The sequence below is a fragment of the Maritimibacter alkaliphilus HTCC2654 genome (genome assembly GCF_000152805.1).
GTDB lineage: Bacteria > Pseudomonadota > Alphaproteobacteria > Rhodobacterales > Rhodobacteraceae > Maritimibacter > Maritimibacter alkaliphilus.
The window spans coordinates 935,822-980,932 of sequence record NZ_CH902578.1; the positions used below are offsets into that span (position 1 = coordinate 935,822).

At 65.8% G+C, this 45,111-nt stretch carries 45 protein-coding genes and 1 pseudogene; 5 read left to right on the forward strand and 41 right to left on the reverse strand.

Annotation, left to right across the window (positions count from 1 at the left end):
• Positions 1–24: 24 nt before the first annotated feature.
• From RB2654_RS05730 to RB2654_RS05740, 3 genes are read right to left on the reverse strand one after another with little or no spacing between them, the layout of a single operon-like run.
• Positions 25–990, reverse strand: a complete 966-nt coding sequence (locus RB2654_RS05730; RefSeq protein WP_040884454.1) for an MBL fold metallo-hydrolase — start codon at positions 988–990, stop codon at positions 25–27.
• A 49-nt stretch (positions 991–1,039) separates the two neighbouring features.
• Positions 1,040–1,603: a hypothetical protein gene (locus RB2654_RS05735; RefSeq protein WP_008329491.1), complete on the reverse strand. Its 564-nt coding sequence runs from the start codon at positions 1,601–1,603 to the stop codon at positions 1,040–1,042.
• Positions 1,600–2,190: a riboflavin synthase gene (locus RB2654_RS05740; protein ID WP_008329493.1), complete on the reverse strand. Its 591-nt coding sequence runs from the start codon at positions 2,188–2,190 to the stop codon at positions 1,600–1,602. Before RB2654_RS05740 ends, RB2654_RS05735 begins: the two co-directional genes overlap by 4 nt.
• 199 nt (positions 2,191–2,389) lie before the next feature.
• On the opposite strand from RB2654_RS05740, the gene RB2654_RS05745 reads away from it, so the two are divergent.
• The 3 genes from RB2654_RS05745 (at position 2,390) to RB2654_RS05755 (ending at position 6,986) form a co-directional block, all read left to right on the forward strand.
• Positions 2,390–3,682, forward strand: a complete 1,293-nt coding sequence (locus RB2654_RS05745; protein WP_040885481.1) for a capsule polysaccharide biogenesis protein — start codon at positions 2,390–2,392, stop codon at positions 3,680–3,682.
• A 145-nt stretch (positions 3,683–3,827) separates the two neighbouring features.
• Complete coding sequence (locus tag RB2654_RS05750) at positions 3,828–4,931, forward strand: polysaccharide biosynthesis/export family protein (protein ID WP_050772025.1); 1,104 nt, start codon at positions 3,828–3,830, stop codon at positions 4,929–4,931.
• Between the two features lie 12 nt (positions 4,932–4,943).
• Positions 4,944–6,986 carry a capsule polysaccharide biogenesis protein gene (locus RB2654_RS05755; protein ID WP_008329499.1) on the forward strand — a complete coding sequence of 681 codons (2,043 nt, stop codon included), beginning with the start codon at positions 4,944–4,946 and terminating at the stop codon, positions 6,984–6,986.
• Positions 6,987–7,113: 127 nt separating this feature from the next.
• Here RB2654_RS05755 and ribD read toward each other — a convergent pair whose 3' ends face one another.
• From ribD to RB2654_RS05900, 29 genes are all read right to left on the reverse strand, one after another.
• Complete coding sequence (gene ribD / locus RB2654_RS05760) at positions 7,114–8,217, reverse strand: bifunctional diaminohydroxyphosphoribosylaminopyrimidine deaminase/5-amino-6-(5-phosphoribosylamino)uracil reductase RibD (RefSeq protein ID WP_008329508.1); 1,104 nt, start codon at positions 8,215–8,217, stop codon at positions 7,114–7,116.
• Positions 8,214–8,687 (reverse strand): transcriptional regulator NrdR, encoded by a 474-nt coding sequence (gene nrdR / locus RB2654_RS05765; protein ID WP_040884456.1) that lies wholly within the window; start codon positions 8,685–8,687, stop codon positions 8,214–8,216. The genes ribD and nrdR overlap by 4 nt, the downstream gene beginning before the upstream one ends.
• 148 nt (positions 8,688–8,835) lie before the next feature.
• Positions 8,836–9,252 carry a secondary thiamine-phosphate synthase enzyme YjbQ gene (locus tag RB2654_RS05770; protein WP_008329518.1) on the reverse strand — a complete coding sequence of 139 codons (417 nt, stop codon included), beginning with the start codon at positions 9,250–9,252 and terminating at the stop codon, positions 8,836–8,838.
• A 92-nt stretch (positions 9,253–9,344) separates the two neighbouring features.
• Complete coding sequence (locus RB2654_RS05775; protein ID WP_008329520.1) at positions 9,345–9,611, reverse strand: hypothetical protein; 267 nt, start codon at positions 9,609–9,611, stop codon at positions 9,345–9,347.
• A 155-nt stretch (positions 9,612–9,766) separates the two neighbouring features.
• Positions 9,767–10,021: a Txe/YoeB family addiction module toxin gene (locus RB2654_RS05780; protein WP_008329522.1), complete on the reverse strand. Its 255-nt coding sequence runs from the start codon at positions 10,019–10,021 to the stop codon at positions 9,767–9,769.
• Positions 10,018–10,272 carry a type II toxin-antitoxin system Phd/YefM family antitoxin gene (locus tag RB2654_RS05785; protein ID WP_008329524.1) on the reverse strand — a complete coding sequence of 85 codons (255 nt, stop codon included), beginning with the start codon at positions 10,270–10,272 and terminating at the stop codon, positions 10,018–10,020. The genes RB2654_RS05780 and RB2654_RS05785 overlap by 4 nt, the downstream gene beginning before the upstream one ends.
• Before the next feature lie 93 nt (positions 10,273–10,365).
• Positions 10,366–12,378: an RNA polymerase sigma factor RpoD gene (rpoD, locus tag RB2654_RS05790; protein ID WP_008329526.1), complete on the reverse strand. Its 2,013-nt coding sequence runs from the start codon at positions 12,376–12,378 to the stop codon at positions 10,366–10,368.
• A gap of 151 nt (positions 12,379–12,529) precedes the next feature.
• Positions 12,530–14,509 carry a DNA primase gene (gene dnaG / locus RB2654_RS05795; RefSeq protein WP_040884459.1) on the reverse strand — a complete coding sequence of 660 codons (1,980 nt, stop codon included), beginning with the start codon at positions 14,507–14,509 and terminating at the stop codon, positions 12,530–12,532.
• A 31-nt stretch (positions 14,510–14,540) separates the two neighbouring features.
• Positions 14,541–15,011, reverse strand: coding sequence for a hypothetical protein (locus tag RB2654_RS05800; RefSeq protein ID WP_008329529.1), 471 nt, complete (start codon positions 15,009–15,011; stop codon positions 14,541–14,543).
• Between the two features lie 46 nt (positions 15,012–15,057).
• Positions 15,058–15,645 (reverse strand): TetR/AcrR family transcriptional regulator, encoded by a 588-nt coding sequence (locus tag RB2654_RS05805; RefSeq protein WP_008329531.1) that lies wholly within the window; start codon positions 15,643–15,645, stop codon positions 15,058–15,060.
• Between the two features lie 77 nt (positions 15,646–15,722).
• Positions 15,723–16,619, reverse strand: coding sequence for a bifunctional methylenetetrahydrofolate dehydrogenase/methenyltetrahydrofolate cyclohydrolase FolD (gene folD / locus RB2654_RS05810; protein WP_008329532.1), 897 nt, complete (start codon positions 16,617–16,619; stop codon positions 15,723–15,725).
• Between the two features lie 115 nt (positions 16,620–16,734).
• Positions 16,735–18,411 (reverse strand): formate--tetrahydrofolate ligase, encoded by a 1,677-nt coding sequence (locus RB2654_RS05815; protein ID WP_008329534.1) that lies wholly within the window; start codon positions 18,409–18,411, stop codon positions 16,735–16,737.
• A gap of 159 nt (positions 18,412–18,570) precedes the next feature.
• A complete protein-coding gene (locus RB2654_RS05820) occupies positions 18,571–19,164 on the reverse strand; it encodes an MOSC domain-containing protein (RefSeq protein WP_008329536.1) in 594 nt (197 codons plus the stop codon).
• Between the two features lie 36 nt (positions 19,165–19,200).
• Positions 19,201–19,905, reverse strand: a complete 705-nt coding sequence (locus RB2654_RS22290) for a Crp/Fnr family transcriptional regulator (RefSeq protein ID WP_008329548.1) — start codon at positions 19,903–19,905, stop codon at positions 19,201–19,203.
• A 91-nt stretch (positions 19,906–19,996) separates the two neighbouring features.
• A complete protein-coding gene (locus RB2654_RS05830; protein WP_008329549.1) occupies positions 19,997–20,779 on the reverse strand; it encodes a methyltransferase domain-containing protein in 783 nt (260 codons plus the stop codon).
• Positions 20,780–20,897: 118 nt separating this feature from the next.
• Positions 20,898–22,823, reverse strand: coding sequence for an ATP-dependent zinc metalloprotease FtsH (ftsH, locus tag RB2654_RS05835; protein WP_040884462.1), 1,926 nt, complete (start codon positions 22,821–22,823; stop codon positions 20,898–20,900).
• Positions 22,824–22,925: 102 nt separating this feature from the next.
• On the reverse strand, positions 22,926–24,179 hold the full coding sequence (gene tilS / locus RB2654_RS05840; RefSeq protein ID WP_008329551.1) for a tRNA lysidine(34) synthetase TilS: 1,254 nt from the start codon (positions 24,177–24,179) through the stop codon (positions 22,926–22,928).
• Complete coding sequence (gene ybgF / locus RB2654_RS05845; RefSeq protein WP_148912594.1) at positions 24,176–25,024, reverse strand: tol-pal system protein YbgF; 849 nt, start codon at positions 25,022–25,024, stop codon at positions 24,176–24,178. Before ybgF ends, tilS begins: the two co-directional genes overlap by 4 nt.
• A 30-nt stretch (positions 25,025–25,054) precedes the next feature.
• On the reverse strand, positions 25,055–25,552 hold the full coding sequence (gene pal / locus RB2654_RS05850; RefSeq protein WP_008329565.1) for a peptidoglycan-associated lipoprotein Pal: 498 nt from the start codon (positions 25,550–25,552) through the stop codon (positions 25,055–25,057).
• 74 nt (positions 25,553–25,626) lie between these two features.
• The gene (gene tolB / locus RB2654_RS05855; RefSeq protein WP_235889186.1) at positions 25,627–26,925 is read right to left on the reverse strand and encodes a Tol-Pal system beta propeller repeat protein TolB; all 1,299 of its coding nucleotides are present in this window, start codon (positions 26,923–26,925) and stop codon (positions 25,627–25,629) included.
• A 32-nt stretch (positions 26,926–26,957) separates the two neighbouring features.
• On the reverse strand, positions 26,958–28,040 hold the full coding sequence (gene tolA / locus RB2654_RS05860) for a cell envelope integrity protein TolA (protein WP_008329567.1): 1,083 nt from the start codon (positions 28,038–28,040) through the stop codon (positions 26,958–26,960).
• A 9-nt stretch (positions 28,041–28,049) separates the two neighbouring features.
• Positions 28,050–28,526, reverse strand: a complete 477-nt coding sequence (gene tolR / locus RB2654_RS05865) for a protein TolR (protein WP_040884464.1) — start codon at positions 28,524–28,526, stop codon at positions 28,050–28,052.
• 1 nt (position 28,527) lies between these two features.
• Positions 28,528–29,223, reverse strand: a complete 696-nt coding sequence (gene tolQ, locus RB2654_RS05870; RefSeq protein WP_008329569.1) for a protein TolQ — start codon at positions 29,221–29,223, stop codon at positions 28,528–28,530.
• Between the two features lie 130 nt (positions 29,224–29,353).
• Positions 29,354–29,743 carry a tol-pal system-associated acyl-CoA thioesterase gene (gene ybgC / locus RB2654_RS05875; RefSeq protein WP_008329570.1) on the reverse strand — a complete coding sequence of 130 codons (390 nt, stop codon included), beginning with the start codon at positions 29,741–29,743 and terminating at the stop codon, positions 29,354–29,356.
• Between the two features lie 22 nt (positions 29,744–29,765).
• Positions 29,766–30,311 carry an RNA 2',3'-cyclic phosphodiesterase gene (gene thpR, locus RB2654_RS05880; RefSeq protein ID WP_008329572.1) on the reverse strand — a complete coding sequence of 182 codons (546 nt, stop codon included), beginning with the start codon at positions 30,309–30,311 and terminating at the stop codon, positions 29,766–29,768.
• A complete protein-coding gene (locus RB2654_RS05885) occupies positions 30,311–30,931 on the reverse strand; it encodes a hypothetical protein (protein ID WP_008329578.1) in 621 nt (206 codons plus the stop codon). The genes thpR and RB2654_RS05885 overlap by 1 nt, the downstream gene beginning before the upstream one ends.
• Before the next feature lie 49 nt (positions 30,932–30,980).
• Complete coding sequence (locus RB2654_RS05890) at positions 30,981–31,760, reverse strand: Ivy family c-type lysozyme inhibitor (RefSeq protein ID WP_040884466.1); 780 nt, start codon at positions 31,758–31,760, stop codon at positions 30,981–30,983.
• Between the two features lie 212 nt (positions 31,761–31,972).
• Positions 31,973–33,580 (reverse strand): AMP-binding protein, encoded by a 1,608-nt coding sequence (locus tag RB2654_RS05895; protein WP_008329581.1) that lies wholly within the window; start codon positions 33,578–33,580, stop codon positions 31,973–31,975.
• The gene (locus RB2654_RS05900; protein ID WP_008329584.1) at positions 33,577–34,032 is read right to left on the reverse strand and encodes a hypothetical protein; all 456 of its coding nucleotides are present in this window, start codon (positions 34,030–34,032) and stop codon (positions 33,577–33,579) included. Before RB2654_RS05900 ends, RB2654_RS05895 begins: the two co-directional genes overlap by 4 nt.
• Before the next feature lie 83 nt (positions 34,033–34,115).
• Here RB2654_RS05900 and moaA point away from each other — a divergent pair.
• Positions 34,116–35,127, forward strand: a pseudogene (moaA, locus tag RB2654_RS05905) (GTP 3',8-cyclase MoaA).
• A gap of 271 nt (positions 35,128–35,398) precedes the next feature.
• On the opposite strand, the gene RB2654_RS05910 reads toward moaA, so the two are convergent.
• The 4 genes from RB2654_RS05910 to ruvC form a co-directional block, all read right to left on the reverse strand.
• On the reverse strand, positions 35,399–36,565 hold the full coding sequence (locus tag RB2654_RS05910; protein ID WP_008329593.1) for a M20 aminoacylase family protein: 1,167 nt from the start codon (positions 36,563–36,565) through the stop codon (positions 35,399–35,401).
• Positions 36,566–36,619: 54 nt separating this feature from the next.
• Entirely contained in the window at positions 36,620–37,648 is a 1,029-nt protein-coding gene (ruvB, locus tag RB2654_RS05915; protein ID WP_008329594.1) for a Holliday junction branch migration DNA helicase RuvB, read from the reverse strand.
• Positions 37,649–37,718: 70 nt separating this feature from the next.
• The gene (gene ruvA, locus RB2654_RS05920; protein WP_008329596.1) at positions 37,719–38,387 is read right to left on the reverse strand and encodes a Holliday junction branch migration protein RuvA; all 669 of its coding nucleotides are present in this window, start codon (positions 38,385–38,387) and stop codon (positions 37,719–37,721) included.
• The gene (gene ruvC, locus RB2654_RS05925) at positions 38,384–38,890 is read right to left on the reverse strand and encodes a crossover junction endodeoxyribonuclease RuvC (RefSeq protein ID WP_040884469.1); all 507 of its coding nucleotides are present in this window, start codon (positions 38,888–38,890) and stop codon (positions 38,384–38,386) included. The genes ruvA and ruvC overlap by 4 nt, the downstream gene beginning before the upstream one ends.
• 318 nt (positions 38,891–39,208) lie before the next feature.
• On the opposite strand from ruvC, the gene RB2654_RS05930 reads away from it, so the two are divergent.
• Positions 39,209–39,400 carry a YjiS-like domain-containing protein gene (locus RB2654_RS05930; RefSeq protein ID WP_008329598.1) on the forward strand — a complete coding sequence of 64 codons (192 nt, stop codon included), beginning with the start codon at positions 39,209–39,211 and terminating at the stop codon, positions 39,398–39,400.
• A gap of 89 nt (positions 39,401–39,489) precedes the next feature.
• On the opposite strand, the gene RB2654_RS05935 is transcribed toward RB2654_RS05930, so the two are convergent.
• The 5 genes from RB2654_RS05935 to gor form a co-directional block, all read right to left on the reverse strand.
• On the reverse strand, positions 39,490–41,007 hold the full coding sequence (locus RB2654_RS05935) for a DegQ family serine endoprotease (RefSeq protein WP_008329599.1): 1,518 nt from the start codon (positions 41,005–41,007) through the stop codon (positions 39,490–39,492).
• 82 nt (positions 41,008–41,089) lie between these two features.
• Positions 41,090–41,275, reverse strand: a complete 186-nt coding sequence (locus RB2654_RS05940; protein WP_008329600.1) for a DUF2065 domain-containing protein — start codon at positions 41,273–41,275, stop codon at positions 41,090–41,092.
• Positions 41,272–42,318, reverse strand: coding sequence for a protease modulator HflC (gene hflC, locus RB2654_RS05945; RefSeq protein WP_008329601.1), 1,047 nt, complete (start codon positions 42,316–42,318; stop codon positions 41,272–41,274). Before hflC ends, RB2654_RS05940 begins: the two co-directional genes overlap by 4 nt.
• Positions 42,318–43,490, reverse strand: a complete 1,173-nt coding sequence (gene hflK, locus RB2654_RS05950; RefSeq protein WP_008329602.1) for an FtsH protease activity modulator HflK — start codon at positions 43,488–43,490, stop codon at positions 42,318–42,320. Before hflK ends, hflC begins: the two co-directional genes overlap by 1 nt.
• An 87-nt stretch (positions 43,491–43,577) precedes the next feature.
• The gene (gene gor, locus RB2654_RS05955) at positions 43,578–44,939 is read right to left on the reverse strand and encodes a glutathione-disulfide reductase (RefSeq protein ID WP_040884476.1); all 1,362 of its coding nucleotides are present in this window, start codon (positions 44,937–44,939) and stop codon (positions 43,578–43,580) included.
• Between the last annotated feature and the right edge of the window lie 172 nt (positions 44,940–45,111).

Here is a 45,111-nt window from a genome sequence, read left to right on the forward strand (position 1 = left end):
GGGCTTCAGCCCGGGCGAAACCCCTCAGAACCGCCAGAGCGCCGGGACGAAGGCATAGGCCTCGCCCTCGGCCTTCACATGGCCCACGCCGGGGAACGGGAAATGGTAGCCCACGACCGGGATGCGATCCGCCGCGGCCATGTCGAGGATGCGGCGGCGTGTGGCCACCGTCGCCTCGGGGTCGCTGTCCATCGACCCGTACCAGTCGGGATGCGCGAAATGCCCGAAGGCGTGGGTGATCGCGTCGCCCAGCACCAGAAGCTGATCGTCGCCGCTTTCCAGCAGGATCGACATGTGCCCGGGCGTATGCCCATTGGTCGACATCAGCCGCACGCCCGGCGCCACTTCGTGCCCGTCGCCCGCAAGCGTCCATTCCGCCCCATCGACATTGATCGAGTTGACCGCGCCCAGCACGAATTGCTGCGCCTCCGGGGCCACCCGGTCGACGAGGCCGTCCTGCAACCAGTAATCGTGTTCGGCCTCGCCGATCACGTATTCGGCGTCGGGGATGATCGCCTCGTCGAAATCGTCGCGCACGCCCCAGATGTGATCCGGGTGGGCATGGGTGACGACGACATGCGTCGTGGCGAAAGGGTCGATCCCGGCGGCTTCCATGTTCGAGATGAGCCGCCCGGCGGTGTCGAAGAACCGGTTGCCGGAGCCGACATCGATCAGCACCTTCGCCTCGCCGGTCTCGATATAGACGTGGTTCGTATGCCCGACGAGTTCATCGGTCGGCAGGAAATGCGCTTCGAGAAACGCCAGCTTCTCGGCCTCGTCGGCGTTCATGCCCATGGCCGTCAGAGGCTGCGGGAACCAGCCGTCCGAGACGATGGTGATCTTCATATCCCCCAGCGCGAAGCGAAAGTGCGCGGGGTTCTCGCCATCAGGCGGGCCAAGCTCGGCGCGAAGGGCCGCGGGCATGGCGAAGGCGGGCATAGCTGCGGCGAGCGCAAGCATCTCACGGCGTGTGGGGCGCAAAAGCGGCATCGATTCCTCCCTGTTCGATCCGGGAATCATATGCACGATTGCGAATGATTTAAAGCGTCGTGAAATATCGCTCGGCCGGCAGGTATCCGGCCATCCGGCCCGCCACCGACCATTCGGCCTCCAGCATGGTCGCGCCGACGACCAAGACCGCATCCGTGGGCACCCCCCGGCGCGCGGTCAGGTCGGCGAGCTTTTCGCGCGTGGCGGACCAGCCGTCGGCCAATGTCGGCGCCTGCATGGCCGAGTCGATGAGCGCGGCGTTGGCGCCGTGAAAGCTACGCGCGTCGAGCGGGCGGTGAACGGCGGCAAGGCGTTCTGCGCGGGCCACGCCCCGCAGTTTTGTGGCCTCGGCCTCAGGCACCGCGGCCAGTTTCGGCCCGCATTTCAACGCGTTGGAGGAAAACAGAAGCGCGATCACGTCGCGCCCCGTCGCGGCCCGGATCGAAGCATAGCTCTTGTAATCGATCCCAAGCTCCTTGGCCCGGCGCACCCGCATCCGCACCACTTCCAGCGGCAGCGTCGGCACCAGATCGGCCCGCGCCCGGCGCCACGCATAGCCGTGCCAACCGGTATTGCCGATCCCCGGCCCGCCGTTGTGACCGATCAGGGTCATGCCGCGTATTCGCCGAGCCGCGCCACATAGCGCGCCAGCGTGTCGATCTCGAGGTTCACCTTGTCGCCCACGCGCACGTCGCCCCAGGTCGTCACCTCTTTCGTGTGGGTGATGAGGTTCACACCGAACGTGTCGCCCTCCACCTCGTTCACCGTCAGGGACGTGCCGTTCAGCGCGACCGAGCCCTTGGGCGCGATGAAGCGCGCCAGATCGCCCGGCACCTTGAAGGAAATCCGCGTCGAGTCGCCCTCGTCATGCACATCCGTCACCTCGGCCACGCCGTCGACATGGCCCGAGACGATATGCCCGCCCAGTTCGTCGCCCACCTTCAGGGCGCGTTCGAGGTTCACGCGTCTGCCGACCTCCCATCCGCCGAGGTTGGTCTTGGTCAGCGTCTCGCCCGAGACGAAGACCTCGTACCAGTCCGGGCCGAGCCGGGTCACCGTCAGACACACGCCGTCGGAGGCGATGGACGCACCCAGCTCGATGCGCGACGTGTCGTATGCGGTCGCGATCCGCGCGCGCAGATCCTCGGTCCGGGTGACCTCGGCGATCCGGCCGATATCGGTGATGATCCCAGTGAACATGGCTGACTCCTTTCCCCAATGGCTACGCCCAATCCCACCCCTTGCCAAGCAGGGCGCGGGACAAGCCAAACCCCAAGCGTCACAAAAAAGCCCGGTTCGGGTGTTTTGTGTCTTGCGCAAGGACAATGGCAAGGTTTTCCTTGAAGAAACGCGGCATCAGTTCGCGACAGAGGCCAGAAAAACGGGTAAAATCAGGCGCATGAAAGCCATCGACGGAACCGACCGGACATTCCTGTTCCTGCAAGGGCCACACGGCCCCTATGTCCGTCGTCTGGCCCGGATGCTCTCGGCCTCGGGCGCTCAGGTCTGGCGCGTCGGGTTCAACATGGGCGATCAGGTGTTCTGGCACGATGCGCGGACCTACATTCCCTTCACCGACAGTCAGGACGTCTGGACGGAGCGCATCCGCGCCATTCTGACCGAAAAGGGCGTGACCGATCTGGTGCTCTACGGCGACACCCGGTTCATACATGCCGAGGCCGTGCGCGCCGCGCAGGAAGCGGGCGTCATGGTCCACGTCTTCGAAGAAGGCTACCTGCGCCCCTACTGGATCAGCTACGAGCGCGGCGGATCGAACGGCCACTCCCGCCTGATGGACATGGACGTGACGCAGATGCAGCAGGTACTGGCCGACGCGCAACTCGACATTCCGGAGCCGCCCGCCCACTGGGGCGACATGCGCCACCACATCTTCTATGGCGCGCTCTACCACTGGTTCGTCATGTTCGCGAACCGGCGTTACCGGGGCTTCCGCCCGCACCGCGCGCTCACGGTCGGCAAGGAATTCCAGCTTTACCTCAAGCGCCTGATCCTGATGCCGTTTCAGGCGCTTGGACGGATCATCGCCACGCGCCGTATCCGAAACGGTGGCTTTCCTTATCACCTCGCGCTTCTGCAACTGGCCCATGACGCGAGTTTCCTCGACCATTCCCCGTTCAAAAGCGTGACCGAGTTCCTCGACCTCGTGATCGAAGGCTTCGCGAATGGCGCGGCCCGTCACCATCACCTCGTGTTCAAGGCGCATCCGCTGGAGGATGGCCGTGTGCCCCTGCGCCGTGAAATCCGTCGTCTGGCCGCCCAGCATGGGGTCGAGGGACGGGTGCATTACGTGCGCGGCGGCAAGCTTGCCCGGCTGCTCGATCATGCCCGCAGCGCCGTGACCGTGAACTCGACGGCCGCACAGCAGGTGCTGTGGCGCGGACTTCCGCTCAAAGTTTTCGGCGCGGCGGTCTATGACAAGCCGGAGTTCGTTTCGACCCAGCCCCTGCCCGAATTCTTCGCCCAGCCGACCCGCCCCGACAGCCGCGCCTACCGCGATTATCGTCATTACCTCTTGGAAACCTCGCAAATCCCGGGCGGGTTCTATTCGGCCCGGGGCCGGCGGCAGCTTCTGCGCCAGATCGTCGACATGATGCTGGCTCCGGACGACCCCTACGACGCCCTCGCCAAGGGCACCGCGGCCCCCCGGCAACAGTTGAGACTCGTGAAGTAACCCTTGGAATCGCGTCTGGATTTTTATCCACAGCCCGAGTAGTCTGCCAAAAAAAGAAACTGAGGCAGAACTCCAAAAAGGAGCCCGGGCAGTGAGAAATCAGGGCATTACGTGGGCGCGCATCGCGCTCCTTTTCGCGCTTGTGATGGGTGTAGCCGCGTGTGACGTGCTCCCCAGAAGCGGCCCGAATAAGCAGGAAATCTACTCCGGTTCGGTGCAGAGACAGGGCGACGCCTTCGTCGTCTCGGTCAACGATCACGTGACGCGGGCCACCGCCGTCACCCCGGCGCTCGGGTTCGGCGAGAACTTCCTCTCGGCCGCACAGGTCGGGTCCGACACGATCCGCCCCGGCGACGTGCTGGGCGTGGCGATCTGGGAGAACGTCGAACAAGGCATCCTCGCCTCGGCGGGCGCCCCCGCCGCGCTCGAAGAGGTGCAGGTCGACGGATCGGGCTTCATCTTCATCCCCTATGCGGGACGGATCAAGGCCGCGGGCAACTCGCCCGAAGCCGTGCGCCGCATCATCACCGAACAACTCGCCACCCAGACCCCGGACCCGCAGGTCTTGGTCACCCGGATCGCGGGCGACGGCGCCACCGTGTCGATCACGGGCGCGGTCAACGGTCAGGGCGTCTACCCGATCGAACGCCCCACCCGCACGCTGGGTGCCATGCTCGCCGCCGCAGGCGGTGTGGCCGTGAACCCCGAGGTGGCCGTGGTCAAGATCATCCGTGGCGGTCAGACCGGGCAGATCTGGTATCAGGATCTGTTCGAAGACCCGCGCCTCGACATCGCCCTGCGCAACGGCGACCGTATTCTGGTCGAGGCCGATACCCGCGCCTTCACCGCGCTCGGCGCCACCGGCACCCAGACCCGCGTGAACTTCCAGACCCAGAACCTCTCGGCCCTCGAAGCCATCGCGCAGGTCGGCGGTCTGAACCCGACACTGGCCGACCCCACGGGCATCTTCGTGTTCCGCAACGAACCCGCCGAGATCGCGAATGTCGTGCTGGCACGGGGCGATCTGGTCGGGGCGCAGCGCCTGATCTACGTGCTGAACCTGACCGAACCCAACGGCATGTTCATGGCCCGCGACTTCGTGATCCGCGACGGCGATACCGTCTATGTGACCGAAGCGCCCTACGTCCAGTGGGCCAAGGTCATCACGGCGCTCACCGGTGCCCTCGGCGCGGCCGAGTCGCTGGCCAACGCAGGCAGCACCTTCGGCCTCGTCGGCGCGACGCCGTAAGGTTTGGGGCGCATGACCCCCTACGACAGGATCACAGCCGCCGCGACGGAGCCCCCCTCCTCGCGGCGGCTTTACGTTTACTCGGGCGGTTTCCTGCGGGAGCGCCGGGTGCGGCGTATCCTGAAGCTGGCCGGGTGGGACATTCGCTTCGGCCTGCCCAGGGCCGAAGATACCGTGGCGGTCTGGGGCGTCTCGCCCACCGCGCACCGGGGCGATGGCATCGCGAAACGACGGGGTGCCACCCTGATGCGCGTCGAAGACCCCTTCCTGCGCTCGGTCGGTCTGGGACGTGACGGCGAGCCGCCTCTGGGCCTCCTCCTCGACCGCTCCGGCGTGCATTTCGACCCCGCCGTGCCCTCGGACCTCGAACGAATGCTCGCGGATGCGCCGCTGGACGACTACGCGCTTCTCAGCCGTGCGCGCGACGCGGTGGACCGTATCCGCCACGCCCATCTGTCGAAATACAACGGCTTCGACCCCAAGGCCCCTGTGCCCCGCGCGCCCTACGTGCTGGTGATCGACCAGACCCGCGACGACGCGGCCGTGCTGGCGTCGAAGGCCACACCGCAGACCTTCCGCGAAATGCTGGTCATCGCGCAGGAAGAAAATCCGGGCCTGCGCATCGTCATCAAGTCCCACCCGGACAGCACCGCAGGCCATCGGCCGGGCTACTACGGCCCGGAACACGCGGGCGGCAAGGTCACGCTTCTGACCGATCCCGTCAGCCCCTGGGCGCTGATGGAGGGCGCGGTTGCGGTCTACACCGTCTCGTCCGGCATGGGGTTCGAAGCGATCTTCGCCGGCCACAAGCCCCGCGTCTTCGGCCAGCCGTTCTACGCCGGCTGGGGCCTGACCAAGGACGAAAACCCCGTGCCGCGCCGCGAACGTCAACTGACGCGCGCGCAATTGTTCGCCGCGGCCATGCTCGAATATCCGACGTGGTACGACCCCTACCGCGACAGACTGTGCGAGATCGAAGACGTGATCGGCACGTTGGAGGCGCGCGCCCGCGCGATGCGCGAAGACGGGCCGGGCTACGTCGCCGCCGGAATGCGGCTGTGGAAGCGCAAGCCGTTGTCGCAGTTCTACGGAAGCGGCGCGGGCGTGATCTTCGAAGACGGCCCCAAGGCCGAAGCGAAAGCGGCGAAGACGGGTCGCCCGATGATGGTCTGGGCGGGAAAAGCCGACACGCTCACCGCCCCCGCCATCCGCATCGAAGACGGCTTCATCCGCTCGCGGGGCCTTGGCGCCAAACTGACCCCGCCCCTGTCGCTCGTGCGCGACGACCTCGGCATCTACTACGATCCGAACGCCGAAAGCCGCCTCGAACGGCTCGTCTCCGCCGCCGAAACCCTCGCCCCCGGCCCGCTTCACCGTGCCGAGGCCCTGATGCATCGGCTCACCGCTTCCGGTATCTCGAAATACAACCTCGATCGCGCCGCGCCGGTCGATCTGCCGCCGGGCCACCGCATCCTCGTCCCCGGTCAGGTCGAAGACGATGCCTCGGTCCGCCTCGGCACGCGCGAGGTCACCCACAACCGGGGCCTGCTCCGCGGCGTGCGCGCGGCCAACCCGGAGGCCGTCATCATCTACAAACCCCACCCGGACGTGGAAGCGGGCCTGCGCGACGGCGACATGCCGCTGGACGAGGCCGCGCGCCATGCCGACGTGGTCGCCACCGAAACCGACGCCGTGGCGCTGATCGAAGCGGTGGACGAGGTCTGGACCATGACCTCGACCCTCGGGTTCGAGGCGCTCATCCGAGGCAAGACCGTCTCCTGCCTCGGCGCCCCGTTCTACGCGGGCTGGGGTCTCACCCGCGATCTGGGCACCATACCGGACCGACGCAGGGCGCGCCCCAGCCTCGCAGGCCTCGTCCACGCGATCCTCATCGACTACCCGCGCTACCACGATCCGGTCACGAACACGCCCTGCCCGGTCGAGGTCATCCTCGACCGGATCGAAGCGCAGGAAACCGGCCCCGGCTCACCGTCCCTGCGCCTCGTCTCAAAGCTGCAAGGCCTGCTCGCGCCCTACACCACATTCTGGCGCTGACGCGGTCCCCTTCTCTGTTTCGAAAATACTTCGGGAGGTTTGGAGGGCTGGCCCTCCAAACGCGCCGCAAGGCGCGTCCACCGCGACGACCTGCCAACGGCAGGGCGGCGCAAATCAAGCGCGGGCGTCAGCCCGCACCGCTAGGACCGGCCCGCCACCTGTGCAGGACGTCGCCCCCGATGGCGCGCAGCTCGACCAGCTCCAGCCGTGGCGCATCCGCCAGCGCACCCACGCCCATCGCGGCGATCGAAGGCCAGCCTTCGGCACCAAGAGCGATCCCGGCTGTGAAACCTACGTATTCGTCCACCAGCCCTTCGGCCAGAAGCGAGGCGGCCAACCCGCCGCCGCCCTCGCAGAACACGCGCGTCAGCCCCGCCGCGCCCAAGGCGGCCAGCGCCGCCGCCACGTCGATGCGACCCAGCACGACGGGCACCGCGATACATCGCGCGCCAAGCCCTTCCCAGGCCGCGACCACGCCGTCCGGCGCCCGGTCGCCATGGATCAGCCAGACCGGAACCTCTTTCGCCGTGCGCGCGAGCACGCTGTCCAAGGGAATATCCAGATGCCGCGACAGCACCACGCGCACCGGCTGGCGCCGCGCACCCAGACCGCGCACGGTCAGCGACGGATCATCCGCCCGCGCCGTTCCGGCGCCCACCATCACCGCGTCATGGATCATGCGTTCGGCATGGACTTGTCGCCGCGCCTCCGGCCCCGTGATCCACTGGCTTTCCCCCGTCGCCGTGGCGATACGCCCGTCCAGCGACGCGGCGAGTTTCAGCGTCACCATAGGGCGCCCGCGCTCCACCCGGCTCAGAAATCCGACCTGATCGGCGCGTGCCTCGGCCTCGCCCAGCCCCGTCACGACCTCGATCCCGGCCGCGCGCAACATCGCGATCCCGCGTCCGTTCACCCGGTTGTCGGGGTCGCCCAAAGCGACGACCACCCGTGCGATCCCCGCCGAAATCAGCGCCACGGCACAGGGCGGGGTCTGTCCATGGTGGGAACAGGGCTCGAGCGTGACGTAGGCCGTCGCCCCCCGCGCCGCCTCACCCGCCTGCGCCAGCGCCACGACTTCGGCATGGGGCCGCCCGCCGGGCTGGGTCCAGCCGCGCCCGACGATCCGCGCGCCGTTCACGATCACGCAGCCCACCGCCGGGTTCGGCCAGACAGACCCAAGGCCCCGCCGCCCGAGCGACAGGGCCAGATCCATGAACCTTTCGTCGGTCACGCCTGTTCTTCGGGCGGAATGTCGGGGCGCAACTCGCTCATGAACTTCTCGAAATCGTCCGCCGCCTGGAAGTTCTTGTAGACGCTCGCGAAGCGCACATAGGCAACCGTGTCGATCCGGGCCAGACTTTCCATCACGATCTCACCGATGGTCTTGGATGGAATGTCCGTCTCGCCCATCGATTCCAGCCGCCGCACGATGCCCGAGATCATCTGATCGATGCGCTCCGGCTCCACGGGCCGTTTCTGCATCGAAATCCGGATCGAACGCTCCAGCTTCTCGCGGTCGAAATCCTCGCGCCGACCGTTCGACTTGATGACCACGAGGTCGCGCAACTGCACGCGTTCATAGGTGGTGAAGCGCCCGCCGCAGGCCGGACAGAACCGCCGCCGCCGGATCGCGACATGATCCTCGGCCGGGCGTGAATCCTTCACTTGAGTGTCAATATTTCCGCAGAACGGGCACCGCATCCCACTTCCTTTTCTTAGCCTGTCACCTCTGATCGTGGGTCTTTGCCCACTTATCCACAGGCACTATAGGAAGAGTGCCGCATTTTGGGTAGGTTCAAAGCGTCGCGCCCAGATATAGCAGGGCCGTTTTGTGGCCCCTATGCCGCAATCACCGGATGAGCGCCGCCACTTTTCGGCGGTGCTGTCGGTCGCGATGTTCGAAAAGGTAAATTCCCTGCCATGTTCCGAGCGTCATTGTCCCGTTTATGATTGGAATCTGTAAAGAAATGGGGAGCAGCGCGGCCTTGATATGGGCCGGCATGTCGTCCGGCCCCTCATAGGTGTGGGTCAGGTAGGCCATGCTGGGGTCCGTCGTCGGCGGCACGAGGCGGGCGAAGAAGTTGCGCAGGTCGACCTGCACTTCGGGATCCGCATTTTCCTGAATGAGGAGCGAGGCCGACGTGTGCCGCACGAAGAGCGTGAGCAGCCCCTCGCCCGTCCCGCTGTCCGCCACCCAGCGCGTCACGTCGCGGGTGAACTCATAGGTGCCCTGCCCGCGCGTTTCGATCTCGAATTCGGTGTGCATGGCGCCACGCTGCCAAATGCGGGTGAGACGCGCAAGCGACGCCGCCCGGTTCGCGATGATCCGGGCGGGTCGTGTCTGTCATCTGCCGGGGATCACTCGGCGGCGATGGCCTCCGGCGTCGGGGCCGCGACGAGTTGCAACCCGCCCTTTTCCAGCCGCTTCACCACGCGACGCGCATCGCGCATCCGCTGGCCCTTGGCCTCGCCCCAGGCCGCACGACGGGCTTCCACGTCGGCCTCGGGGTTGTCGCGTTTCCAGTCGGTCAGCCAGCCGTGATAGCCGATCAGCTTGACGGCTTTCTTGCGGGCCATCTCTTCCGGCGTCAGCACCGGTTTCTCTTTCTTTGCCTTGGTCGCCATAATTGCTTCCTCAATGGTTTCGCGCCTTCTTGCCGGGCGCTGGGGCACCATGCCCCGTGGCGGCAGATTACACCGCTTCGTTCATTTCGCGTAGCGGGAAATGATGTGAGCAGGTGGAAACAAAGGGGAGTGAGTCCGGTTTGCACAGGGCCAGATCAGTAGTGATAGCGGCAGGCCACGATTTCCAACGTCTCACCCCGCACGCGGTAGACCAGTCGGTGTTCACGGTCGATCCGCCGGGACCAGAAGCCAGCCAGATCGCCGCGCAAAGGCTCCGGCTTGCCCGTGCCTTGGAACGGGTGGCGCTGGCATTCCTTTATGAGAGCGTTCAATTTGCCGAGCATCTTCTTGTCGGTTTTTTGCCAGTAGAGGTAGTGGTCCCAAGCTTCCTCGTCCCAGCTCAACCTCATTCTTCGATCAAGTCATGCTCTTGGCCGAGACCACGGTTCAACCGATCAATCGAGGCCCGCAGCCGTCTCGCATTTTCAGGGCTCGACAACAGATAGGTCGTCTCGTCCATCGCTTCGTAGTCCTCAAGCGAAATCATCACGACCGGCTTGCCGCCCGTGCGCGTGACCATGAGCGGCTCATGGTCGTCAATCACCTTGTCCATCATGGCGGACAGGTTCTTGCGAAGATCGGTCGAGGATGCGTATTTCATGCGGGTAACGTACGCGCTTGCGTACATGTTTTCAAGTGACGCACGTGAACAGGGACCGGAAAACGAAAAGGGCGCCCGAAGGCGCCCTTTCGTTCACTGATCCAAGAAACTCCGCAGCTTCCGGCTCCGGCTCGGGTGCTTCAGCTTTCTGAGCGCCTTCGCCTCGATCTGGCGGATGCGTTCGCGGGTGACGCTGAACTGCTGACCCACCTCTTCCAGCGTGTGGTCGGTGTTCATGCCGATGCCGAAGCGCATGCGCAGAACCCGTTCCTCACGCGGCGTCAAAGACGCCAGCACGCGGGTCGTGGTTTCCTTCAGGTTCTCCTGAATGGCCGAGTCGAGCGGCAGGACGGCGTTCTTGTCTTCGATGAAATCGCCAAGCTGCGAATCCTCCTCGTCGCCAATCGGCGTTTCGAGCGAGATCGGCTCCTTGGCGATCTTCATCACCTTGCGGACCTTTTCGAGCGGCATCTGCAGCTTTTCGGCCAGTTCTTCCGGGGTCGGCTCGCGGCCGATTTCGTGAAGCATCTGGCGGCCGGTGCGCACGAGCTTGTTGATCGTCTCGATCATATGGACCGGGATACGGATCGTGCGGGCCTGATCGGCGATGGACCGGGTGATCGCCTGGCGGATCCACCAGGTCGCGTAGGTCGAGAACTTGTAGCCCCGGCGATACTCGAACTTGTCCACGGCCTTCATCAGGCCGATGTTGCCTTCCTGAATGAGATCAAGGAATTGCAGACCGCGGTTCGTGTATTTCTTGGCGATCGAGATCACCAGACGCAGGTTCGCCTCGACCATTTCCTTTTTGGCCTGACGCGCCTCTTTCTCGCCCTTCTGGACCTGAGACACGATGCGGCGGAATTCCGAGATGTCGACGCCGACATACTGACCGACCTGGGCCATGTCGCCGCGCAGTTCGGCCACCTTGTCGGACGAGCGTTCGATGAACGCCTGCCAGCCGCGACCGGGCTTTTCGGCCATCCGTTCCAGCCAATTCGGGTCAAGCTCTTCGCCCCGGTAGGCATCGACGAATTCGCGGCGGTTGATGCGCGCCTGATCGGCGAGCTTCACCATGGCCGAGTCGATCGACATGATGCGGCGGTTGATGCCGTATAGCTGGTCGACGAGCGCCTCGATCCGGTTGTTGTGCAGGTGCAGTTCGTTCACCAGCAGCACGATTTCCGAGCGCAGCTTCTGGTACTCGGCTTCCGCCTTGTCCGAGAACGATCCATCCTCGTTCAGCGTGGCGGACATCCGAAGATCCTGCATTTCGCTGAGTTTGGTGTAATCGCGCGCGATCAGTTCCAGCGTTTCGAGCACGCGGGGCTTGAGGGCGGCCTCCATCGCGGCGAGCGACATGTTGGCCTGATCGTCCTCATCCTCGTCGTCGTCGTCCTTGGCGATCGGGTTGCCGTCGGCGTCAAGCTCGGGGCCGTCGTCCTTTTTCTGGCTTTCGGTGTTCGTGGCCGCGGCTTCGCCCAGCCCCTGCACCACATCCTCGTCCTCGCCGTCCTCGCCCATCTGGCGCCCGAAGGTGGCGTCGAGGTCGATGACGTCGCGCAGCAGAATGTCTTCGTTCAGGAGTTCGTCGCGCCAGATCGTGATCGCCTGGAAGGTAAGCGGGCTTTCGCACAGCCCCGCGATCATCGTGTTCCGGCCCGCTTCGATCCGCTTGGCGATGGCGATCTCGCCCTCGCGGGAGAGGAGTTCCACCGACCCCATTTCGCGCAGATACATGCGCACCGGGTCGTCGGTGCGGTCGAGCTTCTCGGTATCGCCGGACGACACGGCGACCGCGCCGCCCTGATTCTTGGCGACGACTTCGGTCGAGCCCTTGGCGTCGTCGTTGTCGTCCTCGGCTTCTTCGTCCTCGATGATGTTGATGCCCATTTCCGAGAGCATCGACATCACGTCTTCGATCTGTTCCGACGAGACCTGATCGGGCGGGAGCACGTTGTTGAGCTGATCGTAGGTGATGTAGCCCTTCTCACGGGCCTCGGCGATCATCTTCTTGACGGCGGCCTGGTCCATATCCCCCATCGGGTTGGAGCCGTCGTCCTGCTCGTCCTTGTTCTGGTCGTCGTTTGCGTCTTTCGCGGCCATGCGTGTTCCCTTCGCTCGGGTCGGTCTCGGATCGAATCTGGCGGATCGAGACTGATTCGGCTGATTCGCTTTTGCGAATCTTCGACTCGAATCACTGATTCGCCAACCCGTGTAGCCCTGAAACCTTTGTGTTTTCTCAAAATGTGATGGATCAGGGTCTCTTGCGTCCGCCCTGTTGATCCTCGATCTGCTTCAAGAGCGCATCCAGCGCGTCTTTCTCCTCGCGCGCGACCATGACGCCGTTGTCGGCGCGGTCGAACAGTCCCTTGTCGTCGCCCTGCCCCCGCCGCGCCTCGTCAAGCAAGCGCACGGCCTCGGACAGGCGGAATGTAAGCCCCTCGTCGCTCAAGGCGCCGATCTCGGCCACCGCGTCGTCCAGTTCGTGTCTGGCGCCACGCGCGGCATCGAGTTTGGCAAGCTCCTCGGCCAGACACAGCGCCGCGAGCTCCGGATCGTCCTTGCGGCGTATCGGGGGTGCGATCTGCACATGGTTCAGGGCGAAGAGTTTTTCAAGGGCGCGCGTGCCGACTTCGGCGTCGATTTTCGCGCACAGGTCTTCCGTCGCCTCGCCGTCGAACGACAGGATCGCCCGTTGCATCGCCGCATGTTCATCGGTGGCCATTTCGACCCGCTCAAAGGCGCTCTCGAAGCTTTCGATCAGGTGCGGATGAGTGACGAGGGTGGCAAGGATCACGGCCTCGCGCAGCACCTCTTCGACCTGCCCCGACGCAGCCGCCAGAAGCGAACCCTTGGTGGCGGGCTGGAACGCCGGCCCGGCGGGTTTCCACGGGCCACGCCGCCCGCCGCCGCCCTGCCAGCCGCCTTGGCGCGGGGCGCTGTCTCGGCGCGGATTGAAGAGTTCGTAGCGCAGGCGCTTGATCTCTTCGCCGTAGTGCTGGCGGATCGACTGGTCTTGGATCTTGGCGATGGCTTGCCGCAAGTCGCGGTCCAGCGCCGCGCGCCGCTCCGGGCTGTCGAAGACCTTGCCCTCGGTTTCGCGCTGCCACAGCAGGCTCACCATGGGCCGCGCCCCATCCAGCACCTTCTGCATCGCGCCCGCGCCCTGTGCCTTGATCAGATCGTCGGGATCCAGCCCCTCGGGCATGATCGCAAAGCGCAAGGACTGCCCGGCTTCGAGCATCGGCAGCGCGGTGTCGATGACACGCATGGCCGCGCGCAGCCCTGCGGTATCGCCGTCGAGCGCGATGATCGGTTCCGGGGCGATGCGCCACAGAAGGCGCAGCTGATCCTCGGTGATCGCGGTGCCGAGCGGGGCCACGGTCGCGCCGAACCCAGCCTCGGACAGCGCGATCACGTCCATATAGCCCTCGGCCACCACCAGTGGCGTTCCCTTCCCCGCCGCCTCGCGCGCAGGCCCGTGGTTGTAGAGCGACCGGCCCTTGTCGAACAGCTCCGTCTCGGGGCTGTTAAGGTATTTCGCATTGTCGTTCGGGTCCATCGCCCGGCCCCCGAAGGCGATGCAGCGCCCGCGCGCGTCACGGATCGGGAACATGATCCGGTTGCGGAACGTGTCATAGGGCTGCTTGCCCTTGGACGAGGCTTTGGCGAGCCCTGCCCCGAGGATCAGGTCGTCGGCCACGCCCTTGCCGCGCAGATGGTCCCACAGCCCCTGCCATCCGTCCGGGGCAAAGCCGATGTCCCAGCGGTCCTGTGCGGCCTCCTTCAGCCCCCGACGGTCGAGATACTCCCGCGCGCCGACGCCCGAGTTGGTCTTGAGTTGCAGACGGAAGAACTGCACCGCCTGCTCCATCACCTCGGCCAGTTGCGTGCGCCGGTCGGCCTTTTCCTGCGCCTTCGGGTCACGCTCCGGCATCTGCATCCCGGCTTCGCGGGCGAGGATTTCGACCGCCTCCATGAAGCCGACGTTCTCGGTTTCCTTCACGAAGGACAGCGCGTCGCCCTTCGCGTGGCAGCCGAAGCAGTAGTAGAATCCCTTGCGGTCATCGACATGGAAACTGGCTGTCTTTTCCTGATGGAACGGGCACGGGGCCCAGAGATCGCCCTTGCCCTGATTGGATTTTCGCTGATCCCACATGACCTTGCGCCCGACCACCTGCGCAAGCGAGGTGCGGGTGCGAAGTTCATCCAAGAATCCGGGGGGCAACGACATGGCGCCAATATAGGCCGCCCGCGCGCCCGCCTCAATTGACCACGCAGGCCTCGGGCGGAGATTTGTACAGACGGTAGACGACAGGCTCGCCGGACACCTCGGCGATGTCCACCGCGCCCCCGCATTCCTCGGTCTCGCCGACCCACAGGTATGTCAGCGTCAGGTCGATGCTGTCGCCGGTGTCGCGCGTGACCTCGAAGAACCCGCCGTCGCAGTCGACCGAACAGGTCACTTCGCCCCCGTCGTTCCAGCACAGAAGCCCCTGCTCGAACGTCCTGAGCGCAAGCTCCGTGTCCTTCACATGGCCGCCATTCGACGTGCTGACCGCAACGGAGGCGGAATACTGGTCGTACTCGTCGATCCCGAAGGCGACCGAGATCGCCGAGACGACCTGTTCGGGATGGGCCGCGATGTGGGCGTCGGAATAGGTGCGGTGGTAGCAGCCCATCGGTTCGGCAAAGGCCGGCGCGGTGGTAAGGGCTGCGACAAGGGCAAGGCGCATGGCAGAACTCCTGAAACGGAATGGCGTCAGGTTAACGCGCGCGGCCTCACGCGGCCACGGATTTGCGCAGCATGTCCCAATAGATCGTTTCGACCGTTTCGCGGCTGAGGCGGCCGCCATCGCGAAACCACGTGGTCACCCCGTTCAGCATGGAAATCGCGGCCATCGCGGCGAGTTTCGGGTCCGGCACGGCGAAATCGCCGCTGGCGTTTCCTGCCTCCAGAATGTCGATCAGACCCTGTTCGTAGCGGCGGCGCAGCACCTCGATCTCGGCGAAATTCGCGTCGTCCAGATTGCGCAACTCCATGTAGGCGATGAAGATATTGTCGGGCCGGTCGAGGTGATAATGGATGTGGAAGCGCGCGAAGGCCTCCAGCCGTTCAGGCGGCGTGCCGCCCGTGTCGGCCTGTCCCCAAGCGTCGAGCAACTCCTCCATATGGACCTTCATCAGGTCGTAGAGCAGCGATTGCTTGTCGGGGGTGTAGAGATAGAGCGCCCCGGCCTGAACGCCGACCTCCGCCGCGATCTTGCGCATCGAGACCGCCGCATAGCCGTCGCGTGCGAAGAGCTTCAATGCCGCCTCGCGCACCTTGGGGCCAGTGATGTCGGCGTGGGAGCCGGATTTTCGCGCCATGGGTGAAGATTAACTGAACATTCGTTCAGATCAAGCGATTGCGCGCCCGGCACGCGGGTCCGGGCGCGCGAATTGGTTCAGGCGGTCAGCCCCTCAGGCTCCGGCAGGCCGTTGGCCCGGCAGGTCGCGGTCAGGGTGTTCGCCAGAAGGCAGGCGATGGTCATGGGGCCGACACCGCCCGGCACCGGGGTGATCGCGCCCGCGACCTCGGAAGCGGAGGCGAAATCGACGTCGCCTACCAGCTTGCCCTTCCCGCCCTCTTCGGCGGGCGGCAGACGGTTGATGCCCACGTCGATGACCACGGCGCCGGGCTTGAGCCAGTCGCCCGTCACCATCTCGGGCCGGCCCACGGCGGCAACCACGATATCGGCCCCGCGCACCACGTCTTCGATGTCCTTCGTGCGGCTGTGGGCAATAGTCACCGTGCAGCTGTCACGCAACAAAAGCTGCGCCATCGGCTTGCCCACGATGTTCGACCGGCCCACGACCACCGCCGACTTGCCCGAGAGCGATCCGAAATGGTCGCGCAGCAGCATCAGACAGCCAAGCGGGGTGCAGGGCACCATCGCCTTCTGCCCCGTCGCCAACAGCCCGACGTTCGAGATGTGGAACCCGTCCACATCCTTGGCCGGGTCGATCGCGCCGATGACCTTGTCCTCGTCGATGTGGTCGGGCAGCGGCAGTTGCACGAGAATGCCGTTCACCGTGGGGTCGTTGTTCAGCTTGTCGACCAGCGCGAGCAGGTCGGCCTCGGAAGTCGAAGCATCCAGCTTGTGCTCGAAGCTTTCCATCCCGGCCTCGACCGTCTGCTTGCCCTTCGAGCGGACATAGACCTGACTGGCGGGGTCTTCGCCCACCAGCACCACGGCCAGTCCCGGCTTGATGCCCTTCTTGGCAAGCTCCGCCACATGCTCGGCCACCTTGCCGCGCACCTCGGCGGCGAAAGCCTTGCCGTCGATGATCGTCGCGCTCATCCGCTCTCTCCTCGTCTGTGGGAAGGGGCGCGCTCGCCCGCTTCTCTGGTCCAAAAATACCTTCGCCGAAGGCACCGTGCGACCGGGCTCGATGCCCGGTCGCGCGGCCTCCGCCTCAGAACAGCCCCTGCACGTCGCCGTTGTCGTCCAGCCCGATGGTCAGGGCGGCCGGTTTGGACGGCAGGCCCGGCATGGTCATGATTTCTCCGCAGATCACCACGACGAAGCCCGCGCCCGCCGACAGCCGGACTTCGCGCACCGGCACCGAATGGCCCGTGGGGGCGCCGCGCCGGGTGGGGTCGGTGGTAAAGGAATACTGCGTCTTGGCCATGCAGACCGGCAGGTTGCCATAGCCCGCCGCCTCCCACGCGCGCAGCTGGTCGCGGATCTTCTTGTCCGCGAGCACCTCATCCGCGCGGTAGATGCGCTTGGCCACCGTTTCGATCTTCTCGAACAGGCTCAGATCGTCGTTGTAGAGCGGGGCGAAGCTGCCCATGCCGGCATCCGCGATCTCGGCGACGCGGGTGGCCAGCGCCTCGGTCCCTTCCGATCCCTTGGCCCAATGCTGGCACAGGATCGCCTCGGTCCCGTGTTCGGCGACGTAATCCTTAACCGCCTGCACCTCGGCGTCGGTGTCGGTAACGAAATGGTTGATCGCGACGACCACCGGAACGCCGAACCCTTTGAGGTTCTCGATATGGCGGCCAAGGTTCGGGCAGCCCGCCTTGACCGCATCGACGTTCTCGGCCCCCAGATCGGCCTTGGCCACACCGCCGTTCATCTTCATCGCGCGCACGGTGGCGACGAGCACGACGGCGGCGGGGGCCAGCCCACCCTTGCGACACTTGATGTTCATGAACTTCTCGGCACCCAGATCGGCGCCGAAGCCCGCCTCGGTCACCACGTAGTCAGCCAGTTTCAACGCCGTGCGCGTCGCGATCAGGCTGTTGCAGCCGTGGGCGATGTTGGCGAAGGGGCCGCCGTGAACGAAGGCCGGGTTGTTTTCAAGCGTCTGGACGAGGTTGGGCTGCATCGCGTCCTTGAGCAGAACCGTCATCGCGCCCTCGGCCCCGACATCGCGGCAGGTGATCGGGTCGCGGTCGCGCGTGTAGGCCACGATGATGTCGCCCAGCCGCGCCTCAAGATCGCTCAGATCCTTGGCCAAACAAAGGATCGCCATGACTTCCGACGCCACGGTGATGTCGAACCCGGTCTGGCGCGGGAACCCGTTGGCGACACCGCCGAGCGAGGTCACCACATCGCGCAGCGCCCGGTCGTTGAGGTCCACGACCCGGCGCCACGTCACCCGCCGCTCGTCGATGCCCAGTTCGTTGCCCCAGTAGATGTGGTTGTCGATCATCGCCGACAGCAGATTGTGCGCGCTGGTGATCGCGTGGAAATCGCCGGTGAAGTGGAGGTTCATGTCCTCCATCGGCACGACCTGCGCATAGCCGCCCCCCGCAGCCCCGCCCTTCATCCCGAAGTTCGGCCCGAGCGAGGCTTCGCGAATACAGATCATCGCCTTCTTACCGATCCGGTTCAGCCCGTCGCCAAGGCCCACCGTGGTCGTCGTCTTGCCCTCGCCCGCAGGGGTCGGGTTGATCGCGGTCACGAGGATGAGCTTTCCGTCCGGGCGATCCTCGACCGAATTGATGAAGTCCTGACTGATCTTGGCCTTGTCGTGGCCGTAGGGCAGCAGATGGTCGGACGGGATGCCAAGCTTGTCGCCAATCTCCCCGATCGGGCGTTTCTTCGCGGCGCGCGCGATTTCGATATCGGATTTATGGCTCATGGTGTCCTCCCCGGACCAATTGGCTGAATTCGCCCGGAATGTGCGCAGGGATAGCCGATCGGACAACGCGATACGCGACGAAAATGCGCGGGTTTGCGGCACCGGGCCGGAAACTCGGTGACCTTTCGGAAACCTGCGCCCCCGTTCGGAGACGTCCGGTCAGACGCCCGGCCGCCAGCCTCGCTGTTTCGGGACGAAAAGGCGGATCTCGTCGCCCACCGTCAGCGTGCCTTCGCGCTCGACCCACGCCGTGACGCCGCGCAGATCGACGGCCGCCGGTTTGAACTTGGGCCCGTAGCCCGGCGCGAAGCGTTCGACCGAACGGCCCGAGAGCGTGCAGGGATGGTTGACCATGTCGATGGTCAGCGTCGCGCCATCGGGGGTCTGGAGGCGCGAGGACGGGGGAACGTAGCTGAAGTCCGGGATGCCCTCGACGACCATGGACACGCCGATCCACGCCGGGTCGAATTGGTCGAGCCCCATATTCCGCGCGATCTCGTCGATCTGTTCGGCGGCGAGGATCGTCAGTTGGCGGGTGTTGCGGATCTGCGTGTCGCGCGGATGCAGGATCGACACGCGGCTGCACGCGGGCCGCGTCACGCCGCCATGGTCCTCGCCCTCGATGCCGCCATAGGTCAGGACCGCCTGCGCCTGCCCTTCAGAGGCCAGCGCCGCCGCCCGATCCGCGACATGGCCGAGCCATGTGATCCGGGCCGCATAGGGCGCTTCGTCGAAATATTCGCTCATGGTCATTGGGTCCTGTGCTGCGGTCGCGGCACTCGACCCCAATCACCGGGCGGCGTCAAGCGACGAGCCCCGCAGGCGCGCGTTCGACGTGGCAAGCTTGGCTTGTCCCGACAAGGCGAAGACGAAGCTGAGTTGACGGAGCAGTTCACCGTTGCGATCTCCGAGCGTTTCCAGGGCATCCGCCGTGATGCGAAAGGCCCGCGCGGGCCGGGTGATTTCGACCGTCGCGCTGGCCGGTGCGCGCGTGAGCACGCCGAATTCGCCGATGAGAGCGCCCTCGCCCAGTCGCGCAACCTCCTGCGATCCCGCCATCACGCGGGCCTCGCCGCCTACCAGAAAGAACAGCGCCTCGACCGGCGCGCCCTCGGTCGTCAGACCCTCGCCCACCGCGAGGTCCACCCATTCGCCCGCGTCCATGAAACGGCGCGCGTCGATGTGGCGGAGCGCCCCAAGATGGGTTTCGTAGAACACCTGCTCGGCATCGTCGAACCGGAGCCGCCGCTGAAGCAGCCAGAGCCGCGTCAACCCGACGAGCGAGATCACGACCCAGCTTGTCTGGATGACCGCGGAACTCAGGTTCCACTGTGAGAAGAGCGAGGTGAGGACCGCAAGCGACGCGGCTAGATTGAGGATGGTGTAAAGCGCCGAGTTGCCCCGGATCACCCCGAACTGCAACCCGGCGTAGGAGCCTAGGTAAAGCGCGGCACCCAGCAGGCCGAGACCGTCGAGGAACAGGCTCCCCTGCATCAACGCGCGGTCCTTGTCGCCCCGTTCAAGACCCGATGACGGGCATTCGGGTGCGGGCGGTCACGCCGGGCTGGGTCGCGGCGGGTCACGGTCACGTCCCACGTGTCAGCACGAAAAACACCCGTCTGAACGGGAAATGCACGTGGCCATCGGCGCGCGCGGGATAGTGCTTGGCGAGCAGCGTTTCGTAAGCCGCGACATAGCGCGCGGCCTCTTCTTCCGACAGCTCGGCCACGAAGGGCCGCATCACCGTGGACTGGGTGAAGTGGCGCACCGGGTGCCCCTCGGCCACCGGGGCGAGGTCTTGGACATAGGTCGTTTCCCACGCCCGGATGTCACCCAAGGGGGCGAGCATGTCGGCATAGACCTGCGGCGGGGCGACGGGGGGTGTCCACTCCGCGAAATCGAAGCGGTCGGGAAACATATCCTCCGCCAGATCGCGCAGCAGCCGGTGCGAGGGTTCGTCATACTGGCGCGGCATCTGCACGGCGAGCGCACCGCGGTCCGGCAGAACCGAGGCCCAGCGGGCAAAGAGCGTGGCATGGTCGGGAAGCCAGTTGGCCAGCGCGTTGGAAAAGATCAGCGCAGGGGTGTAGCCGGGGGTCCAGTCGTTCGCGTCGTCGCGGGTCAGCCGGGCATAAAGGCCCATCGCCTCGGCCTCGGCCAACATGGTGGCGGAACTGTCGATGCCATAGAGATCGCGGTTCGGGTAGCGCGTCGACAGCGCCTCGGCCACCGCGCCTGCGCCGCAGCCCATGTCGACCACCGGCCCGTCGGGCAGGTCGCGGACCTGTGCCAGAAGCTCCAGCGCCGGGCGCAGGCGCAACCCGCGAAAGCGTTGGTAGGCTTCGGGATTCCAGTCGGCGGTGGTCATCGGCGCGTCCCTTTCCTTGTCGCTTCGATCCTATGCGCAATTGCGCGGTCTGGATACCACGCGCAAAAGAAAAAGGCCGGGGCTTGGACCCCGGCCTCGTGTTCTTGTGGTGCTGACGTTACGCCGACGGTTCCGGCTCCAGCCCGCCGTCGCCCTTTGGCTTCTTGCGCGGCTTGGTCTTGGGGATCGCGGCGACCGACGGCTTGTCGTCGGCTTTCTCGCCCGCGCCGCCATCTTCGTCTTCGTCGATATGCGGCGGGTCACCGGCCATCACGCGCTTGATCTCTTCGCCCGTCAGGGTCTCGTATTCCAGCAGACCTTCGGCCAGACGCTCCCACTCCACCTTGCGCTCTTCGAGGATGCGGCGGGCGGTTTCATACCCGTCCTGCACGAAGCGGCGCACCTCTTCCTCGATGAGTTCCTTGGTGTGGGCCGAGACCGAGAAGCCCCCGGTGTTGCCCTGATAGCCTTCGGCGGCTTCGGCGTAGTCGATGTTGCCGACCTTTTCCGACATGCCCCAGCGCATCACCATGGCACGGGCCAACTGGCTCGCCTGCATGATGTCGCCGGCGGGGCCGTTCGACACCTCGTCCTCGCCCCAGCGCATGATTTCGGCAGCCTTGCCGGCCATGGTCATGGCAAGCTGTTGGACGCACTGATCCTTGTGCCAGTTCAGGCGGTCGATCTCGGGCAGGCTGACCACCATCCCCAACGCACCGCCGCGCGGGATGATCGTGGCCTTGTAGACCGGATCGCATTTCGGCAGCGACAGGCCCACGACCGCGTGACCGGCTTCGTGATACGCGGTGTGTTCCTTCTGCTCGTCGGTCAGGACCATCGACCGGCGCTCGGCGCCCATCATGACCTTGTCCTTGGCGTTCTCGAAGTCTTCCATCACCACGAAACGACGGCCCACACGCGCGGCCATCAGCGCCGCCTCGTTCACGAGGTTGGCAAGGTCGGCACCCGAGAACCCGGGCGTGCCGCGCGCGATGATGCGCAGGTCCACGTCGGGGCCGAGCGGCACCTTGCGCGAGTGCACGCCAAGGATCTTTTCGCGGCCCTTGATGTCGGGGTTCGGCACGGTGACCTGGCGGTCGAAACGGCCGGGGCGCAGAAGCGCGGGGTCCAGCACGTCCTTGCGGTTGGTCGCGGCGATGATGATGACACCCTCGTTCGACTCGAACCCGTCCATTTCGACGAGAAGCTGGTTCAACGTCTGCTCACGCTCGTCGTTGCCGCCGCCATAGCCTGCGCCACGATGGCGGCCCACGGCGTCGATTTCGTCGATGAAGACGATACAGGGCGCGTTCTTTTTGGCCTGCTCGAACATGTCACGGACACGGGATGCACCCACGCCGACGAACATCTCGACGAAGTCGGAGCCGGAGATGGTGAAGAACGGCACGCCCGCCTCACCCGCGACCGAGCGGGCCAGAAGCGTCTTACCCGTGCCCGGAGGGCCGACCAGAAGCGCACCCTTGGGGATCTGCCCGCCAAGGCGCGAGAATTTCTGCGGGTTGCGCAGGAATTCCACGATCTCTTGCAGTTCTTCCTTAGCCTCGTCGATGCCCGCCACGTCGTCGAAGGTCACGCGCCCCTCACGCTCGGTCAAAAGCTTGGCACGGCTCTTGCCGAAGCCCATGGCCCCGCCACGTCCGCCGCCTTGCATCCGGTTCATCATGAAGAACCAGAAACCGATCAGGATGATGACGGGCAAGAGCAGCGACAGCAGCGACAGGAAGCCCGACTGCTCCTGCTTCTTGGCCTCGACGTTGACGCCCTCGGCCAGAAGCCGTTCGGACACGTCCGCGTCACGCGGCACGACGGTCGAATAGACGGTACCACCGGACCCGACGTAGGTGACGTTCTCGCCATCCAGCGTGGCCTTGGTCACTTCGCCGTTCTCGACGTCTTCGATGAAATCTGAATAGCTCACCGCGGTCGAGGCGATGGAGCCCTGACCATTGGAGAACAGGTTGAAGAGGGCCAGGATCAGCAGGAAGAGCACGATCCAGAAGGCGAAATTTCGCGCGTTACCCAAGGTTATCTCCTCACGATGCCGGATGGGGGTCCGGGTCTGCCCGGGCGTGACGGCGCACCGTCACACTGGTTTCCTTCTAAAATAGGGAACGTGACCATATGTTCAATGCGATAAAAGCGATGTGAAGAAATCGCCGCGCGGCGGACAAAGCTCGGCGCGCCAGCCTGCGGGGTGTCCGGCGAGCGGCGCGGCGACCAGCCTGTCGCCCGCGAACACCGCCGGGCTTGCCAAAAGCGTATCGCGCGGAAGGCCGGTTTCGCGCCAGTCCGGGCAGTCCGACAGCCCCCCGGCCCCAAGCGCGCGGACGGCAAGAACCTGCCCAGAGGGCGCGTCCGGGCCGCTCAGACGCCAGCGATTGTCCCAGATCGACGGGGGCGAGACCCGCAGATCGGTCACCGCCTTTGGTTCGCGCCCGACCCGCAGCGTCCCGCCTTTCGCGGTGAGCAGGCAACCGCCCAGCGTGGCCCGGCCGGTCTCGGTCACATCGCGCACCGCTTGAATCAGCGCGGCACGGCGCGGACGATATGCCGCGCTGGCGACCCAGCCGATCGCGTGGGCGATCAGGCGATCATGCGTCTCGCGCGGCAATGCCTGCACCTTGGCCTGGTCGAAGACCACATCGCCCGCCTCCGTCCATGCCGTGCCGCGTGCCGCCTGTTCGGCCCAGTGCTCGAGCGCCTGCCGCGCCTCGGTCATTGCCTGAGCGGTCATGGTCAGCCGCTCGGCGTCGATGCCGAGGGGGGCGAGCAGGTCCAGCGCCTGCCGCATCCGCACCCGATCGTATTGCGTGTCGTCATTGGTCGGGTCGTCGATCCAGCCGATTTCGCGGTCGTGAAGCCAGTCGCGCAGCGCGGCCCGGCGCACGGTCAGAAACGGACGCAGCCAGAGGTGGCCGCGGTCCGTCCACGTTGACCGCATCCGCGACAGCCCATCGACACCGGAGCCACGCGCCAGACGCATGAGAAAGGTTTCGGCGGCGTCGTCCATCGTATGCCCGATCAGGATCGCCGCCCCGGCGGGCGCGGCATCGGCGATGAGGTCGTAACGCGCGGCGCGCGCCATCGCCTGTAGATTGCCCTGCCCGTCCCAGTCGGGCCAATCGAGCGTTCGGTGCGCGACACCGAGGTCCGCGCAGATCTCGGCCACGCGCGCGGCCTCGGTCGCGGCCTCGTCACGCAGCCCGTGGTCCACGGTCAGCGCCGAGACGGCTTTGCCCTGCGTCCGCCCCCAAGCCTGCGCGACATGAAGCAGCGCCATGCTGTCGCCGCCGCCGGAAACGGCGACGACCAGATTGTCGATGGTGTGATCGGTCTGCGCGGCGGCCAGCGCCGCCCCGAACGCCTCTTCCGGTGTCACAGACAGCCGAGCTGTTGCCGCTCTGCCTGTGCCTCGGCCGCCGCGTTCGAACCGGGGAAGCGGTTCGGCACCTCGCCCAAGGTCGCGCAGGCCTCGTTCGTCTGGCCAAGCTGGCCCAAGGCCGTGCCAAGCTGCACCAGCGCGTTCGGCGCGGATTGCCCGGTCGGATCGGCCGAGAAGGACGCGAGATAGGCACGGGCCGCATCGGCCACCATGTTCTGCGCGTTCAGGGCCTCGCCCTTCAGAAACAGCGCCTGCCCGGTCATCGGCGTGCCGGGGTAATTGTCGACGAAGGTCTGGAACATACTAGCGGCACCGGCGAAGTCACCAGCTTCCATCGCAGCCATCGCGGCATCGAAATCCGCCTGCTCGCCCACGGCAAGCTGGGTGTTGTTGGTTTCCGAGAACGTGTCGGATTGCGGCGTGGTCGGGGTCATCGACTGCGACACAGCCGCCGCTTCGACGCCACCCAGAGGCTTGGAAATCCCCTCGTTCATGATGTCGCAATCGCTTTCCAGTTCGCACAGCCGGAACGACAGGTCGCCGATCCGGTTCGCGCCGTCGGTCGCGATGGAATTCAGTTTGAATTCAAGCTCTTCGGTCTTGTTCGTCAGGCGCGTCAAAGCCGCCTCGATGGCGTTCACCCGGTCCAGCGTGGACCCCGACGCCACCGGATTCGGCGCGCCGGTCGTGTTGAGTTCGGACCGGACCTTGGCCAGTTCCACGTTCAGCACGGTCAGTTCCTGCCGCACATCCGCAAGCGTCTGCTCGCGGTCCTGTGCAAGACCCGGCGTGGCCAGCGTCATCACGCAGGCCACGGCCATCACACTCGTTCTCAGCCTCATGGCGTCATGTCACCCCGTCAGGCCGGTCGGTCAGGTTCCGGCGCCGGTCGTCAGCACCGTTACCGCCCGGCGGTTTTGCTGGTAGCAGCTTTCGTCCGAACAGATCGCGAGCGGACGCTCCTTGCCGTAGCTTACGGTCTTGAGGCGGCCGGGTGCAACGCCGCGCTCGATCAGGTAGCTCTGGACCGAGCTGGCCCGGCGCGCGCCGAGCGCCACGTTGTATTCGCGGGTGCCCTGCTCGTCCGCGTGACCTTCGATGATCGCGGAATAGGCGGTGTTGGAATTCAGCCATTGGGCCTGCTGGTCGAGGATGCCCTGCGCCTGCGGGCTGAGGGTCGACTGATCCACCATGAACAGCACGCGGTCACCGATGGTCTGGTTGAAATAGGCGGTCGAGGTCGGGTCGTTCACGCTGCCTGCAACGCCGCTGTTGTTGGCCCCGTCGGTCGCACTGTTGTAGCGGTCCCGCGAACAGGCCGAGAGCGCGACAGCGCCGATCATCAGGAGGGCGATGGTGGTCTTTTTCATGAAATCCTGTCCTTCGTGTTTATCGTTGCTCGAATGCGGCCAGTCTATCAGATCGGGCCGCACAGGTCTTTTCCTTAGTTCTGGAGCGGTCCCCAGCTCGGGTCCGAGGCGGCATCGGGCGTCGGCACGCGGCGCAGATTGCGGCCCGAGATGTCGACCGAGTAAAGACCCGGCGCACCCTCGGCACCCTGGCTTTCGCGGGTGAACATGATGACACGCCCGTTCGGGGCCCAGGTCGGGCCCTCGTCGAGGAAGGACGCGGTCAGCAGACGTTCCTCGGACCCGTCCGTGCGCATGACGCCGATGTGGAACCGGCCCGCGTTCTGCTTGGTGAAGGCGATCAGGTCGCCGCGCGGCGACCAGACCGGGGTGCCGTAACGGCCGGGGCCGAAGCTGATGCGCTGCGGCTCGCCGCCGTTGGCGGACATGACATAGATCTGCTGGGTGCCGGAGCGGTCGCTTTCGAACACGATCCGCGACCCGTCGGGCGAAAAGCTGGGCGCGGTGTCGATGGCGGGGGAATTGGTCAATTGCACCAGCCCGCCACCGTTCAGGTCCATCCGGTAGATTTCCGAGTTGCCGCCCTGTTCGAGCGAAAAGATCAGGCCGTTGCCATCGGGCGAGAAGCGCGGCGAGAACGCCATGTTGCCGCCCCCGGTGCCCAGCGCCCGGCGCTGCGCCGATCCGACCTCGAGCACGTAGATCTGCGGCTGCCCGGTTTCATAGGACGTGTAAAGCACCCGGTCGCCCGACTTGGAAAAGCGCGGCGCCAAAAGGAGCGATTCCGAATCCGTCAGGTATTTGACGTTGGCCCCGTCGTAATCCATGACCGCCAGCTGCTTGCGCCGGGCGTTCTTGGGTCCGCTTTCGCTGACGAACACCACGCGACTGTCGAAATACCCGGTCTCGCCCGTGATCCGGGAATAGACGGTATCGGCCACCTTGTGCGCGATGCGGCGCACGCCGTCGGTGGTGCCGGTGTATTGCAGCCCCTGCCCCAGTTCGGTGCCCGAGAACACGTCGTAGACACGAAACTTGACGTTGATCTGGCCGCCCTGTTCGGACACGGCCCCGGTGATAAGCGCCTGTGCGTTCACCGCTTTCCAGTCGGCATACTGGATCGGCGAGGCGAAATTGGTGACGTTCGCGATGAACGCCGAGGACGGAATTTCGCGAAACAGCCCGGTGCCCGACAGGTCCGCCGCGATCACGCGGCTGATTTCCTCGGCAATCGCGCCGGCGCTGCCGGTTTCGGCCTGAAAGGTGGGCACGGCGAAGGGCAGCGGTTCGATCACACCCTCGGTGATCTCGATCCGAAGCGGGCCTTGCTGGGCCGTGGCCGTCGTGGCGGAGAAGACGGGCGCAAGCGTCATCAAGACGAGCGCCACAAGCAGGTTCAGTTTGGTCATCGCAGCCTCATATTCTCCGGATTGAAGGTCATTTCAATCTCACGCCACTGTTCGTACTTTTCACTCGGCAGATTATAGCCGTTCGCCCCGCAACGGATAACCGCCCGTCGCGCGGCTTGGAAGGCGGTTTGCACCGCGTCCTGTGTCGGCCCCTCGGACGAGACCAGTTCGATGCCCGACGGCACGCCGTTGGGTTGCATCTGGACGAGCACCACGACGGTCGTCTTCATCGCGTCCGTGGAGGACGAGCCGAGGTTCCAGCATTGCGACACGGCAAGGCGCAGCCCGTCCCGTTCACCTGAGGTGAGCGGCGGCCCAAGGGGCGCGGGCTGGTCGGTCTGGCCCTGCGTGTCGCTGGTCAGCGCGTCGTTCACCGCATCGGCCACGGCATCGGCGATCGGGTCACGCTCTTCGGCGGGCTCCGGGGTCGGGTCGGGCTCGGGCGTGGGGTCCGGCGCGGCGGTTTCGACAGGCGGTTCGGGCCGCTCGGGGCGGGCCTGAGGGCGGATCGAGGTGGTGGGCGCAGAGGATTGCGGCGTCTCGGCCTCGGTCACGATCTCGGTCGTCGCGGCCTCGGGCTGGGTCGCTTCCTGCTCTTCCTCGGGCGGGGTTTCGACCGCCTCTTCCGACGGCGCGACCTCGGGTGCCACCTCCGGCGCGATCTCGGCCTGCGGTTCGGGTTCCGGCGCGATCTCGGGCGCGACGCGGTCGGCCTCAGGCGGCGTCGGCTCGGTCGTCTCGGGCTGAACGTCCTCGGTCGGCAGCGACGGCGCCGGAGCGGGCGGCTCCGGCAGCGGGGTCGGCTCGGGCTCCGGCACGGGTTCGGGTTCCGGCTGCGGTTCGGGTTCCGGCTCCGGTCGTGCGGGCGGGACCGGCGTTTCGGTCGGCGCGGCTTCCTCCGGCTCGGGCGCACCGACGGGCGGCGCGGTCAGGGCCGCGAACTCCTCCTCCGAGATGATCGAGACATCGGCCACCGGCACGAACGGCTCCTCCGAGCGAAACTCGAAGATGCCCCCGAACAGGAGCCAGAGGATCAGAAGTCCGTGACCGATCCCCGAGATATAGTAGCCGGTCTTCAAACCCGTGCCCTACCTCGAAGCCCCGTCCATGCTCGGCCCGCCCGTTTCGGTGACGAGGCCGATGTCATTGAACCCGGCGGCGTTCAGCGCCCCCATGATCTGCGCGACCTGCGCATACGGCACGCGCCCGTCGGCTCGCAGGAAGATCTTGTTGTCCGAGCGTTCGGCGGCGACGGCGCGAAGGCGCGGGATCAGGTCGTCGCGCGCGATTTCGGTCGTCATGAGCGTGATGGTGCCCTCTTCGGTCAGCGTGACCGTCAGCGGCTCTTCCTCGACAGCCGGCAGCGGCGTGGCGGCGGTTTCGGGCAGTTGCACTGGCACGCCCACGGTCATCAGCGGCGCGGCCACCATGAAGATGATGAGCAGAACCAGCATCACGTCCACGAAGGGGGTGATGTTGATCTCGGCCATCATCGCGCGATGGCGACCCCGGCGACGGCCCCTACGGGCGCGTGGCTTGGCGGAAGTTGCGACGGAACCTGCCATGTCAGCTGTCCAACTGACGGCTGAGGATGGTCGAGAACTCGTCCGCGAAGCTTTCCCACCCGGCGGCGACATTGTCGCTGTCGGCGGTCAGCTTGTTGTAAAAGATCAGCGCGGGGATCGCGGCGAGCAGGCCCAGCCCGGTCGCCAGCAGCGCCTCGGCGATCCCTGGTGCCACGACGGCGAGGTTGGTGTTCTGCTGCTGCGCGATCTCGGTGAAGGCATGCATGATGCCCCAGACCGTGCCGAACAGCCCGATGAACGGCGCCGACGAGGCGGTGGTGGCAAGAAAACCCAGCCGCGCGTTCAGCCCCTCGGCCTCTTTCGCGATCGCCACGTCCATCGAGCGGTCGATCCGGCTTTGCGCGCCTGCGATCAACCCGCCATCGGCGCGGTGCGAGCGTCGCCATTCCAGCATCCCGGCGGCGAAGACCTTTTCCGACGATCCCGTGGGCGATGGTCCGATCTGTTCGTAAAGCTCGTCCAGCGGCTCGCCCGACCAGAACGCCTGATCGAACATTGCGGCCTCCGCCTTGGCGCGGCGGAATTGCATGAACTTCGTGACGATGATCGCCCAGGAGTAGAACGACATGGCCACCAAAAGCACCATGACCAGTTTCACGATCAGCGTTGCGCGGAAGAAAAGCGCCCAGAAGGAGAAATCCATCTCTCCTGCCAGCGCGAGGGCATCCTGTTCCATATGGGTCCGTTACCTGCCTATGACTGCCTCGACGGCCATCTCTATCGGACGGCTCTATGGAACAGCACGGTAGCCGAATTGAAGCCCGATAGCCAACAAAACCGCGTGTTCGGCATGAAATACGGGCGTTTCAGTGCAGGTTTTGGCGGATATTCGCTGGCAAACGGGCGGGCGCGCCGGTTTCGGTGAGCGCGACGATGGTCACGGTCGAGGAAAACAGAAGCTCGCCATCGCGCTTTATGTCCTGCTTGAGCACGATCCGCACCCCCGTCATCGCCTCGACGCTGGTTTCGACCGTCAGATCGTCGTCGAACTTCGCGGGCTTGTGATAATCCGCCTCGACCCGGCGCACGGCGAAGACGATCCCCTGCTCTTCCTTCACCCGCGTCTGATCCACCCCGATCCCGCGAATCCACTCGGTCCGGGCGCGTTCGATGAACTTCAGGTAATTGGCATAATAGACGATGCCGGCAAGGTCGGTGTCCTCGTAATAGACATGCACGGGGAAGGTATGGGTCATGTGAGCCTCTTTGCGTAACGTCCTATCCGGTCAGCAGAAATTCAGCCAGCGGTTCATAATCCGCGCTGTCGCCCGTGAGGTGCGAACGATAAAGCGTCACCGTATCCGCCAGTTCGGTCGGCAAGGAATATGGCGCGTTCAGCGACAGAAACGCGGCCAGCCCCCGCTCGTCCTTGGTGGTCATCACCTTGCCGAAACGCGCAAGCGTCACTTGCGGGCGAAAGCGCCGCCGCTCCATTTCAATCCCGGCATCCATCGCGATCCGGCGCACCCGGTCCTGCAACGTCACCAGCGCCTGCGTGGGGGCGGCATCCATGACCAGAAGGTTGGGCTTCTTGCCGCCCATGATGTCGATGCCGGTGAGTGTCAGTTCGATCGGCGCATCCGGCAGGTCGGCCAGCCGCGCCGCCAGATCCTGCGCCTTCTGCGGATCGATCTCGCCCAGAAACGCCAGCGTCAGGTGCAGGTTGTCCTCGTCCACCAGCCGCCCCACGGACAGCCCGGCCTGAAGCCGCGTTAACGGGCGGCGGATCGCCTCGGGCAGGTCCAAAGCGACGAAGGCGCGCATCAGCCCTGCATCCGCGCCGACAGCCTGAGCGCGTGGGACGGATCGTCCGCCGCCACCGGCATCACCGGGTCATAGGCCACGCGGATCAGGTCCGCGATTTCCGGCCGCAGCATCGTCACCCCGCTCTCGGTGTGCTTGGCGAGCGGCGAGGTCTCGGCGAACGCGCCCTCGCCCCATGTCAGCATGATCTGCGCGGCCTGCATCAGCCCGACGGTGTCGGCGGGCAGCTTCTCCATCCCGCCGCCCATGCGGACGAAGGCGAAAGCGGCCTTGATCGCCCCCGCCTCGTCAAAGCGGAAGGTCCGGTATTGCACCGCGTCGGCCTTGGCGAGCTTGGACACGATCCGGTCGATGTCGGGGATCATCTTGTCGAGGTTGGGCACCCCCGACAGTTCCGACCAGTCGCGCAGGAAGAAGAGCATCAGGTTCGTACCGATCTCCATATCCGTCTCGGCCATGGGGTGCCCGGCGAATGTGGTCACCGCCTCGATACAGCCCTTGAGCATCCTGAGCGTCTCGTCCTCGACGCCGAACACCACGGGCGCGATGGGGCGCCCCCAGCGCGCGAAACTGTAGCGCCCCTGTCGGGTGAAAAGGCTCTCGATCTCGTCCGGTGTCATGGCAGCACTCCTCACCGGGCGGGATACCCGCTCACATGGCGAATGACAACTACCGGGCCCCGATCTCTTGGATGGCAGCGGGGAGCGGGCCGTCGGTATCGCCGTAAATCTCGGCGTCCATATTCTCCTTCGCGATGCCGATCACGATCCGGTCGCCCGCGTCCGACACCGCGACCACCACGTAATTCGTTTCGCATTCCAGCTTTTCGCAGGCGCGCGCCACGATCCAGCCATCCTGCATTTCGAACGGTCCGCCCAGTTCGGCATTCTTCTCGGCCAGCGCCACCATGTCGGGCGGCATCATGTTGGCCAAGTGCCCCTGAAGCTCGCCCGCGCCGAAGAAGTCGAAGGCATAGCGCTCGAGCCAGAAGGCGCCCGGCTCGCCCGGTGTCCAGCCGATCGGCTCCGGGCCTTCCTGCACCCGGCTGATCGCCTCGCCGTCATAGATGAACGACACGGGCCCCGCGCCCACGTCCGCCGACGGGATCGTGACCTTGGCGCCCGCCGGCACTTCGGTCATCTCGAACCCTTCCGCGCAGGTGCCGAACACCTCGGAAAACGCCACGCCCTCGTCCGAGAGCTTGGCCCAGACGTATTCGGTGGCACAGGCATTTCCACCTTGCGAGACGGACACGAGCAGCCAGTCGTGAAGCGCCGCTTCGATGAAAGCGTAATAGGGGTTCGATGGCAGTTCGATCACCTCGCCCTGGAACATCAGGCCCTTTTCCATTTCGCCCAGCGGGGCGATCTCGACCTCCCCGAACCGGGTGTCCATCGCCGCCAGCGGTGCCGCGATCAGGGCCATCAGCCCGGCGAGTATCCAACGCATGTCCTGTCTCCTCACATGGCGCACCGTCCGGCACGCTGCCGCATCAACGCAGCAAGACCGCGAAGGGTTCAATCGCACGCGCCGGTCCCTCTTCTCTGGTCCGAAAATACCTCGGGGGAGCTTGAGGGGGCAGCGCCCCCTCATTCCACTAAACAATCGCGGCGGCGCAGCCGACGCGCGGGTCGACCGGGCGCAAGCCCGGGCGAAACCGATCACCGCGCACCCGGATCACGCAAGGACCGCCGCATGATCTTGCCCGTCGCGGTCATCGGCAGATCGTCGACGAATTCCACGATCCGCGGCGCCACGTGGGGCGACACCTTTTCGCGCACCCGCTGGATGAGACGGTCGGCCAACCCCTCGGTCGCCGCCCCGTCCCTGAGCACCACATAGGCCTTCACCACCTCGCCCCGCGTCTCGTCCGGCACGCCGACGGCGGCGGCCATCACCACGTCGGGGTGGCCCGTCAGACAGGTCTCGATCTCGGTCGGCCCGATGCGGTAGCCGGCCGAGGTGATGACGTCGTCGTCGCGGCTGACATAGGTGAAATACCCATCTTCGTCGCAGACCCCCAAGTCGCCCGTGCGCATCCAGTCGCCCGTGAACTTGGCCGCGGTCTTCTCCGGCAGGTTCCAGTAGCCCAGAAACATCACCGGATCGGGCCGTTTCACCGCGATCTCGCCCACCGTGCCCGGCGCCACGACCTGCCCCTCGGCGTCGATCACCGCGACCTCGTGCCCCGGGACCGCCTGCCCCATGCTGCCGGGCTTCACCGCCATCGACCCGGCGCAGGAGGCGAGCACCAGATTGCACTCGGTCTGACCGTAAAACTCGTTGATCGTCACGCCGAGCGCGTCTTGCGCCCAGGCCAGCAGATCGGCCCCCAGCGCCTCGCCCCCCGACCCGATGGTGCGTATGTCCACGTCCTCCGGCACCTCGGCCTGCCGCATCAGTTTCAGGGCGGTCGGCGGCAGAAACAGATTTCGCACCCGCTGGTCCGCGATCAGCCGATACGCCTCGTCCGCGTCGAACTTGCGCATCCGGCAGGATACAAGCCGGACGCCGTGATAAAGGCACGGCATCGCCATATCCATGAGGCCCCCGATCCACGCCCAATCTGCGGGGGTCCAGCCCACATCGCCGGGATGTGGAAACCCCTCGTGATGCAATTCGACCGACGGAAGATGGCCGATCAGGAACCGATGGGCATGAAGCGCGCCCTTGGGCGGCCCCGTTGTGCCGGAGGTGTATATGATGACAGCCGGGTCTTCGGCCCCCACCGGCACGGGATCGACCGGGCTCGCCGCTTCGACCTCGGCCCAGAAGTCGCGCCCCGTGCCGCCGCCCACGGCGAACACCTGGGCCAGATCGGGCAGTTCACCCCGGACCGCGGCAAGCTTTTCGGCCCCTGCCGCATCCGTGACCACCGCTTTCGTCCCGCTATCGGCCAGCCGGAAGGCCAGCGCATCGGGACCGAAAAGCGAAAAGAGCGGGATCGAGATACCGCCCCGCTTCCACGTCGCGAGGTGCGCGATAAGGGTTTCGGGCGACTGGCCCAGCAGCACGCCGACCCGATCCCCCCGCCCGACGCCCGCATCGGCAAAGGCCCCCGCCAGCCGGTCGGAGGCGTCTTTCAACTCGCCAAAGGTCCAGTCGCGCGTCTCGTGCCCCACATGGGTCACCGCCACGCGTCCGGGTTCGTCGCGCGCCCAGCTGTCGCAGCAGGCGTCGGCCATGTTGAACCCGTCAGGCACGGTCCAGCGGAACGCGCGCCTGAGCGCCGCCCAATCGCCCGGCCCCTCGACGACCCGCCGGTTCATTTCGCGTAGACGGTCAGCGTGTGAAGCCCTGCGAGCCCCACTTCGAGAAGCCTGAGCGCCGGAAGCGATATCCGGCTTCCTGCGGTGGCCGGCCCTTCGATCGGCCTGAGTTCGAGGTTCACCGACTTGCCGTTCGCGGCCTCGACCCGGCCTTGCGTCACCGACGAGACCAGTGGCGTGTCCATCCAGATCCCCGGATCGGTCGGGCTGCCCAGCGTCGCGACCGTGGTGCCCAGCGATCGCTCGCCCGCCGGCTCCGGCGTCGCGACCGCCGCCGCGCGCTCTTCGTCCGTCGTGGTGTCGAAGGCATCCTCGGTCCGCGCATCGGCAGGCGGCGCGACGGTGGTGACCGTCGACCCCTCGGGTTTCACATTCGCGGCAGGTTGCAGAAAGGCCGGGCCGTTCGCACAGCCTGCAAGCCCAAGAAAACCAATGAGAACCAGTCGTTTCATGGGCTGAGCATACGACCAAGGCACTGGCAGGCCAAGCGCCGATACCGCTTGCCCCGACCGCTGCGCGCTCTTACGTTCACGGTATGGCAGATGCACCTCTCATCGACCCGTTCATGCGCCCGATCACCTACCTCAGGCTGTCGGTGACGGACCGCTGCGATTTCCGCTGCACCTACTGCATGGCCGAGAACATGACGTTCCTGCCGAAAAAGGAACTCCTGACGCTCGAGGAACTCGACCGCGTCTCGACGGCCTTCATCGGCCTCGGCGTGCGCAAGCTGCGCATCACGGGGGGGCGAGCCGCTCGTGCGGCGCGACATCATGGATTATTTCCGCGCCATGTCGCGCCACCTGACATCCGGCGCGCTCGACGAACTCACGCTCACCACCAACGGCTCGCAACTCGAACGGTTCGCGGGCGACCTGGCGGATGCGGGCGTGCGCCGCGTGAACATCTCACTGGACAGCCTCGACCCGCAGAAATTCGCCGACATCACCCGGCGCGGCGACCTGTCGAAGGTGATCCGCGGCATCGACGCGGCGCAGGAGGCGGGGCTTCGCATCAAGATCAACGCGGTGGCGCTGAAGAACTTCAACGATGTCGAACTGTTCGAGCTGACCGAATGGTGCGCCCGCCGCGACATGGACCTGACGTGGATCGAGGTCATGCCGATGGGCGACATCGGCAACGAGAACCGGCTCGACCAATACTGGCCCCTCACCGACCTGCGCGAGCGTCTTGAAGAGCGGTACACGGTGACCCCGCTCGCCGAACGCTCCGGCGGCCCGGCACGCTACGTGCGGCTCGAGGAAACCGGGCAGAAGATCGGCTTCATCACGCCGCTCACGCATAATTTCTGCGAAAGCTGCAACCGGGTCCGCATGACCTGCACCGGCGAGCTTTACATGTGCCTGGGGCAAGAGGACCGCGCCGACCTGCGCCAGCCGCTGCGCGATCATCCCAACACCGACGAACCGCTTGTCGCCGCGATCCGCGAAGCGATCACGCGCAAGCCCAAGGGCCACGACTTCGACTATTCCCGCCAGCGCGCGGACGGTCAGGTCTCGCGCCACATGAGCCACACCGGGGGCTAAGAGAACCGAGCCTTTCGCTTCGGAGCCGCCGTCGCCTGAGACCAAGGGGACGGAGACGGGTGGGACGATCCACCGAAATCGACGAGGGGCCCCGGCTTGCCGGGGATACGTCTATTTCGGTTGAACGGCACGACCGGCTCTGTCGTCGCAGGATCAGGCGACGGCGGATCCCCAAGCGAAAGGTTTTTCGCTTTGGTGAGCCGGAGCCACCCTACTCCAGAATAGAGCGTGCGGCGTCAGCCGCACTCAATCTAACAACGCCACGCAGCCCTCACGCCGCCGGCATCCGCCGTTCCACGATCTCGGCCCACCAGCTACAGCCTGCCGGGATCGCTTCGTCGTTGAAGTTGTATTCCGGATGATGCACCGGCGCCGTGTCGCCGTTTCCGACGAGAATATAGGCCCCCGGCCGCGCCTCGAGCATATAGGCGAAGTCCTCGCCGCCCATGATCGGGTCGGCCTCGGCGGTCTCCTGCCCCGTCACCGCCTGCGCCACTTCGGCGGCGAAGGCGGTCTGTTCCTCGGAATTCACCATGACCGGATAGCCCGGCAGATAGGTGAACTGCGCCCGTGCCCCGAACCCGGCGGCGATGCCTTCGGCCAGAGCCTTCACCCGCTCCGGCGCGGCTTCGCGCACGTCGGCGTCATGGGTGCGGATCGTGCCTTTCATATGCACGCGCTGCGGGATGACGTTGTAGCTGTCGCCCTCGGTCTGCATCGTCGTGACGCTCACCACCACATGCTTCACCGGGTCCACATTGCGGCTCGCGATGGTTTGGAGCGCGACGATCACATGGCTCGCCACCACGGTCGGGTCCACGCCCTCATGCGGCTTGGCGGCATGTCCGCCCTTGCCTTCGATCGTCAGGTCGAACTGGTCGGTGGCGGCGAAGAACCCGCCTGCGCGGATCTGAAACTGCCCCACGGGAACGCCGGGCCAGTTGTGCATCCCGTAGACCTCCTGAATACCCCAGCGGTCCATCATCCCGTCTTCGACCATCTCGCGACCGCCACCGCCGCCCTCTTCGGCAGGCTGAAAGATCACGACGCAGGTGCCGTCGAAATTGCGCGTCTCGGCCAGATATTGCGCCGCCCCCAGCAGCATCGAGGTGTGCCCGTCATGACCGCAGGCATGCATCTTGCCGTCCGTGCCAGAGGCATAGGGCAGCCCGGTCGCCTCCTTGATCGGCAGGGCATCCATGTCGGCGCGCAGCCCGATGACCTTGCCCGCCGTGTCGCTCTTGCCCTTGATGACGCCCACGACCCCGGTGCGTCCGATCCCTTCGACCACCTCGTCGCAGCCGAAGGCGCGGAGTTTCTCGGCCACCAGCGCGGCGGTGCGGTGGGTGTCGAACAGAAGTTCGGGGTTGGCGTGAATGTCCTGTCGCCACGCGGTGATGTCACCGTGCAGTTCGGCGAAGCGGTTCTTGATGGGCATGAGGGTCTCCTTTGCCCGGAATCTGTGCCCGGACCCTCTGACAGTCAAGCGGCCTCAGTCCTCGAAAAGCGAGCCTTGTCCGGGCGCACGCGGCGCCTCCAGCCCCAGATGCCGCCATGCCAGATGGCCCAGCATCCGCCCGCGCGGGGTGCGCTGGATCAGGCCCTGTTGCAGCAGATAGGGCTCGATCACCTCTTCCAGCGCATCCCGACTTTCCGACAGCGCCGCCGCCAGCGTCTCGATCCCCACCGGGCCGCCGCCGTAGTGCTCGGCCATCAGCGTCAGATAGCGCCGGTCGGCCCCGTCGAGGCCCAGATGATCGACCCCGAGCCGTGTCAGCGCGTTGTCCGCAATCGCCCGCGTGATCCGCCCGTCGCCCTCGACCACGGCGAAGTCCACGACCCGGCGCAAAAGCCGCCCGGCGATGCGCGGCGTGCCGCGCGCGCGCTTGGCGATCTCCAATGCGCCGTCTTCATCGGCGGGCGCGCCCAGCTTGATCGCGTTCTTGGTCACGATGCTGTGGAGTTCCTCGACCGTGTAGAATTGCAGCCGCGTCGGAATGCCGAAGCGGTCGCGCAATGGCGTGGTCAACAGGCCGAGCCGCGTGGTGGCACCGACCAAAGTGAAAGGCTGCAATTCGATCCGCACGGTGCGCGCCGCCGGCCCCTCGCCGATCACGAGGTCCAGTTCGAAATCCTCGAGCGCCGGGTAAAGCACCTCTTCCACCACCGGGTTCAGACGGTGAATCTCGTCGATGAACAGCACATCGCGCGCTTCGAGGTTCGTCAGGATCGCCGCCAGATCGCCCGCTTTGGCCAGCACCGGGCCGGAGGTCATGCGGAAATTCACGCCCAATTCGCGCGCCATGATCTGCGCCAGCGTTGTCTTGCCCAGACCGGGCGGGCCGTGAAACAGGGCGTGATCCATCGCCTCGCCTCGCCGCCGCGCGCTTTCGATGAACACGCTCAGGTTCGCGCGGGCCTCGGCCTGCCCGATGAAATCGGCGAGCGTCTGGGGCCGCAGGGCGCGGTCCACATCCTCGGCCATCGGCTCGGGGCGCAGGGTGGGATCAGGCTCGGTCATGCTCCTCGCACGCTTTCAAAGGCTCGTCGCCGCGAAGACAGCCCGAGGCTGGATGAGCAGCACATTCTCCCTACCCCTTCGGCGCGAGCAGCTTCAAGGCCGCGCGGATCAGCTTCGCCGTGTCGAGGTCCGGATCGTCGCCCAGAGCGGTGGCCACCGCACTCGCCGCCTCACCCGGCCCGTAGCCGAGGTTCGCGAGCGCCGACAGGGCCTCCGGCTGGGCCATGTTCGCGGGCTTAGGAGCCGCTCTGGGCGCCGCCGCCACCGGGGTCGCATCGCTTTCGACCAGCACGTCCTCGGGCGCGGACACAGTCTGCCCCGCGCCCATCGCCATGATCGTCGGCGCTTTGTCTTTCAATTCGTTCACGACACGCTGCGCCGTCTTCGGCCCCAGCCCCTTGGCCGCCTTGACCGCGTTCCAGTCGCCCAAGGCGATCGCCCGGCTCACACCGTCCGCACCAAGCGTGCCGAGGATCGCGGTCGCGGCCTTGGCCCCGATGCCCTGCACCGTCATCAGAAGCCGGAACCACTCCTTCTCGACCAGCGAGGTGAAGCCGTGCAGTTGCATCAGGTCTTCGCGCACGATCATGTCGGTATAGAGCGCCACCGCCTCGCCCGGCCCCGGCAGGCCGGCGAGCGTGCGGTCCGAGACGTGGACGATATAGCCAACGCCGCGCACGTCGATCAGCACGTGATCGTCGCCCTTGTAGTCGATCCGGCCCGACAGCTTCCCGATCATGCCCGCACCCGTCCCACGGCCTGCGCGAGCCGGTCGCCCGCCCGCGCGTGATGGGCATGGCAGAGCGCGATAGCCAGTGCATCCGCCGCATCCGGCCCTGCGATCTCGACCCCCGGCAATTGCAGGCGCACCATATGGTCGATCTGGCGCTTGTCGGCATGGCCCACGCCCACGACCGTCTTCTTGATCGTGTTGGGCGCGTATTCCCCGACCGACAGGCCCGCGCGCGCCGGGACCAGCATCGCGATCCCGCGCGCCTGACCCAGTTTCAGCGTGCCCGCGCCATCCTTGTTCACGAAGGTCTGTTCCACCGCCGCCGTGTCCGGGGCGAAGCGCGCGACCACGTCGGTGAGCGCGTCGAACAGGGCCAGAAGGCGGTCACCCAGATCTTCGCCGGTCCCGTGACAGACGCCGTTCGCGATGTGCGAGATTCGGCTGCCGGACACGTCGATCACGCCCCAGCCGAGGTTTCTCAGCCCCGGGTCGATGCCCAATACCCGCATGTCGCCGCCCCTTTTGTTCTGCTTTTGACGAAAAATTAGCACGAAACGCGAACATCTGCCAAGATCAATCCTTCGGGACCGCTCCTCGATTTGCGACCACGAGGGCGAAAAACGACACCCCGGAAATCGAAACCGACGGTTTTGGCCACCCGGATTCCTCAAGTTATTTCAGGGCCTTAAATGATGCGTTAGCTATGCGGAAATGACAGCCTAGCCATGCAGAAACTGCATTTGTGCCGGCGCGTGTTTCTCCCTATTTGCACCGGGTCGGGCGTAGATGTTTTCAAAATGCCCATAACTTATGCAAGGAGCGCCGAAATGGCTGTCAAAGTCGCCAACTACGAATTCGCCGGTCACGTTTCGCGCGTCGTCCGGTTCTTCTCCGATCTCGCTATCGAGGTTGAGCGCCGTCGTGCCCGCCGCATGACCCGCGCGATCCTCACCGGCCTGACGGATGCGCAGCTCACGGACATCGGGGTGAACCGCCTCGACGTGTTCCGTATGCGCTGACCTGCCACTCACGCGAACGAAAAGGGCCGCCTAATGGGGCGGCCACGAAGCGCCCCGCCTATTTCGGCGGGGCGTTTTGTTTTCAAGGTCTACTCGGTGACCGGCAGCGCCACGAAGCGCGGGTCGCCGCCGCGCCGCACCAGAAGCAGCAAGGATTGCCGACCGCCATCACGGGCCGAGGCGATCCGTTCTTCCAGCTGAGCGATGGAGGTCAGCTGCTGTTGGCCGGCCTCGGTGATGACGTCGCCTTCGATCAGGCCCTTCGCGGCGGCTTCGCTATCGGCCTGCACCGCCGTGACGACGAGCCCTTGCGCCCCGGCGTCGAGCCCCAGTTCCTCGCGCAATTCGTCGGTCATTTCCGACAGGGTCATGCCGAGGATGGTCTGCTGCTGCACCTCGGGCGCGGGCGTGCTGTCGGTCGACGAGCCGCCTTCGTCATTGGCGAGGGCTTCCTCGCGCCGGCCGAGCACGACCTTCAGCGTCTGGGTCTGGCCGTCACGCAGCACCACGACGCGCACGGTTTCACCGACACCGGAGTTGCCGACGATGCGCACGAGTTCGCGGGTGTTCGCGACCTCTTCGCCCGCGAAGCTCAGGATCAGGTCGCCCGCTTCCATGCCCGCATCCTTGGCGGGGCCGTCCGGCACGTCGGTCACGAGCGCGCCGTTGGTGGATGAAAGCCCCATCGCCTCGGCCACGTCGTCGCTCACGTCCTGAATGCGGACACCGAGCCAGCCGCGCCGCGTCTCGCCGAATTCCTTGAGCTGGTCGACCACCTTGGTCACCACGTTCGACGCCATGGCGAAGCCGATGCCGATGGACCCGCCGTTGGGCGACAGGATCGCGGTGTTCACGCCGATCACCTGCCCGTCCATGTTGAACAGCGGCCCGCCCGAGTTGCCCCGGTTGATCGCTGCGTCGGTCTGGAGGAAGTCATCATAGGTGCCCTGAAGCTCGCGCCCACGGGCCGAGATGATCCCGGCGGAAATCGAAAAGCCCTGACCCAGCGGGTTGCCCATCGCCATGACCCAGTCGCCGACGCGGATCGCCTCGGAATCGCCGAAAGGCACGAAGGGGAGCGGTTCGTCGGTCTCGACCTTCAACAGCGCGATGTCGGTGTTCGGGTCGGTGCCGATCACGGTCGCGTCCAGCTCGCCCCGGTTGCCGAAGAATTCGATCACGATCTCGTCCGCGCCCTCGATGACGTGGTTGTTGGTGACAATGTAGCCGTCCTCGGAAATCACGAAGCCCGACCCGAGAGCGGACGAACGCCGGGTGCGCGGCGGCTGCCCCTCGCCTTCGCGGTCGAGGAAGTCACGGAAGAAATCCTCGAACGGCGACCCCTCGGGCACCATCGGTTGCGGCCCGGTGTCCTGACTGACGACCGTGGCCGTGGTGATGTTCACAACCGAGGGGCTGACCTTTTCGGCGAGATCCGCGAAACTCGCGGGCCGGGTCTGGGCATGGGCCAGCGACGTGGCCGCCAGCACCATCGCCGCCATCAGGGCGAACAGGGTTGCGATCAGTTTGGGGTTCGGTCGGGTCTCTACCCTCGCCTGCGCTTTCACTGCAGTCTCCTCTGAAATCCTGTCGGACGTTTCGTTCATCTTTCCAGATAGGAGGCGCCAAGCGCAACGCAATCTTGACCACGGGCCGTCACGGCGGCGTGACATGGCCCACCCGCCCCGCTCAGCGATTGGCGAGCCAGACCAGCGCCACGCCAAAAGCAATGGCCACCAACCCCACGACCCGCCGCCTGTCGCGGCTCATCGTGGCGATGGTGGCCAGTATGTTTTCCAGGCGGCCCGGAAGCAGGGCGAAGATCAGGCCCTCGAATACGAGGGCGAGACCCAAGCCCAGGAACAGCCAGCTCATCCGTCGGCGGGCTGCTCTTGCGTCGCTTCGTCACCACCGGCCGAGTCGGTCGCGGTCGCATCCTCGTCGCCAAGCCCGGCACCGGGAACTTCGATCACGGGACCGGCATCGGCCGATCCGTCGGTCTCGGTTTCAACACGGGTGTCGTTCGGCGTGCCCGCGCTGCGCGCGATCTGGGCCGAGGTGTCGGACTTGAGGTAGTTGAAGAACTCGCTGTTGGGCGAAATGACGAGCGTGGAGTTTCCGCCCCGGATCGACCGCTCATAGGCGCTCATCGACCGGTAGAAGGCGAAGAATTCCGGGTCGCGGCCAAAGGCTTCAGCATAGATCGCGTTACGCTGCGCATCGGCTTCACCGCGAATGATCTCGGCCTCACGCTGGGCTTCGGAGGTGGTTTCGACCACGGTCCGGTCGGCTTGTGCGCGCAGACGCTGCGCCGCCTCGTTACCGCGTGCGATCTCGTCCGCCGCTTCCCGCTGACGCTCGGCCCGCATCCGTTCAAAGGTCGCCTCGAGGTTCTGATCCGGCAGGTCGGCGCGCTTGATGCGCACGTCGATGACACGGATACCCAGCGCGGCGGCTTCGTCGCGCGACTGGTCGCGGATCTGGTTCATGAGCGACACACGGTCGACCGACAGCACCGCGTCCGAGGGCACGCTACCCAGCACTTCGCGAAGCTCGGCGTTCAGGATGCGCTCAAGCCGCGAACGCGCGCCCGAGATGCCCGACGCGCCAACAGCACGGCGGAACTGGGTCGCATCCTCGATCCGCCAGCGCGCGAAGGCGTCGACGACGAGACGACGATCGTCCGCCGGCGTGACCTCGAGCGGCTCGGTGTCGAGCGGCAGGATACGGTCGTCGTATTTGGCGATCTCGTGCAGGACCGGCACTTTGAAATAAAGACCCGGCTCACCGATCTCGGCCGTGACCTCACCGAACCACAGGCGCAGGGCCTTTTCGCGTTCGTCGACGATGTAATAGGAATTCAGGCCGATAAAAACGAGAACGGCGATGATCCCGAGAATGACGTAGGAACGACGCATCAGTTCGACCCTCCCGAAGTAGTGGTGTTGGTCGAGTTCCGGCGCAGCTCGTTCAGCGGCAGATAGGGCACGACCCCCTGCTCGCCGCCCACGGCATCGTCCATGATGATCTTGTCGACATCACCCAGAACCCGCTCCAGCGTTTCGATGTAAAGGCGGCGACGGGTCACTTCCGGCGCCTTCGCGTATTCGTTGTAGACCGCGATGAAACGCGCGGCCTCACCTTCGGCCTCGTTCACGACGCGGGCGCGATAGGCCTCGGCCTGTTCCAGCGTCTGCGCCGCTTCACCACGGGCTTCCGCCACCACGCGGTTGGCATAGGCATCCGCCTGCGATTGAAGCGTGTCGCGGGTCTGTTCGGCGGCCTGCACTTCACGGAAGCTGTCGATGACCTCACGCGGCGGGTCGGCGCGGTCGAAGTTCACACGCACGATGTTCACGCCGGAGTTGTAGCTGTCGAGCGTCGACTGGATCAGCTCTTCCAGTTCCTGCGCGATGACACCGCGATCCCGGTTCAGGATCGGCGCGAGCGAGGAGCGACCGATGATCTCGCGCATGGCCGATTCCGACACGGCGCGGATCGTGTTCACGGGATCGGCGAGGTTGAACACGAATTGCTCGACATCACCGATGTTCCAGACCACCTGATAGTCGATGTCGACGATGTTCTCGTCGCCCGTCAGCATCAGACCCTCATCGAGACCCACACCGATGTCTTCGGTGTTTTCACGGGTGACGGGGTAGATTTCCTTGGTCACGACCGGCCAGGGCGCGAAGTTGAGACCTTCCGTGCCGACCTGGTAGCGTTCGCCGAACAGAAGCTCGACCGACTGCTCCGAGGTGTCGACGCGGTAGAAGCTTGCGAACAGCCAAAGCGCGACGGCAGCCAGAACGACGATCCCGATGGTGCCACGGGTGAACCGCGGGCCAGCCGGGCCTTCGCCGCCGCCGTTGCCCCGGTTCGCACCGCCCTTGCCGCCCATGAGCACGCGAAGCTGTTCCTGCCCGCGCCGCATCAGGTCGTCTATCTCGGGGATGTTTCCGCCTTGCTGACCGGGCCGGCGATTGCCGCCGTTCTGCCCGTTGCGGTCGTCGCCGCCATTCGATCCGCCATTGCTGCCACCGCGGTTTCCACCGCCGCCGCCCCAGGGTCCGCCGCTATCGCTGGCCATATGTGTAGAGTCCTCCAGAAACTGTCCGCTCATAACTGGCGGCTGAATGCTTGTTTTTCAACCCGGATCACGGGTTCTCTATTGGGTTCAATCGCTCCGCGTGGGCGATTTCATCAGCACGATTTCCTCGGCCATGGTCGGGTGCACCGCCACGGCGGCGTCGAAATCGGCCTTGGTCGCCCCCATCTTTACCGCCACGGCGGCCAGCTGGATCATCTCGCCCGCCCCGTCCGCGACGATATGGCACCCCAGAACCCGCTGGCTCTCCTGACTGACAACCAGTTTGAAGAGCGCCTTTTCCTGACGGTCGATGAAGCTTTTCTGCATCGGGCGGAAGGTCGCGGTGTAGACGTCGATCGGCTCCTGCGCGCGCGCGTCTTCTTCGGTCAGCCCGACTGTGCCGTATTCCGGCTGGGTAAAGACTGCCGAGGCGACCATTTCGTGATCCGGCTTGGTCGGGTTGCCCTTGAACACGGTCTCGACGAAAGCCGCGCCTTCGCGGATCGCGACCGGGGTGAGGTTGATGCGGTCGGTCACATCCCCGATGGCATAGATCGACGGCACGGCGGTCTGCGAATAGTCGTCCACGACGACCTCGCCCCGTTCCCCGATCTCGACCCCGAGGTCTTCGAGCCCCAGACCGTCGGAATTGGGCTTGCGGCCCGTGGCCCACAGCACCTCGTCCACGACGACTTTGTGGTCGTCCGAGCCGATCACCCGAATGCGACCGTCGTCACAGCGTTCGAGCGCGCGGGGGCTGACGCCCACGCGCAGGTCGATCCCCTGCGCCAGCATGAGCTCCGCGATATGCCCGCGCACCTCGTCATCGAAGCCGCGCAGCACCTGCGGCCCCCGGTGCCACTGCGTCACATGGGTGCCCAGTCCATTGAGAATGCAGGCGAATTCACAGGCGATATAGCCGCCGCCGACGATCAGGATCTTCTTCGGCAGCCGGTCGAGGTTAAAGACCTCGTTCGAGGTGATCCCCATTTCCGCCCCCGGCAGATCGGGGATGAAGGGCCGGCCGCCGGTCGCCACGAGGATATGCTTGGCGGTGTAGCTCTGCCCGTTGGACAGCGAGACCGTATGCGCGTCCTTCAGCGTGGCGCGCGCGTCGTAGAGGTCGGTGCCGGGCCGCGCGAGGTTGGTGCGGTAGATGTTCTCGAGCCGGCTCAACTCGGCATGGAGGTTCGGGCGGAACTTCGACCAGTCGAAGGTGCCGTCGCCCATCTCCCAGCCCCAGTCGCGCGCCTCGCCGGTGGCCGGGCCGAACTTGGAGGCGAAGACCATCAGTTTCTTCGGCACACAGCCTCGGATCACGCAGGTTCCGCCCATGCGGAACTCCTCGGCCAGGGCCACCCTGGCCCCACTCTCGGCCGCCACACGCCCCGCGCGAACCCCGCCGGAGCCGCCGCCGATCACGAAAAGGTCGTAGTCGAATGTGCTCATGGTCATCCCTTCCCAACCGTTCGATGCGGATATTCCACACAAATCCCGGGGATGCCAGCCGCCGCGACGCAGCAGAGGATCACGCCCTGGTGTGATACGCCAGACAGCGGAGCCGGCTTGCGCCGGCACAGGGTTTGCGCCGCCCCGCCTTCGGCAGGCCGTCGCCGTGAGG

Excerpts from the sequence above, each read along its gene's own strand:
- RB2654_RS05730 (WP_040884454.1), bottom strand. The coding sequence starts at position 990 with ATGCCGCTTTTGCGCCCCACACGCCGTGAGATGCTTGCGCTCGCCGCA.
- RB2654_RS05735 (WP_008329491.1), bottom strand. The coding sequence starts at position 1,603 with ATGACCCTGATCGGTCACAACGGCGGGCCGGGGATCGGCAATACCGGT.
- RB2654_RS05740 (WP_008329493.1), bottom strand. The coding sequence starts at position 2,190 with ATGTTCACTGGGATCATCACCGATATCGGCCGGATCGCCGAGGTCACC.
- RB2654_RS05745 (WP_040885481.1), top strand. The coding sequence starts at position 2,390 with ATGAAAGCCATCGACGGAACCGACCGGACATTCCTGTTCCTGCAAGGG.
- RB2654_RS05750 (WP_050772025.1), top strand. The coding sequence starts at position 3,828 with ATGGGTGTAGCCGCGTGTGACGTGCTCCCCAGAAGCGGCCCGAATAAG.
- RB2654_RS05755 (WP_008329499.1), top strand. The coding sequence starts at position 4,944 with ATGACCCCCTACGACAGGATCACAGCCGCCGCGACGGAGCCCCCCTCC.
- nrdR (WP_040884456.1), bottom strand. The coding sequence starts at position 8,687 with ATGCGGTGCCCGTTCTGCGGAAATATTGACACTCAAGTGAAGGATTCA.
- RB2654_RS05770 (WP_008329518.1), bottom strand. The coding sequence starts at position 9,252 with ATGCACACCGAATTCGAGATCGAAACGCGCGGGCAGGGCACCTATGAG.
- RB2654_RS05775 (WP_008329520.1), bottom strand. The coding sequence starts at position 9,611 with ATGGCGACCAAGGCAAAGAAAGAGAAACCGGTGCTGACGCCGGAAGAG.
- RB2654_RS05780 (WP_008329522.1), bottom strand. The coding sequence starts at position 10,021 with ATGAGGTTGAGCTGGGACGAGGAAGCTTGGGACCACTACCTCTACTGG.
- RB2654_RS05785 (WP_008329524.1), bottom strand. The coding sequence starts at position 10,272 with ATGAAATACGCATCCTCGACCGATCTTCGCAAGAACCTGTCCGCCATG.
- rpoD (WP_008329526.1), bottom strand. The coding sequence starts at position 12,378 with ATGGCCGCGAAAGACGCAAACGACGACCAGAACAAGGACGAGCAGGAC.
- dnaG (WP_040884459.1), bottom strand. The coding sequence starts at position 14,509 with ATGTCGTTGCCCCCCGGATTCTTGGATGAACTTCGCACCCGCACCTCG.
- RB2654_RS05800 (WP_008329529.1), bottom strand. The coding sequence starts at position 15,011 with ATGCGCCTTGCCCTTGTCGCAGCCCTTACCACCGCGCCGGCCTTTGCC.
- RB2654_RS05805 (WP_008329531.1), bottom strand. The coding sequence starts at position 15,645 with ATGGCGCGAAAATCCGGCTCCCACGCCGACATCACTGGCCCCAAGGTG.
- folD (WP_008329532.1), bottom strand. The coding sequence starts at position 16,619 with ATGAGCGCGACGATCATCGACGGCAAGGCTTTCGCCGCCGAGGTGCGC.
- RB2654_RS05815 (WP_008329534.1), bottom strand. The coding sequence starts at position 18,411 with ATGAGCCATAAATCCGATATCGAAATCGCGCGCGCCGCGAAGAAACGC.
- RB2654_RS05820 (WP_008329536.1), bottom strand. The coding sequence starts at position 19,164 with ATGACCATGAGCGAATATTTCGACGAAGCGCCCTATGCGGCCCGGATC.
- RB2654_RS22290 (WP_008329548.1), bottom strand. The coding sequence starts at position 19,905 with ATGCAGGGGAGCCTGTTCCTCGACGGTCTCGGCCTGCTGGGTGCCGCG.
- RB2654_RS05830 (WP_008329549.1), bottom strand. The coding sequence starts at position 20,779 with ATGACCACCGCCGACTGGAATCCCGAAGCCTACCAACGCTTTCGCGGG.
- ybgF (WP_148912594.1), bottom strand. The coding sequence starts at position 25,024 with ATGAGGCTGAGAACGAGTGTGATGGCCGTGGCCTGCGTGATGACGCTG.
- pal (WP_008329565.1), bottom strand. The coding sequence starts at position 25,552 with ATGAAAAAGACCACCATCGCCCTCCTGATGATCGGCGCTGTCGCGCTC.
- tolB (WP_235889186.1), bottom strand. The coding sequence starts at position 26,925 with ATGACGCTTGCGCCCGTCTTCTCCGCCACGACGGCCACGGCCCAGCAA.
- tolR (WP_040884464.1), bottom strand. The coding sequence starts at position 28,526 with ATGGCAGGTTCCGTCGCAACTTCCGCCAAGCCACGCGCCCGTAGGGGC.
- tolQ (WP_008329569.1), bottom strand. The coding sequence starts at position 29,223 with ATGGAACAGGATGCCCTCGCGCTGGCAGGAGAGATGGATTTCTCCTTC.
- ybgC (WP_008329570.1), bottom strand. The coding sequence starts at position 29,743 with ATGACCCATACCTTCCCCGTGCATGTCTATTACGAGGACACCGACCTT.
- thpR (WP_008329572.1), bottom strand. The coding sequence starts at position 30,311 with ATGCGCGCCTTCGTCGCTTTGGACCTGCCCGAGGCGATCCGCCGCCCG.
- RB2654_RS05885 (WP_008329578.1), bottom strand. The coding sequence starts at position 30,931 with ATGACACCGGACGAGATCGAGAGCCTTTTCACCCGACAGGGGCGCTAC.
- RB2654_RS05890 (WP_040884466.1), bottom strand. The coding sequence starts at position 31,760 with ATGCGTTGGATACTCGCCGGGCTGATGGCCCTGATCGCGGCACCGCTG.
- RB2654_RS05895 (WP_008329581.1), bottom strand. The coding sequence starts at position 33,580 with ATGAACCGGCGGGTCGTCGAGGGGCCGGGCGATTGGGCGGCGCTCAGG.
- RB2654_RS05900 (WP_008329584.1), bottom strand. The coding sequence starts at position 34,032 with ATGAAACGACTGGTTCTCATTGGTTTTCTTGGGCTTGCAGGCTGTGCG.
- RB2654_RS05910 (WP_008329593.1), bottom strand. The coding sequence starts at position 36,565 with ATGCCCATCAAGAACCGCTTCGCCGAACTGCACGGTGACATCACCGCG.
- ruvB (WP_008329594.1), bottom strand. The coding sequence starts at position 37,648 with ATGACCGAGCCTGATCCCACCCTGCGCCCCGAGCCGATGGCCGAGGAT.
- ruvA (WP_008329596.1), bottom strand. The coding sequence starts at position 38,387 with ATGATCGGGAAGCTGTCGGGCCGGATCGACTACAAGGGCGACGATCAC.
- ruvC (WP_040884469.1), bottom strand. The coding sequence starts at position 38,890 with ATGCGGGTATTGGGCATCGACCCGGGGCTGAGAAACCTCGGCTGGGGC.
- RB2654_RS05930 (WP_008329598.1), top strand. The coding sequence starts at position 39,209 with ATGGCTGTCAAAGTCGCCAACTACGAATTCGCCGGTCACGTTTCGCGC.
- RB2654_RS05935 (WP_008329599.1), bottom strand. The coding sequence starts at position 41,007 with ATGAACGAAACGTCCGACAGGATTTCAGAGGAGACTGCAGTGAAAGCG.
- RB2654_RS05940 (WP_008329600.1), bottom strand. The coding sequence starts at position 41,275 with ATGAGCTGGCTGTTCCTGGGCTTGGGTCTCGCCCTCGTATTCGAGGGC.
- hflC (WP_008329601.1), bottom strand. The coding sequence starts at position 42,318 with ATGCGTCGTTCCTACGTCATTCTCGGGATCATCGCCGTTCTCGTTTTT.
- hflK (WP_008329602.1), bottom strand. The coding sequence starts at position 43,490 with ATGGCCAGCGATAGCGGCGGACCCTGGGGCGGCGGCGGTGGAAACCGC.
- gor (WP_040884476.1), bottom strand. The coding sequence starts at position 44,939 with ATGAGCACATTCGACTACGACCTTTTCGTGATCGGCGGCGGCTCCGGC.